The sequence below is a fragment of the Vibrio owensii CAIM 1854 = LMG 25443 genome, assembly GCF_000817815.1.
Taxonomy (GTDB): Bacteria; Pseudomonadota; Gammaproteobacteria; order Enterobacterales; family Vibrionaceae; genus Vibrio; species Vibrio owensii.
The window spans coordinates 57,672-115,342 of sequence record NZ_JPRD01000057.1; the positions used below are offsets into that span (position 1 = coordinate 57,672).

41 protein-coding genes and 1 tRNA gene (2 of these 42 cut by a window edge) are annotated in these 57,671 nt (G+C 45.7%); 10 read left to right on the forward strand and 32 right to left on the reverse strand.

What is annotated here, in order from left to right:
• Positions 1–11,350 carry the 3' portion of a VCBS domain-containing protein gene (locus H735_RS25655; protein WP_080766559.1) on the forward strand. Its footprint begins 2,639 nt before the window's first position, so only the last 11,350 of its 13,989 coding nucleotides appear in the window; the start codon falls outside the window, past its left edge; the stop codon is at positions 11,348–11,350.
• Between the two features lie 114 nt (positions 11,351–11,464).
• On the opposite strand, the gene H735_RS25660 is transcribed toward H735_RS25655, so the two are convergent.
• The 8 genes from H735_RS25660 to H735_RS25695 form a co-directional block, all read right to left on the reverse strand.
• A complete protein-coding gene (locus tag H735_RS25660) occupies positions 11,465–12,778 on the reverse strand; it encodes an HlyD family type I secretion periplasmic adaptor subunit (protein WP_020195638.1) in 1,314 nt (437 codons plus the stop codon).
• Positions 12,771–14,912, reverse strand: a complete 2,142-nt coding sequence (locus H735_RS25665) for an ABC transporter transmembrane domain-containing protein (protein ID WP_020195637.1) — start codon at positions 14,910–14,912, stop codon at positions 12,771–12,773. The genes H735_RS25660 and H735_RS25665 overlap by 8 nt, the downstream gene beginning before the upstream one ends.
• Positions 14,909–16,552, reverse strand: a complete 1,644-nt coding sequence (locus tag H735_RS25670) for an ABC transporter transmembrane domain-containing protein (protein WP_020195636.1) — start codon at positions 16,550–16,552, stop codon at positions 14,909–14,911. Before H735_RS25670 ends, H735_RS25665 begins: the two co-directional genes overlap by 4 nt.
• A 104-nt stretch (positions 16,553–16,656) precedes the next feature.
• On the reverse strand, positions 16,657–19,509 hold the full coding sequence (locus tag H735_RS25675) for an HD domain-containing phosphohydrolase (protein WP_020195635.1): 2,853 nt from the start codon (positions 19,507–19,509) through the stop codon (positions 16,657–16,659).
• A gap of 287 nt (positions 19,510–19,796) precedes the next feature.
• Entirely contained in the window at positions 19,797–21,020 is a 1,224-nt protein-coding gene (locus H735_RS25680) for a tyrosine-type recombinase/integrase (RefSeq protein ID WP_020195634.1), read from the reverse strand.
• A gap of 312 nt (positions 21,021–21,332) precedes the next feature.
• Positions 21,333–21,420 (reverse strand) — tRNA-Ser (locus tag H735_RS25685).
• 144 nt (positions 21,421–21,564) lie between these two features.
• A complete protein-coding gene (locus H735_RS25690; RefSeq protein ID WP_005441741.1) occupies positions 21,565–22,014 on the reverse strand; it encodes an L-alanine exporter AlaE in 450 nt (149 codons plus the stop codon).
• Positions 22,015–22,451: 437 nt separating this feature from the next.
• The gene (locus tag H735_RS25695; protein ID WP_020195633.1) at positions 22,452–24,872 is read right to left on the reverse strand and encodes a hybrid sensor histidine kinase/response regulator; all 2,421 of its coding nucleotides are present in this window, start codon (positions 24,870–24,872) and stop codon (positions 22,452–22,454) included.
• Positions 24,873–24,925: 53 nt separating this feature from the next.
• Between H735_RS25695 and H735_RS25700 the strand changes: the two genes are divergently transcribed.
• Positions 24,926–25,537 (forward strand): YecA/YgfB family protein, encoded by a 612-nt coding sequence (locus H735_RS25700; protein WP_020195632.1) that lies wholly within the window; start codon positions 24,926–24,928, stop codon positions 25,535–25,537.
• Between the two features lie 67 nt (positions 25,538–25,604).
• Here the strand turns inward: H735_RS25700 and H735_RS25705 are convergent, their stop codons facing one another.
• The 21 genes from H735_RS25705 to aspS all read right to left on the reverse strand — a co-directional run bounded on the left by H735_RS25705 (position 25,605) and on the right by aspS (position 45,055).
• Complete coding sequence (locus H735_RS25705) at positions 25,605–26,771, reverse strand: glutathionylspermidine synthase family protein (protein ID WP_020195631.1); 1,167 nt, start codon at positions 26,769–26,771, stop codon at positions 25,605–25,607.
• 5 nt (positions 26,772–26,776) lie between these two features.
• Entirely contained in the window at positions 26,777–27,346 is a 570-nt protein-coding gene (locus H735_RS25710; RefSeq protein ID WP_020195630.1) for a DUF1190 domain-containing protein, read from the reverse strand.
• An 8-nt stretch (positions 27,347–27,354) separates the two neighbouring features.
• Positions 27,355–27,771 carry a DUF350 domain-containing protein gene (locus H735_RS25715; RefSeq protein ID WP_005441732.1) on the reverse strand — a complete coding sequence of 139 codons (417 nt, stop codon included), beginning with the start codon at positions 27,769–27,771 and terminating at the stop codon, positions 27,355–27,357.
• Complete coding sequence (locus tag H735_RS25720; protein WP_020195629.1) at positions 27,771–28,814, reverse strand: potassium channel family protein; 1,044 nt, start codon at positions 28,812–28,814, stop codon at positions 27,771–27,773. Before H735_RS25720 ends, H735_RS25715 begins: the two co-directional genes overlap by 1 nt.
• A 131-nt stretch (positions 28,815–28,945) precedes the next feature.
• A complete protein-coding gene (nadA, locus tag H735_RS25725; protein WP_005441719.1) occupies positions 28,946–30,007 on the reverse strand; it encodes a quinolinate synthase NadA in 1,062 nt (353 codons plus the stop codon).
• 243 nt (positions 30,008–30,250) lie between these two features.
• Positions 30,251–31,006 carry a tol-pal system protein YbgF gene (gene ybgF / locus H735_RS25730; RefSeq protein ID WP_020195628.1) on the reverse strand — a complete coding sequence of 252 codons (756 nt, stop codon included), beginning with the start codon at positions 31,004–31,006 and terminating at the stop codon, positions 30,251–30,253.
• 15 nt (positions 31,007–31,021) lie between these two features.
• Positions 31,022–31,543, reverse strand: a complete 522-nt coding sequence (gene pal, locus H735_RS25735) for a peptidoglycan-associated lipoprotein Pal (protein WP_005441714.1) — start codon at positions 31,541–31,543, stop codon at positions 31,022–31,024.
• Between the two features lie 31 nt (positions 31,544–31,574).
• Entirely contained in the window at positions 31,575–32,927 is a 1,353-nt protein-coding gene (tolB, locus tag H735_RS25740) for a Tol-Pal system beta propeller repeat protein TolB (protein ID WP_005441711.1), read from the reverse strand.
• A gap of 13 nt (positions 32,928–32,940) precedes the next feature.
• Positions 32,941–34,008 carry a cell envelope integrity protein TolA gene (gene tolA, locus H735_RS25745; RefSeq protein ID WP_020195626.1) on the reverse strand — a complete coding sequence of 356 codons (1,068 nt, stop codon included), beginning with the start codon at positions 34,006–34,008 and terminating at the stop codon, positions 32,941–32,943.
• 13 nt (positions 34,009–34,021) lie between these two features.
• The gene (gene tolR / locus H735_RS25750) at positions 34,022–34,465 is read right to left on the reverse strand and encodes a protein TolR (protein WP_005441707.1); all 444 of its coding nucleotides are present in this window, start codon (positions 34,463–34,465) and stop codon (positions 34,022–34,024) included.
• A 3-nt stretch (positions 34,466–34,468) separates the two neighbouring features.
• On the reverse strand, positions 34,469–35,167 hold the full coding sequence (tolQ, locus tag H735_RS25755; protein ID WP_020195625.1) for a protein TolQ: 699 nt from the start codon (positions 35,165–35,167) through the stop codon (positions 34,469–34,471).
• Positions 35,157–35,576, reverse strand: a complete 420-nt coding sequence (ybgC, locus tag H735_RS25760; RefSeq protein WP_027726648.1) for a tol-pal system-associated acyl-CoA thioesterase — start codon at positions 35,574–35,576, stop codon at positions 35,157–35,159. Before ybgC ends, tolQ begins: the two co-directional genes overlap by 11 nt.
• A gap of 171 nt (positions 35,577–35,747) precedes the next feature.
• A complete protein-coding gene (gene ybgE, locus H735_RS25765; protein ID WP_017188312.1) occupies positions 35,748–36,050 on the reverse strand; it encodes a cyd operon protein YbgE in 303 nt (100 codons plus the stop codon).
• Entirely contained in the window at positions 36,043–36,150 is a 108-nt protein-coding gene (gene cydX / locus H735_RS30500) for a cytochrome bd-I oxidase subunit CydX (RefSeq protein ID WP_000270284.1), read from the reverse strand. Before cydX ends, ybgE begins: the two co-directional genes overlap by 8 nt.
• A gap of 12 nt (positions 36,151–36,162) precedes the next feature.
• Complete coding sequence (cydB, locus tag H735_RS25775; RefSeq protein WP_005441699.1) at positions 36,163–37,299, reverse strand: cytochrome d ubiquinol oxidase subunit II; 1,137 nt, start codon at positions 37,297–37,299, stop codon at positions 36,163–36,165.
• A gap of 17 nt (positions 37,300–37,316) precedes the next feature.
• Entirely contained in the window at positions 37,317–38,903 is a 1,587-nt protein-coding gene (gene cydA / locus H735_RS25780) for a cytochrome ubiquinol oxidase subunit I (protein WP_005441697.1), read from the reverse strand.
• A gap of 461 nt (positions 38,904–39,364) precedes the next feature.
• The gene (gene ruvB / locus H735_RS25785; RefSeq protein ID WP_009698277.1) at positions 39,365–40,369 is read right to left on the reverse strand and encodes a Holliday junction branch migration DNA helicase RuvB; all 1,005 of its coding nucleotides are present in this window, start codon (positions 40,367–40,369) and stop codon (positions 39,365–39,367) included.
• A 21-nt stretch (positions 40,370–40,390) separates the two neighbouring features.
• A complete protein-coding gene (gene ruvA / locus H735_RS25790; RefSeq protein WP_005450335.1) occupies positions 40,391–41,002 on the reverse strand; it encodes a Holliday junction branch migration protein RuvA in 612 nt (203 codons plus the stop codon).
• A 78-nt stretch (positions 41,003–41,080) separates the two neighbouring features.
• Entirely contained in the window at positions 41,081–42,532 is a 1,452-nt protein-coding gene (locus H735_RS25795) for a methyl-accepting chemotaxis protein (RefSeq protein WP_020195623.1), read from the reverse strand.
• Positions 42,533–42,654: 122 nt separating this feature from the next.
• On the reverse strand, positions 42,655–43,176 hold the full coding sequence (ruvC, locus tag H735_RS25800) for a crossover junction endodeoxyribonuclease RuvC (RefSeq protein WP_005426231.1): 522 nt from the start codon (positions 43,174–43,176) through the stop codon (positions 42,655–42,657).
• A gap of 100 nt (positions 43,177–43,276) precedes the next feature.
• Positions 43,277–45,055 carry an aspartate--tRNA ligase gene (aspS, locus tag H735_RS25805; protein WP_020195622.1) on the reverse strand — a complete coding sequence of 593 codons (1,779 nt, stop codon included), beginning with the start codon at positions 45,053–45,055 and terminating at the stop codon, positions 43,277–43,279.
• Positions 45,056–45,327: 272 nt separating this feature from the next.
• On the opposite strand from aspS, the gene H735_RS25810 reads away from it, so the two are divergent.
• The 7 genes from H735_RS25810 (at position 45,328) to H735_RS31485 (ending at position 51,894) form a co-directional block, all read left to right on the forward strand.
• Positions 45,328–46,194, forward strand: coding sequence for a DUF72 domain-containing protein (locus H735_RS25810; protein ID WP_027726647.1), 867 nt, complete (start codon positions 45,328–45,330; stop codon positions 46,192–46,194).
• Positions 46,195–46,298: 104 nt separating this feature from the next.
• On the forward strand, positions 46,299–47,036 hold the full coding sequence (gene cmoA / locus H735_RS25815) for a carboxy-S-adenosyl-L-methionine synthase CmoA (RefSeq protein WP_005426299.1): 738 nt from the start codon (positions 46,299–46,301) through the stop codon (positions 47,034–47,036).
• A gap of 77 nt (positions 47,037–47,113) precedes the next feature.
• Entirely contained in the window at positions 47,114–48,085 is a 972-nt protein-coding gene (gene cmoB / locus H735_RS25820) for a tRNA 5-methoxyuridine(34)/uridine 5-oxyacetic acid(34) synthase CmoB (RefSeq protein ID WP_005450339.1), read from the forward strand.
• A gap of 221 nt (positions 48,086–48,306) precedes the next feature.
• Complete coding sequence (locus H735_RS25825; protein ID WP_005450340.1) at positions 48,307–49,053, forward strand: ATP-dependent zinc protease family protein; 747 nt, start codon at positions 48,307–48,309, stop codon at positions 49,051–49,053.
• Between the two features lie 11 nt (positions 49,054–49,064).
• Positions 49,065–50,570 carry an inactive transglutaminase family protein gene (locus H735_RS25830; RefSeq protein WP_005450341.1) on the forward strand — a complete coding sequence of 502 codons (1,506 nt, stop codon included), beginning with the start codon at positions 49,065–49,067 and terminating at the stop codon, positions 50,568–50,570.
• A 3-nt stretch (positions 50,571–50,573) separates the two neighbouring features.
• Complete coding sequence (locus H735_RS25835) at positions 50,574–51,542, forward strand: alpha-L-glutamate ligase-like protein (protein ID WP_020198057.1); 969 nt, start codon at positions 50,574–50,576, stop codon at positions 51,540–51,542.
• A gap of 199 nt (positions 51,543–51,741) precedes the next feature.
• The gene (locus H735_RS31485) at positions 51,742–51,894 is read left to right on the forward strand and encodes a hypothetical protein (RefSeq protein WP_009707089.1); all 153 of its coding nucleotides are present in this window, start codon (positions 51,742–51,744) and stop codon (positions 51,892–51,894) included.
• Between the two features lie 88 nt (positions 51,895–51,982).
• Here H735_RS31485 and H735_RS25840 read toward each other — a convergent pair whose 3' ends face one another.
• From H735_RS25840 to H735_RS25850, 3 genes are all read right to left on the reverse strand, one after another.
• The gene (locus H735_RS25840; protein WP_020198056.1) at positions 51,983–53,623 is read right to left on the reverse strand and encodes a GMC family oxidoreductase; all 1,641 of its coding nucleotides are present in this window, start codon (positions 53,621–53,623) and stop codon (positions 51,983–51,985) included.
• Positions 53,610–55,175, reverse strand: coding sequence for a long-chain-fatty-acid--CoA ligase (locus tag H735_RS25845; RefSeq protein WP_020198055.1), 1,566 nt, complete (start codon positions 55,173–55,175; stop codon positions 53,610–53,612). The genes H735_RS25840 and H735_RS25845 overlap by 14 nt, the downstream gene beginning before the upstream one ends.
• A gap of 82 nt (positions 55,176–55,257) precedes the next feature.
• Positions 55,258–56,748: a coniferyl aldehyde dehydrogenase gene (locus H735_RS25850; protein ID WP_020198054.1), complete on the reverse strand. Its 1,491-nt coding sequence runs from the start codon at positions 56,746–56,748 to the stop codon at positions 55,258–55,260.
• Between the two features lie 165 nt (positions 56,749–56,913).
• On the opposite strand from H735_RS25850, the gene H735_RS25855 reads away from it, so the two are divergent.
• On the forward strand, positions 56,914–57,671 hold the 5' portion of the coding sequence (locus H735_RS25855; RefSeq protein ID WP_020198053.1) for an AraC family transcriptional regulator. 277 nt of this gene lie beyond the right edge of the window; only the first 758 of its 1,035 coding nucleotides appear in the window; the start codon lies at positions 56,914–56,916; its stop codon lies beyond the right edge, outside the window.

The following is a 57,671-nucleotide window of genomic DNA, read 5'->3' on the forward strand; positions in this document are numbered from 1 at the left end:
ACATTCGATCACAGGCACGCACGGCGACTTAACCATTGATGCCAATGGTCACTGGGTGTTCACCGCCAACAACGCGTTCAACCAACTCAACGTTGGCGACAAGGTTGAGGAGACTTTTACGGTAACATCAGTCGATGGCACTCCATCCACGATCAAAGTGACCATCAATGGTACTAACGATGCAGCTACAGTGAGCAGAGCGACAGTGGCTGTCGATGAGACGGATAAAGCCGTCACGACCTTTGGTACCCTAACCAGCACCGATGTCGATAACCAAGATAATGCCTTTACTGCTTCAACTCAGCACGGCACGCACGGCGACCTAACCATCGATGGCAATGGGCATTGGGTATTTACCGCCAACAGTGAATTCAACCAACTCAATGTCGGCGATAAAGTTGAAGAGACATTCACAATAACGTCTGTCGATGGCACTCCATCCACGATTAAAGTGACCATCAACGGTACGAATGATGCGGCAACCGTAAGCAGCGCGACTGTGGTTGTCGATGAAACAGACACGGCAATAACCACATCTGGAACCCTAACCAGTACCGATGTCGATAACCCGGATAACGCCTTCACTCCTGCTTCAATTGCAGGTAACCACGGCGATCTAACCATTGATTCCAATGGTCACTGGGTATTTACCGCTAACAGCGCGTTCAACCAACTGAATGTCGGCGACAAAGTTGACGAGACCTTTACGGTTGCTTCTGTCGATGGGACCCAATCGACAATAAAAGTAACGTTCAACGGCACCAATGACCGCCCTACTATCTCCGGTACCTCAAGTGGCGCAGTCATCGAACAGGGCTTAAACACTTCTGGAGTACCAGATGCGACAGGTTCTCTAACAGCAACCGATTTAGATAAATCTGACACCGTCACATGGGCAATCAATCAACCCCAAGGCCAATGGGGAACGTTGTCGATTGATCAGAATGGTCATTGGCACTATCAGCTAGACAATTCGACCGGTGCCGCCGCGGATAAGCTCGCGGCTGGTGAGCATCAGTCTGAATCATTCTGGATCACCGCTACCGATTCAGCTGGAGCAACAGTCCCTCATAAAATCGTTATCGATGTGCAAGGTAGTAACGACAAACCGATTGTCAGTGCGTGGACTCAGCTCCCTGCGGGCAAAGAAGATCAACCAGTAACTATAAAAGCTTCAGATTTACTAACGCATGCAAGCGATATTGATAGTAGCGATGTTTTGCATGTGACGAATCTACAAGCGACACACGGTAGCCTGACTGATAACAAAGATGGCACTTATACCTTCACGCCAGACAAAGATTTTAACGGTGAAATTCGACTCACCTATGATGTGGTTGACGGTCATGGTGGTAGCGTTAGTACTCAAGCTAAGTTTGACCTTACCGCAACTCCGGATAACGCGATTATTACCGACGCACAAACCAATGCAGACTTAAGGGGAGTGACTGAAGATCGCGGTTATATAGACACCCACTATCAATTACATTACGACGGCAAATTAAACATCCAAGATCCTGATGCGGGAGAGGCTCAGTTTGATCCGAATATTGGTCCGCAAACCTATCAAGGTATTGGCTACGACACTAAATTGGGTGGTCACATACTGCTCATGCGCGACGGTCACTACACCTATACCCTCGACAACCGCAATATACAGAACTTAGCACAAGGGGAAGTTAAACACGATTCAGCCATTATACGCTCAGCAGATGGTACAACGCATACGATAGAGCTAACGGTTCATGGTACCAATGATGCCCCTACCATCAATGCACAGTCTCACTCTGTGACTGAAGGTGGAAGCATTCTAAATGGACAAATGGTTGGCAAAGATATAGATACAGGTGCGACCTTGACTTACAGCGCACCGCAGATTGATGGTTTAGTGGTTAATTCGGACGGCAGTTATAGCTTCAATCCTGCTCACTCTAGCTATCAATCGTTAGCATCAGGCATCACGAAGACGTTGACTGTTCCCGTAACAGTCACAGACGAACATAATGCGAGCAGCACTCAAAACCTCTCAATTACGATTACAGGGGTTAATAACTCTGCCGTTATTGGCGGTGTCGACACGGGTGACGTAACCGAAGGTAATGCTGGACAGGACATGTCCCCAGATTATGCCCAACCAGGCATGGCTCACTTGGTTCGAAGTACAATTGACGCCAGTGGCAAGCTTACTATTGCCGACACAGACACAGGTGAGGCGGAGTTTGATACACACGGACTTGGTTTTAATTACTCTGGCCAATATGGCGATCTACTTCTACGAAAAGATGGAACTTGGTTTTATCACGCTGATACGGGGCAGATTTGTAGCACTGGTGGTCTCGCAAGCACCCGAGGAACAACCATCGACCGGCTTGGTGAAAACCAAACTCTGACCGACACGATTACCGTCTTTTCTAAAGATGGCACATCGCACGATATTGTCATTACGATTCACGGTAGCAATGACCGCCCTTACTGCGCTTCTGAAGTACAGCTCAATTCGGGTAAGGAAGACCTAGCTCAAACCATTACAGCAACCGAGTTATTGGCAAATACCATTGACGTAGACGCCAATGATGCAGGTAAGCTCACTATTGCTAATTTGCATGCTGATCATGGTTCGATTCAAGACAACCACGATGGTACCTACACTTTCACGCCAACCAAAGACTATAGCGGCAAAGTTCACTTCACCTACGATGTGAAAGACGCGCATGGTGGTACAACACACACTGGCGCAAATACCACTCTCGTAGCGACCCCAGACAAAGCCATTATCTCTGAAGTGACCACCGGAAGTGTTATTGAGGATGGAGCACATGCAACGCACAACAACGGCACAACAACTGAACTAGCCAATGGCCAACTTCAAGTCATCGACCCAGACAGCGGCGAAGATAAGTTCCAATACAGCCAATTTGGTGAGACTCGAATTCACGATCCGTTTGGTGGGATGCTTCGAATTGATAGCGCAGGTAATTGGGGATATAGCGTCGACAACGCGGCGCTTCAACACCTAGCGCAAGGGCAAGTTGAAACGGTTACCTATCGAGTACACAGCTTCGATGGTACTGCCAACGACTTGAATATTGATGTCGTTGGAACCAACGACGCCCCAACAGTTACCAAGGTGGTTCTAAGCAACGGCACGGAAGATACAAACTATCAAATGCAGGCGAGTCAGTTCGGATTCACCGACGTCGATACAGGCGATACGCTTCACTCTATCGCGATCACTGATCTGCCACCAGCGACTCAAGGTAAGTTTGTACTCGATGGACACGACATCACCGCAGGTCAGAGCATCACAGCCGCTGATATCGCTAAGCTTCAGTTTGTCCCGAACCCGAACTTCAACGGTGATGTTCAATTCAAATTCACGGTGAATGATGGACATGTCGATTCACAAGAAGCAACCAACACTCTGCATATTGACGCGGTTAGCGATGCTGCACAGTTCACTGGCGGCGATACCGGAGATATTCATGAAGGACATACCTATACAGCGCCAGACGGTTCTATGTCTGGCGGCTACGTCGATGATCGTTCACCAGATCATATGCATGGAAACGTCGGTAAAATATGGAACGATGAGATACACACTGATGGTCACTTGAACATCGTTGATCCAGATTCTGGTGAAAGCCATGCTCAAACGGGCACTTACCAAGGTACACATGGGCATGTGATACTCCAGAGTAACGGAGATTGGAGCTACTACGCTTCCATAGGACAAGACGCGACGGGTAGAAAAATTGATCATCTGGGTCAAGGTGAATCGATAACCGATACTGTAACCGTCAAATCGGCTGATGGTACCACTCACGACATTCATATCACCATTCATGGCGACAATGACCGTCCATACTGCTCTTCAGAAGTTCAACTCAACAGCGGAAAAGAAGATCTCGCACAAACCATCACAACAACTGAGTTGCTTGCAAATACTGTTGATGTGGATACTAACGATGCCGGGCAACTCTCTATCGCGAATCTGCATGCGGATCACGGCACTCTCTTAGACAACAAAGATGGTACATTTACCTTCACTCCAGACCATAATTTCAACGGGAAAGTGCATTTCACTTATGACGTCAAAGATGCTCATGGTGGCGTTACTCATACTGGCGCGTCTACCACGCTGTTACCGAGAAATGATGCTGCCACACTGCAACCGACACTCGCCTCCAACTTTGTAACTGAAGATCATCTCAAATCGGGGACAAGCACCAACGAGCTATGGTCAGGTTGGAAAAACCTCGATATTCAGGATATTGACTCGCCATCGGAAGCGAAAGTTACTCAAATAGAGGTCAACGGCGTTAAGCATACGGTACCAGCAAACTTCGCGATGAATCTTGTAGGCGTCCATGGTACCTTCAACTTCACTCATTCAACCGATGGCCACGATAAATGGAGCTACAGTGCGGACAATAGTCACGCTGAAGTTCAATCACTGAGTCATGGCGATTCTCTGACTGATACGATCACTCTTATTACCGCAGATGGAACACGAATCCCGCTGACAGCCAAAATCTTAGGCACTGATGATCATGTGATTATTGATACGCCTGACGCATTAACGGCCGCATTGGGAACGGCTATTGAAGACAAAGTTACCTCTATTTCAGGCACCCTAATCGCGCACGATTCCGACAGTAAAGATTCCGTAACATTCAGCGCTGGCGATTCTACTGGTGCCTACGGTACGCTTCATGTTGATAGCAATGGACAATGGCATTATGACCTAGACCACTCAAAGGCCAATGCACTGCAACAAGGTGAGACTAAGGCAGAAGGTTTTGATATCACTGCAATATCTACTGATGGCTCAACCGCAACCAAACATATTGAAGTGCTAGTTCAAGGGAGTAATGACAAGGCAACGATATCCGTCATCTCAAATCCCGATGTGTATGAAGATCGCTCTTCAACGCCTGTCGAGATCATATCAGGTAAGCTGAGTGCCCTCGATCCTGACCACGACCAATCTGCATTCTCAACGGATGTGGGCAAACGTCATGATCCATTTAACAGTGGCGTTCACGGTGGTCTTCATATTTCCAAAGATGGTTCTTGGGCTTATACCGTTAACAACAGCCAAATTCAGCAATTGGCTGCTGGGCAAGAGGAGCATGTTCAATACAACGTGCATACTGTTGGCGGTGATTATCATGTCATCGATATTAAGATCGTAGGAACCAACGATATACCAACCGTATCCGCAACCACTCTTGTCCATGGCACCGAAGATACACACTATCAAATGCAGGCGAGTCAGTTCGGTTTCACTGATGTCGACACTGGCGATACGCTGCACTCCATCGCGATCACAGACCTGCCACCAACGGCTCAAGGTAAGTTTGTACTCGATGGGCACGATATCACTGCTGGTCAAAGTATCGCGACTGCCGATATCGCTAAACTTCAGTTTGTTCCAGCCACTGACTTTAACGGTGATGTGCAATTTAAATTCACGGTTAATGACGGACATGCTAGCTCTGCAGAAGCAACCAACACATTACATATCGACGCGGTTGGAGATGCTGCAACAATCGCAGGTGTAGACACAGGAGATGTCACAGAAGATAGTTTCTATGGTATGCAGTGGCTGTTGACACAAGGCAAGCTCACCATTTCAGACCCTGACTCAGGCGAAGCACAGTTTGATCCGGTCATTCATGCCCACAACTATGCCGGTATTGGCTATGACACAAAACTAGGCGGTCACCTATTGCTGTCTAGAGATGGCTCTTGGGACTATCAAATGGATAACTTCTCACCTGAAGTACAAAAGCTCGCAGCAGGTGAAACAGCGGTCGATACTGTCACGGTACATAGTGTTGATGGCACATTGCATGATATTCAAATAACCATTCATGGGACAAACGATACTCCCGTTTTATCGGTAACCCAAACAACGCCAACCACTGGCACGCTGACCGAAACTGATATTGACGTGAAAGACACTCATACCTTCTCTGTCGTCAATTCACCAGGTCAATTCGGTTCACTATCGGTCGACCCAGATTCAGGCGTATATGTATACACAGCTAATGGTTCGGTTGCTGGAATGAGTTATAACGCGGCGACACACACATATCACGGCACCGATGTGTTTGAAGTAAAAGTGGCTGATAATCACGGTGGTGAGTCGTCGAAATTCATCACTTTCGATGCCAACGGTCATGTTTCAGTTGTACCAGGACAATCACCAACGATTTCAACCTCTGTGCCTTCCAATCCACTGGTAACGACAACGCAACCAAGTTTACCAGCAGGAACAAACACTCCGCCAAATAATGCAGTCACCGTCGACTTAGCGACATCTAGCGATACTGGTACTTCCGATACCGATAACCTCACTAAAGACAGCACACCGACAGTCACCGGGCACACGGATATTCCTTACTCACAAGTCACTATTTATGATGGCTCAACACCTATTGGACATGCGGTATCTGATGGCTCGGGGCAGTATAGTGTGGCGGTAAGCAGCTTATCGAATGGCGATCATAATCTTTCTGCCAAAGCCTTAGCGCCTTCTTCAGTTTTACCAGCAACATCATCCATTCTTTCATTGCATGTTGATACTGTAGTGGCACCGCTTCAAGTCTCATTAACCCATGACACAGGAAGCAATTCGTCTGATTTGATTACTAGCGATGGTTCATTGACTATCACTGGACAAGAGACAGGCGCAACCGTTGAATACTCGACCGACAACGGAAACACATGGACATCAAGTTTCACCCCTCAACAAGGTTCAAATACGGTCAGCGTAAGACAGACTGACACTGCCGGAAATGTATCCACTCCAACATCTCTAACGTTTACTTATGATGATCAAATCGCTGCACCTTCCATTGATTTAAAAGCGTCAACTGACTCGGGCGTTTCTACAGCCGATGATCTTACGAACATTCACACCCCGATAATCACCGGCACGGCTGAGGCAAACTCAGCAATTTCCATTACCGACGAAACAGGGAAAGTGATTGCTACTGGAACAGCTAATAGCAGTGGTGTTTACCAGCTCACCACATCGGATATTGCTGAGGGTAAGCATACTTTAACAGTGTATTCTACCGATGTAGCGGGTAATCAAAGTAGTGCGTTCCTACCCGTTGAAGTTGACTACACAGCGCCAACCATTTCAAACGTCAACTTAAAAACAGAAACTACCCATCAGCCGACATTTAGCGGTACTGTTTCTCTAGATACCACCAGCGTTGATATCGTCATCAAAAGCGGAAGCACCATTATTGAAACCTTACACGCGACGCTAGATGGAAAAGGTGGTTACTCGGTTGACGCAACTAATTTGCCAGACCACAGTTACACGGCATATATTCAAGCAACTGACAAAGCTGGCAATAGCACCGCATCTGGTTACGCAGGCACTTTTGATCGGTTCAGCGTTGATACTCATGCATCCGCGCCTACTATCAGCTTTGAAAGTACTGGCGCTGATAACCTTTATAACGCAACCGAAGTTGCATCAGGAGCTGCGAGCACCATTACTAGTACTATTCACTTACCTTCTGACGCACATCCAAAAGATACGCTGACGATTAACGGACAATCTCACCAAATCACCGACGCTGAATTTTTGGCTAAATCCGTCAACATAGAAGTCGCTCCCGGGGCTTCAATTACAGCCAGTATTACCGATAAGAATGGCAATACATCAACTGTCACAAATGCTACCGCTCCGAGTGCAGATATTACTGTCGCACCGCTCCAAGTATCATTAACTCATGACACAGGAGGCAATTCGTCTGATTTGATTACTAACGATGGTTCATTGACTATCGCGGGGCAAGAGGCAGGCGCAACCGTTGAATACTCGACCGACAACGGACACACATGGACATCGAGCTTTACCCCACAACAAGGCTCAAATACGGTCAGCGTGAGACAAACTGACGCCGCAGGAAATGTATCCGCGAGCCGTTCTTTAACTTTCACTCTGGATAATACCGCCACAGCACCAAGTGTATCCCTTACTTCAGATTCAGGAAGCTCCTCTTCAGATAATATTACTAACGTTGGAGATCTGACCATTGGAGGCATCGAACAAGGTGCAACAGTGGAATATTCTACTGATAGTGGTGTGCATTGGAGTACTCAGTTCACTCCAAATGAGGGTGTTAATAACGTTCAAGTTAGACAGACTGATGTGGCAGGTAACGTATCTCCTTCTGCATCGCTCACCTACACCTTGGACACTCAAACCGATATACGAGTAAATTCCGCGCAGGTAGACCAACATGGTCAAGGCATGATGGTGCAAGTGTACTTGCCTAAGGATTCAGAAGTAACACTTCTCGAAATTACCAGTGACGGTGGTGGCGCGCCTCTTCTTGTCGATCTGAAAACGGTGCAGATACAAGGGATTGGTTCAAGTGTTAGTCACCCTGACCATCAATATCAAGAGTTTGTTGGCATAGACTTGTCTTCGTTACCAGATGGTAATTTAACGATTAGAGTCGCAGGCAAAGATGCTGCTGGTAATACCGTTACAGCTCAGTCATCAGCGGGCTCGAACTATGTATTAGACACAACCGCTAGCGTCAGCGACGATACCAACACAGCGATAGAAGACTCAACAATTCCAGTCTCAGGCAACCTACTGAGCAACGATGCTGATGCGACTACCGTTACCACTACGGGTGACATTCAGGGCACCTACGGAACATTCCATTTAAGTTCAGACGGTAGTTACACTTACACCTTAAACAACCAACTGAGCGTGATTCAGCAGCTTGATTCTACTTCATCACCTCTAGTCGATAGTATCGCTTACACTGCACGCGACAACCATGGCAATCAAGCGACAGCACATCTTGCGATATCAATCCAAGGTACCGATGATAACCATGCTCCCGTCGTCACTGCCCATTCTATTTCAACGGATGAGGACCAAACTCATACCTTTAACACTTCCGAGTTTGGCTATAGCGATGCTGATGGTGACGCCCTCAACCACATAACCATCACACAACTTCCTACTAATGGAACTTTGATGCTTAACGGCGTTTTAGTGACCACCAATCAACAAATATCGAAAGCGGATTTGGACGCAGGGCACCTAACCTTCACACCAATTCATGACCAGAATGGTGCTAACTATGCCAACATTGGCTTTACTGCGAATGACGGTCATCAGGATTCAACAAACGCGACAATGATTCTAAACGTCAATGCAGTAAACGACGATCCAACTGTAGGTTCTAGCTTCAAGAGCTCTCCCGAAGATACACCTATGCGCTTTACGAAAGCCGATTTCAAATACTCCGATGTCGATGGTGATCCACTTAGTCATATCACCATCACTAATGTGGCACACGGAACACTGAGTTTAAATGGGCATAGTGTGAGTGTTGGCGATGATGTTTCCGCTGCGGATGTTTCTTCGTTAGTCTTCACTCCAACACTCAACTACTCCAGTGCCGGTTTAAACGGACTAGGAGCTGTCCAATTTACAGCAAATGACGGCCACACTGATTCGAAAGAAGGATCCATATTCATTAATATCGTCCCTGTCGATGATCCTGCCACTTTCACTGGCGATTCAACTGGTCAGGCACAAGAAGATCTCCACACACAAACAACTGGTGTATTGAATTCTATCGATCCTGATGGCACACAAGGTTTCATTGCCGTTCAAGGTGGCGCAGGCATTGTGGGAAGCAAAGGATACGGACACGCGCACATAGACAGCAACGGGCATTGGACCTACAACCTCTATAACAACCACGCGATTGTTCAACAGTTGAAACAAGGACAAACTGATACAGAGACAATCACCGTACAAGCGAAAGATGGTACAACTCATGACATCGTCATTACGATAACAGGTACTAACGACGCACCTACTGTCTCAGAACACATCCCAGGTAGCAGTCACTCAGTAAATGAAGACACTAACCCGAACGCTAGAGGGCAACTTGATATAAATGACATTGATGGTGATGCAGTTAGCGTAACTGTAGACCCAAGTCAAAGTGCTCAATTTGGTTCTGTTCAATTTGACAGCCAAACCAACACTTGGGCTTATCACTTAAACAATGCCAACCCTCAAGTTGATGCATTAAACGACGGTGACACACTTACAGATAGGTTCACATTGCTTGTCGATGACGGGCATGGTGGTCAGGTTTCGAAAGAGATTGTCATGACCATCAATGGTCACACCGATCCTGTACCCTACACGCCACCAACCATTAGTGTCACTGTCGATACAAGAAATGCTCACCATGTGACTGCTGGTATTACCGCAAGCATAGTACAAGCTTATGCTCATAGCATCGGACAATCCGCTCGAACAGTGTCAGGGCACCATGAGATTGAAGGCCATGGGCAAAGTGAAATATACATTGTGCAAGGCAGCCTCCACGACGAAGCCGAGCTCAAGAGTGGTAATGATATCTTGTATATAGGAGGTCGATTAACCGACGAGGAAATAGAGGGTGGGAGTGGTCGCGATACGCTCATTCTAGGTGCTTACAACCGTAACAATGCACCAAGACTGCACAGCGACAAAATAGGTAATATGGAAATTGAAAGCATTGAAAATATTATCTTGGGTGACGGCACGGTATTGAAAGGACACTTGCCGCCTAACTTCCCTCTCGCTACACACGATCACTATGAAGTGCCCGTTAATATCCAAGCCCATTTATCTTCCAGTGATGAATCGGTTTCAAGTATTCGACTCACCCATCTACAACAAGGGTTAACGCTACAAAGCAATGGACATAACATCAATGCGAATCAGGATGGTAGCTACACCGTGCCAGCCAATGGGCATTTGGTTGTCATATCCACACACCCAATCAGCAGCGGACATCACTACTTTGAAACAGAGGTAACTACGCATAACTCAGTAACAGGCATCACCGCTGTAACAACAGAAGATTTACAAGGACATATTCAAACCCATGTGAATCCGCCGCCTCCACCACCGCCAGTGCAACACGATGAGCCAGATTTATCTCCGTCGGATAGCGTACAAGACTTTACGGTCACTTTAGACGACCCGTCAAGTACGGACACACCTTGGGAAAATCATGCTCAAGTTAGTCATGAGCGCCCTGTTGGTGCAGCGGCCTATTTGGATGCTCTCGGTATTCAGCCGAATACTTCACTTACCAGTGGGCAAGATCAACCCGCAGATATGGACATAGTGCTTGCACAAGTCGACCAGCAACATGTCGTAGATTACGATCAAGCACATTTGGACATGTCGGATGCACTTGAACACCATGATGCAGCCAATAACCAAGATGATGAACACCATCATCACAACGACGTAGATGGACTACCAGACATAGATCCAAATAACTAATGGTTGGTGATTTATCATCAATGAAGTAAACAAAAGGGAGCACTCCATGTGCTCCCTTTTTAGTGATTGTTTCTTGTATCGTTCTGAACAAAGAGACGGTTGTGAATCTTTGAGTTACCTTTCTCCGAATGCAACGCTGATGTTGGTGTAGATTGGCTTCCAAAGGTATTGAAACACCGACTTCTCGCCCGTCGTGATATCTACCTCCCCCGTCATGCCGGGAAGGATAGAAAAGCTTTCAGGGTTACCGCGGAAGTATGGCGTTTCAATCGATACTACGACTTCATAATAGATCTCGCCTCTTTCACTTTGACTGGTGGTTGGCGAAATGCTTTCAACCTCCCCTTTCAACGCCCCGAAGCGACTGTAATCAAATGCGTCGATCTTGATTCGAGTCGGCTGTCCCACGTTCACAAAGCCAATATCTCTTGGTGATAAACGCGCCTTAAAATCGGCTTGGCCACCAACAGGGACGATTTCTACGACTGTACCACCGGGCTGAATAACACCACCGTTCTGTGTGCTTGGTAAACTTTGTACTAAGCCTTGTAATGGCGATACCAACAAGGTGTTCGTCAATTTTGCTTGGCTTGAACGCACTCTTGCGTTCAGTGCCGATAAATCAGATACCGCTTTAGAACGATCATCGCTCACTTTTGCTTTCGCTTCAGCGAGAAGTTGTTCAATCTTCTGCTCATTACTGTCCGCTTGCTTAATCAGAACCGACTTTTTGCCATGAGCCTCTTCAATTTTTTGTTCTATACTGGCCAGCTTTTGGCGCATTTCAAGTACACGCAAACGTGAGATGTTTCCCGCTTTGTAACCTCTTTCCAATATATTCAATTCTTGCTTGGTTGCAGTAAGTTCTTTCTCGTAGCTAGGTAACGATTTTTCTACACTGCGAAGCTGCTCAGCGATCTGCTCACTGTCCTTTTCAAGAACTATACGCTTTTGAAAATACAGTCCTTTCTGAGCATTCAACTGCGCTTTTTGTTGGCTAACGATCTCTGGATAATCAATTTCAAACTCCCCAAAATTCGGTTCACGGTTATCCAATAAAGCGTTCATACGTTCGATACTCGCAAGCAAGGTTACTTGTTGAGATTTCAACTCTTCTAATGCCGTGCGCTGGAAGGTAGCATCAAACTCAACAAGCGGCTGCCCTTTCTCAACCAGTTGACCTTCTTTAACGAGAATTTGCTTTAACTTACCGCCAATGGCGCTTTGCAATACTTGCTTTTCCCCTTCAGGAATCACCGCACCCTTTGCTTTTGCGATTTCATCCACTTGAGTGACCACAGACCAAGTGACAAAAGCAACGACACACAAGGCGACCGACCACGTAGCCAATGCCAATGTACGAGTAGTGGTTTGTGATTCCACAAGTTCACCGTAGCGTCTGCTCGTCTCGATAGGTTGTTTAGCCATTAGCGACTCCTTGCTTAGACTCTGCTTTTTCTTGTGATAACTGCTGCTCTTGAATTGCTTGAGGCTCTGTAGGCTGTTCCAGCGGACCAGCATAAACCACGGCCCCCTCATCTAGTACTACGACTTTATCAGCAAGCTTAATCAAATCAGGATCATGCGAAGTATAGATCACCGTCGCTTTCCCTCTTTTTGAACTCACAAACTCACCAAATACGCGCTTGGCGTTTGGATGACCATCAGGCACTGGGTTATCCATTAAGAACAAGGGGTAGTCATACACCAACGCTTTTGCATCAATTAGGATTTGAGCAACAGTGCCTGACAACATGTCAAAAATGCTATCCGGTTGAATACTACTGATCGATGTATCCAACCCATCAGCCAAAGTTGAGAGCCATCGCTGTCCACCGACCATCTCAATCGCAGAAATCATTTTCTGCTCTTCTACTTTATGTCCATCATTTAGCCATTCTCGAATACTCAGCGTAAGCAAATCTGGATAGGCAGCGCGAATGAAGCACCAATGGCGGTAGAGCTGCGGGTCATATTGCGCAAGGTTAACGCCTTCAAGCTCAACCATACCGTTTTGTATAGGCTGCAAACCAGATAACACTTCAATGAGTGTTGATTTACCGCTTCCAGAAGGACCAGTGATCGCCACCACATCACCGGAGTCAATATCAAAGCTCACTCCATTTAAAGCGGGACGACTCTGCTTTGGGTACCGTAACGTAACTTGAGTTAACTTCAAATTAGGCGCAATCTTCGGCAACGGATGATGCTGGTAGCTAAACTCACGCTCAGAAGGCTGAGACAAAATACGGTTCACCTGCAATTTGGATTGATTAAAGCTATTAAAACGCATCGCACTGTTAGCCAATACCTGTGCTGGTCCCGTTACTTTTGATATCAACATCATTGAAGCAATCAAACCACCAGGGGTCATTACTTGCTCAAATATAAGCCCAATGCCTAACCCCATCACAGCTAATGTCGAACCCACACCAATGAAATAATAAATAGAGGTATATCGACTCTGATGGACCGATTGATTGAATGCCACCGTAGAAGCCAGAAGATTGGCCTTCTTAAAGCGCTGAATCCAGTGTTCTGATAAACCAGCACTACGAATAAAAGCCAGCTTAGATGACAACTCATTAATCATATTTTGACGATTAGTGCCCGCAACTGTCGACTGCATCGAGCGCTTGCTGCTTGAACGTATCGAACGTTTTGCTAACAAGTAGTAAAGAATCAAAGAAACAATTGGTACCAGCACTAGCCACCCACCCAATACCCCTATTGCAAGCACAAAAATAACAATAAAAGGCAGATCAAAAAGCGCATTTCCAAGTGGTCCTGATAACACACCGGAGATACGTTCGGACAACATGACTTGATTTTGTTGGCTAGAAGACGCCGTTTGCTGATTCTGAGCATAACTATTTCTTAAAAGGCGCTGAACAAGAGACTGAGATATCTCACGACTTACTCGGTTAGATACCGAAGCAAAAACTCGACTGCGCAATGTTCTTAACCACCCCATCATCACAAACAACAGGGCAGCACCAATAGCAATACCTTGTAGCTCATGTCCTGCATCCCCACCGATAACGTGGTCGTAGATCGACATCGTTATAAATGGTACGGCAAGTGCGAATAAATTGGTGATAAAGCTGACTAGAAGCAATTTAGGAATGATAGCGCGAAACGCATGTAATCGGTTTCCTACCCAGTCCGGAGAGGGCTTCTCCAATGGAGCTCCCTCTATAACGATACAAAATTGTGGAACGACGGAGATGTCGTCATTGGCATCAGAAGAGATAAACTGCTTCGACTCTACATGTCCTGAGAGCAATTCATTTTCACCAAGAACTAGCAAGACTAATTTGTGTTCACCAACTTCATCAAGATTGGCAACCAGCCGATATGGCAAAGCAAGCCTATCAAACATCGCGAACATTTCGTCTAATGACTCTATACCGTTCTCCTCAACCCATTGGTGTGCAAACAACTGGATATTCGCGTTCACTTCCAACTGCCTGAGAATAGAGAGGCTTTCCCTTTCCAAATGGTTCAACGCATCTCGTCGAGCACTTGTTTCTGAACAGTTACTAGCATCTAAACGGTTCATGCGAGTACCCCCTGTTGACTTACACCTTCTATGGTAATGGTTCTGCTTGCCAATTCGCGAAGTTTTTCATGATAGCTCACCATCAAAATGGTACGTCCGGCAGACACTTCTTCTTCTAATACTGTTACTAGACTCCCTAGGGTATCTAGATCAAGCGAAGCATCAGGTCTCTCTAACATGATTAAGGGCTTATCACTTGCTAGCTGAGTGGCGATATTAAGCATTTTAATGTTCCCCATACTCAACAAAGGGGCACTCGTATGTCCAATCTGTGTCTCTAACCCGTCAGGTAAACGAGTAATCTCTTTTGCTAATCCCAAGCGCTTTGCATAATCATTGGCGCTTTGTGTTCTCTCGGGATCAAAGCCACACAAGTTATCCAAGATAGTACCCGAAACCAATTGCCCTTTAACGCCACAATAGGCAGTAACGTTGGCTACTGATTCAATTGAGACGGCCTCCCCATTGATAAAGCATTCACCGGCCTTCAAATCGTCAATACCAGCAATAGAGGACAATAAATGGCTGTTGGTATGACGATCTATGCTCTCTAACAACACCAATTCACCCTTACTAAGGGTGACATCTAAATGAACAAGATCACCATACCTTTCGATGGTCGCATGCTTGATTTCTAGCGCTTTAAAGCCATCCTTATTGTCCAAACCAGAGGATGTAATTTGAGCTTTGTCTGAAACGGAAGAATTAGAAGCAGACGTGCTACTCAACTTTTCTATTGCTTGGTTAGCACTGTGTATAGAGTTAAGCTTGATACGAATGCCAACTAGAGCGCTTAAAGGTGCAACGGCCCTGCCCGATAAGATGGAACATGCCGCCAATCCACCTGTGGTTAATTCGCCATCCAACACCCACAAGCTACCAGTAATCACCAATAAAACTGAAGTCGCTAACGCTGCAAGCTGTATACATTCTTGGGCAAATGCATTCTGTTCTTCTTCTCTCGCTTTAGACTGAGAACGTACATTATTTAGCGACTTAAATTGATTAAAAATCCGAGATTCGACAGCCTGTCGCTTAATACCTTGGATGGTTTGACTGAGCAGAATCAAGAACGCTTTTCTCTCCTGCTCATCTTGCGAAGCGGCCTCGCTTAAACTTTTTACACGTATCGAAGATACCCAAACAACAGCGAGTGTCATGAGCCAAACTGCCAAAGGTATTGCCACTAACTCTCCACCGATATATGCCACCAAGGCTAGGAAAATCAATGCAAAAGGTAAATCAATAAATCCAGCAAGCAACCCTCCGGAATACCAGTCTTTGACCTTCGCAACTGAGCCTAATCCTTCCTCAACGCCACCAACCCCAAGTTGACGAAGATGCTCAGAAGAAGCCGTCGTGACCTTTTCAACCAAACTCTGATAGGTCGCATTCTCGGTATTACTAGCTGCTGCTGACAAAAGCCAAGTGCGCACAAACCGAATCAAAGCCTCCATACCAACGGCCAACGTTGCGCCTGTAAGCAGTAGAGTGGCAGTGCCATAGCTTTGGTTAGGGAGGATTCGGTCATATATTTGTAAAACAGTGAGAGGGACAGCCAGAGAGAGCAGATTTATCAACAAGGAGGGCATCAATACTTTACTGACTACCCGTTTGTTTTTTATCGTATCAGAGTGCATACCAATTCCTTTATTTTCCCTATGCAATAAGATTGGTACACAGTTTGATGATACGCAAGATAACAAGCTGAATTTAAAATAGAAAAACTAGGTCTATCACTCGTTTAATTTCGAATATATTTTTGAATGTCTACAGCATCAATTTGACTTGAAGCCATAAATTCAACAGCAAAGCGTTTATACACGCCAGAAGTAAGAAATAATTCGAACAAATCTCTATCTAGATGGTTGTCTTCCACCATAAAGCTCATAATTCGAATAGATTCCGACAATGACTTCGCCTTTTTGTAAGGTCGGTCAGCACTGGTTAGAGCCTCAAATACATCTGCGATTGCCATAATTTTTGCTGTAATTGGCATCTCTTCACCTTTGAGCCCCATTGGATAGCCAGTCCCATCTATTTTTTCATGGTGCCCACCAGCGATCTTTGACACATTACTCATGTGTTTTGGAAAAGGAAGAGACTCAAGGATCTTGATAGTTTGAATGATATGATCGTTAATGATGAACCTTTCCTCATTGGTCAGGGTTCCTCGTTGAATAGATAAGTTGTATACCTCGCCTAAATTAGCTTGGTGAACTGTAGGCTTCAGAGTAAATCGCTCTTCGTTGGTGGGAGGAAAATCCCAAGGGACTAGGTGTTCTGGGCGATCACTCAACAACGGCTCTTTAACTGGAAGTTCGTACTCTTCTGTATAGCGTTGCCTTTCAGCCCAAGAAATACCAATGGTATTATTTAGGGTTCTAGTCCAAGTTTTCGCTGCAATTTCATTTAGACGCTTAAGAGCTTCCTCATTAACAAACTCACTTCCTAGGTTGAGACTTGCAATAAACTCAAAGTCATCATCAATTTCTAAATGACGTTGCTTTAATCGTTCGTTAAACTCATCCGGCAGTTGGGCTATATTTTCCTTGAGTAAGCTTATTTCACTCTCCCTTTTTAGAACTTCAAAACGCATCCGTATCTCGTGAATACGATCATAAATAGTTTCTAGTTTCGTAGCCTTATCTACGACATATTCTGGTGTTGTTATCTTGCCACAATCGTGTAACCAGCTCGCCATGTTGAGTTCATCCCATTGTTTTGAAGTGAGATTAAAGTGGCGAAATATTTCGTTCTCAGATTCTTGTGCAGCCTGCGTTAACCATTGCGTAATGATTGGCACTCTTTGGCAATGATTCCCTGTGTACGGAGACTTTTTATCTAAAGATCCAGCAAATACTTGAATAAAGGAGTCTAACAATGCTTTTTGGTCATCAAGCATGTTGTGTGTTTCTATCGCAACTGATGTAAAACCTAACAACGTTTTTAGGTAGTCAGCATACTGTTCATAATGTTCTTCGGCTCTACCATTCTCATACAAAACACCAAAAGAACCGATGACCTCTCCTGAACGTGATGAAAGCGGTATACAAATAATTTCTCCGTTGTCTCCCTTATCCCATTGAAGATCAATTCGAGGAAGCTCGTTGACATTGAAAATAGCAGGTTTCTTTGCAATAAATATCTCTTGAATAAAACGACTTGCATCTGATACTGGCACATTCTTAGCTTGTAACTTGTCATCTTCAATACCTTCCCACCAGATGAACTTTGGAACTAAGCTTTTTGCCTCAACATCTAACAAGTAGAGAAATACGCCATTGGCGCCAACAGCGTGAGCAGTATCTCGACACACTAAACTAAGCATCTCGTCTAGGTTTTCTTGTCTCGCAATGTTGTTTGTTAGAGAAATAAACTGCTTGATCGTTTCTTGCGTCGACATTTGAGCATGATTGAGTTCATGAATTTCTCGAATTACACTATCGCCCAAAGAGGTATCATCAAACCTAAAGCGTTCTATTTCTAACGCTCTTTTTGTTACTCGTTGAATGGGCTTAGAAATATATGTGGATACCACATAAATAACTGGCAACATTAAAATAAGGATCAGGAGAGATGCATAAATCGTTTGTTTTTTGATGAGTAAACCAGTGTCAAATAAATCTGCAGTCTTGGTCGCCATTAACAGATGAATATGCTCACTGTTCAACGGCTTAATTGTGACAACCTTCCCAAGCCAACTCTCTCCATCAAATTCAAACTCCCCCAATACTCCTTCGCTCTGCTCTTTGTCTTCATCTAAGAGCTTTAGAAGCACATCGCTTTTCAAATCATCTATGGCAGGATTTTGGGGCTCATCCACACCTTGATTTGCAATCATGGCATAAATATCTCCCTCATCGTTATACAAAGCTCTCAACGATGAATTAGTCGATAGAGTGTCCTTTAAAGAGGACTGCAAGTCTTCCAATAACACTCCTGCAGTAACAACTGTGCCGCCAGGACTCCTCCTAAAAACCGTTATACCAAGCGAGTCTTTACCCAAAATATGTATCGGCTTAGATACCTTGTTCGAACTATTGGCAACCAAACTTTCCCAGTTTGGTGTATTGCTTAATAACGGAGCAACATCTAAGTCTACAGAATGAATTTCTAGAAATTCACTATCAAGCCCCTTTGTATACAGTGCTCCGCCTTTCTTTTGTATAAGTAAGTATCGAGTATTTGTGTCAATCGCTAAGTTCTGGCGTACCGTTTTATTTTCGAGGTGAATAACTCTAAATAAATCACCAGAAGGATAGTAGAAAGAATAGGAAATGATGTGTGGGAACTGTTCTAAGAGGTAAATGATCTTTGGCAATAACCGTTCTCTCTCGCCGAGAGTCATTGTTTTATCATTGTCATTGTGAGCAAAAGAACTTAACGCAGAGAAAGCAGTACTGTAATGGCTATTAAGTTTGTACCTTGTCTCAAGCTCAATACGATCAAACAGCTTACTGTTTGCTTCTAAAATAAGTGTGGAGAGACCTTTATTCGTAACAAAGATTTGAACGCCTGATGCGATAACAACAATGAAAAGGATTATCACCGTAAGGTGTATATGTATCGGTAGAGCCTTTGTACTTTTTTTCATTATTGTTTACCCAACTAGACGATCACCTGCTTATAAAACAATAGTATCTAATTGGATTAATAGTATATTTTCTTTGTTATCTCATGTCTCATAGGTCCGAGAGTACCACTCTCCTCATTTCTTCTTACGACAATTCCACACGATACATGTCGAGATGATAGACGAATGTGTTTTCTCTACTCCGCGTGATTGGAAACCGCCTGTAGAGAGTTAAACTATCATCCGTCTAACCAACCACAAGCTAACATCTAGACATGCATTTACCTTCATTTAACAAACTAACGTCACTACAATTCTATTGTCGAGTAGCTAGACAGGCCATTCGTTAATCCAACAATATGCTTACTCCACCACTCTAACGCCGCTCTTCTCTTCTCAAAGAACTTATTCCGATTATAGGCATCACGAACCCCATCTCGATCCGTATGTGATAGCAAAGCCTCAATTACGACAGATTCGAAATCCGTCCTTTCATATAGAATCGTACTTCCCAGAGATCGAGTACCATGAGATGTCATCTTCCCCGACAAGCCCAAGCGCTTAAACGCTGCATTGATCGTTTCGCTATGAACTGGCTTTTTTAATGAAGTTCTGGAAGGAAAAACATATTCACTACCGCGACTAAGGCTCTTGGCGGCTTTTAGTATCGAGATCACCTCTGGTGTCATTGGTATTTTGTGCATCAGCCTATTCTTCGCCCTTTCAGCTGGCAGATACCAAACTTTTTCCTCGAAAGAAAACTCTTCCCACCTAGCTCCTGTTGATTCATTGGAACGGGTCAATGTATGTAGCTGAAACTCAAACAATAACTTGTTTGCAGGTCGCATGGTAGATTGAACGACCATCGTCAGCAGAGTAGGAAGCTCTTTAATATCAATACAAGCGAAGTTGCCTCTCTTAGGCTTTTTAAACACATCACTCATAGAGCCAATAGGATTGTTGTGAATATAATCATTATTTACAGCAAAGTTCATGATACGACGAAATAAAGCAGTAGTCCGAACAACGGTTTCTAACTTACCTTTTCTCTCAAGAGGTCGCATTGCATCAATCCACATTGAAGCTCTAATCTCTTTGACTGGCACGTCACCGAGCTTGGGGTAGATATGTAAGTTTAGTTTTTGTCGGTAACCCTCAGCCGTTTTCTTGGCCACTCGACTAGCCGCAGTTTCTAACCACAACTCTCCGATTTTTCTTACCGTGTTGCAGGCTTGACGTTTTACTTCCAACTTCTTTTTTTTATGTTCGACTGCGAGATCTTTTCCCTGCGCTCTCAATTTGCGAAATTCTGCTGCTAGCTTTCTTGCTTCGAGTAGACTTACCTCTGGATATTTACCTAACCCTAGATTCGATCCTCGACCATCTGGTTTGGTAAATCTCAATTCCCATGCTTTTGTTCCGGACTTACGAACCGACAAATATAAACCTTGGCCATCATGAAAACGTTGCATCGTTTTTCCATTTGCAACCTTTGCTTTTTCGACGCCTTTCGCAGTCAATTTTGTGCGCATAACACCCTCACTTCTAATCAAAAATGTATAGATTTTTGGAAGCCAAATCTGGCTTTAGAGTTGATATACATTTTTCATGAAAAAGCTTTTTCATCCATACAGTTACCGAGAAGAGGATATCTTTCGATCTACTGAAGCGTACTGTGACTTTTTAACGAAAATGTATAACGGTGCCGGCAGGGATAAGTTAACTATACATTCCCTTATACGTCTAGGCGCTGGATTTTATTGAGAGATGTGGACATTATTGAGAGGTAAGAATTTGATTTTGATATAAAAAAAGACGTCCTAGGACGTCTTTTTTCATGAATGTGGCGGTGAGTGAGAGATTCGAACTCTCGATACGTTGCCGTATACACACTTTCCAGGCGTGCTCCTTCAGCCACTCGGACAACTCACCGAATCAAATTGTGGTTAGCATCATTGGCTAACGAGGCGCTAATTTAATGATTATGTGCCTGATGGTCAAGGCTAAACACGAAAAAAAGCGCCCTTTTGCGTTTGTTTGCTCACTATCTAGCTAAATTGCATAAAACAGGGGCAATTATGCTTCTTGATAGTAACCAGGAACGCGGAACCAACGGCGGCACTGATCGAGGAAGTAACCGTAAAGTACACCCATACCACAAGACACAACTGCGTTACTCGCTACTGCCGTGATGATTTGGTCAGTAGACGCGCCTACAGCTAACAAAATGCCCGCGTAGACTGGAGATTGGAACAATACGTACGCCACCAAGTCAGACACGTTCTTCATAAACGAAGAAGGTGACAGTTTGTTACCTTGGCGCAATACCCAATCACGGAACATACCGTAAGGCCATGCAATCGCGATGTTTACCGGGATAGACAACGTGCGTGATGCTAAAGACTGCTCAAACGTCATACCCGAAATCAAGATCTCGATAATCATCCCTGTGATAAAACAAAAAACCACCATAGCAAAGGTATCCGCTGCGGCATTGCGAATACAAAATGGTCCACGAGACTTCATTTACAACCTCTAAAATCAAATACCAATAAAAACGACATCTATAAAATCATTTACTGCATTTAAAACCACATAGCAGTCAATGGCGCTATTAGACCATAAGATTTTCAGTTTATGATTCCGTTATTAATTATCAGTTGTAAATTAATAACCAACTTTAAGGTTAAAAGTAGCAGCTTTCACCAGAATCAGTAAAAACCGCCTTGAATTGACCTAAAATGAAGTTTAAAAACGTAATTTATTTACCAACAAACGACTTAGCTCGCGCAAAAACACAAAAAACCAGAGGAATATCTGGTAAGTGAATTTCAAAAAGATCAGCTTATGCTACTTGGGAGAGTAAATTCAGAGTAAACGCGAAGTTTGTAAAGTTGGGAAGATGGAAAGAAGCCAAAAGTAGTGCAGACAAACGCCCGCACCACTTTGTCGAAATGAATAGACTATTGATCAGCGAGCAGCATAGTCAGTTTGTCGATATCTTCTTGTTCAGGAGCGAGCGCTTTACTTAAATAACCCTCGATACGCTGGATAACCTTGTTTAGCTCGTCTGAGACAGTTGGCTGTACACTCTCAAAAATATGAGAGAGCGTTGACATTGCCTGTTCCAAATTGTCGTCATCTAGCGCCATATAGAAGTTCAGCAGTAGTGCCTCTGCATTTTGTGGTTTAGGCTGCTCGTCACTCTTTTTATCTTGATACTGATAAAGCAATGAAGCGTGTCGGTACAAGGCATCATCAAGCTCAGATTCAACAATAGGTTTGGCAATAATATGGTTGGCACCCACGTCAAGCATGCGCTCTTGTGTCTCTTTGAATACATCGGCAGTACAACCAAAGATCAGCACAGAACTTGCCGGCGTATCCATAGAGCGAATGACGGCAATGGCACCCACTCCATCGAGCACTGGCATGTGGTTATCCATTAAGACCAAATCGAACTCTTGCTTTGTTACCTGTTCCACCGCTTGCTGCCCGTTCTCAACACAAACACACACAAAACCTTTCGACCGTAAGAAGGTCTCCATAATAATGGTGTTGGTGCGGTTATCTTCTACGATAAGCGCGCGTAATCCTTGGCAATCAAGCTTATGTGTATTGGTTGATTCCAAGATACCCGCTTCACACGGATTGAGTTCCAGTTCAACAACAAACTTGGTGCCAATGCACTCTTGGCTTTGTACTGTAATGCCTCCGCCCATATGTTCAGAAATTTGCTTCACAATCGCAAGCCCCAAACCTGTGCCGCCAAAACGTCGAGTCGTAGAAGACTCTGCTTGTTCAAACGGTCTGAAAATGCGCTTTTGCGCGTCTGGATTGATGCCGATACCGGTATCTTTCACACTGATGGTCAGCTTGGTTTTGTCTTTGTGTACATGCTCTGCCAACTCGACTTCGACAAAGCCTCGGTCTGTGAATTTCACAGCGTTGTTGAGCAAGTTAAATAACACTTGTCGCAAACGTGCTTTGTCATTGTTGTACCAACGACCTTCAGGCACATTCGAAATTATGCGGAATTGCAGACCTTTTTCAGCACATAAGGTGTGATAAACACTGTTGATACTGCCGAGGATCGATTCAATTGGGAAAGGCGTGTTATCCAGCTCAATGTGCCCCTGCTCGATCTTCGAATAATCAAGGATCTCATTGAGCAACGTCATCATATGGTCGCCTGAATCATACAAGGTGTTGAGATGCTTTCTTTGTTCATCCGTCAGTTGGGTCTTCAACAAGATTTGGGCGGTTCCCAGCACACCATTCATCGGTGTTCGAATTTCATGAGACAAAGTTGCTAGGAAAGCCGTTTTCGCATTGGTGGACGCTTGGGCTTTTACTCTCTCACGCTCAAGGTAAATGGTTTTCTCGTTGAACTTGGTGATCAGGTGGCCAATCTCGTCTTCACTGTCATAGGCAATATCGATGATGCCACCAGTTTTGGAGTCATCCACTTTCTGAGCGATACGTACGATGGGCTCAACGATGTATCGGTTTAACAGGTAGTAACCCACCAGCACACACAGAAGCAAAAATGGGATGATGCCGGTCTCGACACTCATTACCTGATTAAAGACTTGGTCAGATACTTTGACTTTCGCGTTGACCACGTCCATGCGCCAATCAAAACCACCAAAGCCTAACTGGCTAATGTATATGTCTTTGGTGAGTTGGAAGTTGTGCTCAATAACAACTTGGTCATCAGCATCACGAATCACAACGCCCAATGAGTATTGGTTAGTATGCTCACGAATGAACTGGAATAAGGCCTCTAAAGATAAGTCTACGGTTGCGACGCCAGCAAAAACGCCATCTTTATAGTAAGGCGCTGAAGCGGTGATCATCTGTACCTGAGTGAAGGTATCGATATACACGCCAGACCAACTGACTGATCCTGCGGGCTGGTTTACTACAGATTGGTACCAAGGCTCATTGTCGTAGCCACCGGATTCTGGGTTATTGTAAGAGTGAATTTGGTCAAGACTGCCGTTTTCATTCTTATTGAAAAACAAGCTCGTGTATTGCCAGCGTTCATCTTTAAGTATCGGTTTTGGCCATAAACCACCACTCACAATGATGTCGTCACTGACTGCGAGTAATTGTGGGATGGTATCTTGAAGTGAAATACTTGGCGTTGGTGTCTGCCCTAACCCCACTAAGCTATTCAAGAGTCCAACCGAACTCGTCAGAGGCCCTTCTATCTGTGAGGCAAGCAATTGGGTACGCAGATCCAGATTACGTTCGAGTTTTTCACGCACTGGAGGCTCAACCACAAGGTACACAACAGAACCAATGGTCGCGATGAAAAAGCACAAATAAAGCGTTAGGGCGAGAATGCTTTTTTTTCTGAGTGACGAACGAATTTCCATAGATGTAGACGAATCATTCCCTAATATCGATTTATCAATAATTGATTGGTAATATGAGCGCAACCAACCAGCCCATTAACAAATGGTATTCTATTTTGAAACTACAAGACATCCTTTCTCTTCCAGAACTTGATGGAAAACTACTAAACCTAGCGAAAACTCAAGGCTTTGTAACGTCTATGGCGTGTGCGCCAAACGTGTTGAATCCTCAAGAGTGGCTGCCATTCCTATGGGGCGGTGAAGAAACTGCACCTTTCTCTGATGGTGAGCAACTAGAACAGTACATTGATGAAATCGTTCAAATGTGGAACCAAACTCGCCCAGCACTTCTAGAAGGTGCGTGGCAATGGCCTGAAGGTTGCGAGCTAGATGATCAAGATATCGTGTCAGCAAACACTCGCGATTTCTGTGAAGGTGTACTTCAAGGCTGGCAAATTACTCGTGATGATTGGGAAAACTTAATGCCAGCAGATAGCGAAGACAGTGCTCTTCTAGGTGGTGTTCTGCTTTCTCTCACCATGCTTTACGATCCAGAAACGACTATCGCAACACTTGCAGAACAAGGTATGGAAGGTCTTGAGCAGTTTGAAGAAATCTTCAATGCGATGCCAATGATGCTTGGCGGCCTGACTCAACGCGGTGTTATGCTAGCAGAAGAAGAGTAAACGCTCTGCTCAGCTAAAACAGACGACATATTCTGAAAAAGCTCTCCACACCGGAGAGCTTTTTTGATCAATCAAGAATAACGTGAGGAATATAGCGCGCCATATCTTGAGTAACTAAACTGCTGTCTTCTCGAATCGAAATCCCCGCAGCTTTGTCATTCACGAGCCAACTGCCAATGAGCGTATGGCTTTGGCCAAACTTGGGTAGCGGATGATATTGCTGAACGATGTTTTGACTCGATTCGTACGGCCCAGGAGTTTTCACCAAACGCTGTCCATTTTTGACGATCTCTATGTTCGCGCCTTCGCGAGAAAACAGCGGCTTAATGACATAGTCTTTCAAACGGCTCGCTTTTGGATCGTTGGCAAAATATGCAGGCAGGAGATTAGGATGATTTGGAAAACGCTCCCAAAGCAACGGCAACAAGGCTTTATTGGAAAGAATCGACTTCCACATCGGCTCTAACCAGTTTACGCTGGATGTTGCTAAATACTGGCTGTATTCTTCTTCGAACATAAATTCCCAAGGATAGAGTTTAAACATCCAGCGAATCGCTCGGTCATCAGCATCCACAAACTGTCCGTCTTCTGTTACGCCAATGTCTTCAACAAAAACAAATGCGGTTGCTAGCCCTGCTTCACGAGCGCAATCTTCTAGATATTGCACTATGCCTTTGTCTTCTTCGGTGTATTTACAACAACTAAAGTGCAGCGTTTGTCCCGGTTGCAGTTTGGCAATGTCAGCGAAGCGCTCAATAAGGAAATCTTGCAGAATATTAAACTGATCCGCACTTTGGTGGATACGGCCTTTGTTGACGATATCTTCTAGCCACACCCACTGCCAAAAGCCAGTCTCAAACAGCGACGTTGGCGTATCTGCGTTGTTTTCTAATAACTTTGCAGGGGAGGAACCGTTGTACGCAAAGTCCATTCTCGAATAGAGAGAAGGTTCTCTTCGCTGCCAAGAAGAAGCAACTTGTGACCACATGGCTTCAGGAATGGCGCATTGAGTCAGTAATCGCTCACTTCTGACCACTTGATCCACGATTTCAAGGCACATTTGATGAAGCTCCTCTGTTGGCGCTTCAATATCTTGCTCTATTTGCGAAAGGGAAAACTGATAGTAAGCACTCTCATCCCAGTACGGTTGGTCATACATTGAATGAAAGCCAAAACCAAACTGGCGTGCCAATTCACGCCAGTTTTCTCTTTCTTGTATTTCTCGTCGAAACATCGTTGTTAAGCGCCACGGCTCACTGATACCGCTTTGCCAAATCCGCCTCGGGACATGGCACGGCCAATCGTACCGCCGCCTCGCTTGTTTAGGTTACTTGTCGCGACTTTGGTGGATTGATTACGGTAAGAACCGTAGAACTGCCCTGCACCGTTGTAATACTTAGACTTGTAGCGATACATCGGCTCTGAGTAATAGCTTTTGTTGTATCCACTCAAACCACTCACTGCGCGGCTGAAAAAGTAGCCCCCCACAAACGGTACGTAAGAACGGTGGCGTGAGCTGTAATAACAATCGTCTTCGTAGAAATCGTCTTCACATTCGAACTCATTGTTGTAGCGCGGTGCGTTTTCTTCCGCTCTCGCCATTGCTTCTTGGTAAGCGATTTCACATTGTTCGCTGAACTCTGGCGCGTCCGATTTACATTCATCCGCATCGGCATAGATATAGCCTTCGGTTTTCGACTCATGCGTTGCCAGAAAAAAGATGCCACCAAAAGCGACGAATGGAATGATTCGTCCGACTTTAAAGCTTTTGTCCATTGAAGAACGTTTGACGTTAGAACTGCGTTTCATCGCTCCTCCTAATACGTCATACAAGCCGCGTTCAGCACGCCGACAGATACCGAAACAGCAGCCAGAACAATGCCCGCTGGTACTTCATCGTTCTCAATACGCTCTGAGACTTTTGGCAAAAGAATGAAGCGCACGATACCGAATGCGATGATCTGCGCGAGCATGGCTACTACGCCCCATACCATGAAGTCGACGATGTTGACTGAGTTAGTCGCAGCACCTGCAATCGCAAGACAGTAGCCTAGAAAAGCACCGCTTAATGCAACGGCAGCGGCAGTGTTCTTTTCTTCTTTGATCAAATGCCATTCATCGTATGGTGTCAGTTTGACGTAGATGAATTTGAACGCCAGTACGAAAATAATCGACACCGAAAAATAGAGAAGAAAGTTAGGGAAACCTGCCAACAGGTCGGCAATCATATGCATTATTTGTCCTTGTTCATGTCTGTCCAAGCGAAATCATCAATTCGCTCGTCGGCAATATAAAACAGTTTGGTGTTTGGCGGCACTTGAGCGCTAAGTTCAGGGTTGAGCTCAATACCACTGCCAAGATCGAAGGCGATCAACGTCGCTTGATGATGCTTCTTAATAAAACCAAAGATCGTTTCAACATTCGTGGTTGGTTGATCGTCAGGGTAAATCACAGAGTACTGAGTCATACCGCGTGTCGAAGCGAGTAACTCTTGGTGCAATGCACTGGAACCCGGATCCACTGCCGCTTTAGCAAGCATCTCTGCACCGACTGCAGGAATACACTCTGCTTTAGGACAATGCTGACTAAGTAAGCGACCCAAAGCATCATCTTTAAAATAGGCAAGTAAGTGTGCATCAGGATTCACAGAGGCACAATACAAGGCGGCTGAGAGCGTAATATCATCGGTGAGATTATCAACAATGATACAGTTGGCTCCGATGATATTGGCATTCTTCATCTCTTGCGCGTCGGTGTAACTGTTCACCTTGATAAAACCAATCTCACCCGGTAGTGGGTTTTCAATGTCTGAACGACTACACAAAACGATTGAACGTTTGCCGTGTTCTTCATGTTGCAACATACGGATCAGATGCATGGTACGTGCGCCATTCCAACCCAGTAATACGATATGGTTTTCCACTCTTACTCTCCGTTTCCCTAGTATGCCTGCTCGCCAATAATCAATAGCACCGCCCGCCACTCGTCCCAAAATGGCTGCAAATAAACTCAAACCACCCGGGATAATAAACAACACCACAATCCACTTACCCATATCACTTGAGGGTGATAAGTCGCCATAACCAACCGTTGAAGCAGTCACCATGAGGTAGTAAATGAAGTTAGAGAAGTTATCAGTCAGAGCATGCTCTCCGGCGAGAGTCAGCAACGACCATGAGATGGCAATGTATGCGCCACTAATGACGAGTAGGTTTCGGTTGCTCAATTTAAAAAGGTGAGCACTAAACCACTTTTTCAGTACTAGCCATACAGCCATAAGTGTCCGATTCCTTTCTGATTGCTATAACTAAATACTAACCTATTGATTGTAAGAAACAAAAAAACCAGCCATATTCGGCTGGTTTTTGAGATTTGTCTTAACAAACCGCAGTCTAAATAACGGAAAGATTAAGCGTTACCTTTCACTTGCATGTTCAACTGCTCAGCAAAATCTAGCATGCGGTTTAGTGGGATAAGTGATTTCACACGCAGCGCTTCATCAACGAAGATTTCGTGCTCTGCACCACCTTCATTCAGTGCTTTTTCAATCGCTTTAAGACCGTTCATCGCCATCCAAGGACAGTGTGCACAGCTGCGACATGTTGCGCCTGCGCCTGCCGTTGGTGCTTCAATCAATTCTTTCTCTGGCACTAGCTGCTGCATCTTGAAGAAGATGCCTTTGTCAGTCGCAACGATCATTTGTTGATGAGGAAGCTCTTTCGCTGCCTTAATTAGCTGACTCGTAGAACCAACCGCATCAGCTAGTTCAACCACACTCGCTGGAGACTCTGGGTGCACTAGGATTGCCGCGTCTGGGTAAACACTCTTCATCTTGCGTAGCGCATCTGCAGAGAACTCATCGTGAACCACACACTCACCTTGCCATAGCAACATGTCTGCGCCAGTTTTGTTTGCGATGTAAGAACCTAGGTGACGGTCAGGCCCCCAGATGATTGGCTTATCTTCTGCGTCTAGGTGTTCAACAATCTCTAGAGCGATGCTTGATGTAACTACCCAATCAGCGCGCGCTTTTACCGCTGCAGATGTGTTTGCGTAAACCACAACCGTGTGGTCTGGGTGCGCATCACAGAACTCGCTGAACTTATCCGCAGGGCAACCAAGATCAAGTGAACATTCTGCTTCTAGCGTTGGCATTAGAATGCGCTTTTCTGGTGTCAGGATCTTCGCAGACTCACCCATAAAGCGAACACCACCAATGATCAGCGTACTTGCTGGATGACGGTTACCAAACTTTGCCATTTCTAGCGAATCACCAACAAAACCGCCGGTCTCTTCAGCCAGAGCTTGGATCTCAGGATCGGTATAGTAGTGGGCGATAAGTACCGCGTCTTTTTCTTTAAGCAGCTTTTTGATTCGCTCGATGTAATCGGCTTTTTCTTCTTGGCTTAATGGGATTGGTTTTGGTGGGAATGGGTAAACTGTGTCGATTTTATCTAATATGTGGCTCATTGCTCTTGCTCTACGCAACTTCCTTTAATCCGAGTATTGTAACCTTGTTGATTTTCAAAAACCAACCCGTAACCGGAATTTATAGCAGTCTAGCCGTATATCTTTGTTGTAAGTAACAATTCTAATTGTTGTTCATGAACATTCGTTGCATGAATCATTCTTCTTTTAAAGTCGTAAAGCCAATGCAAAGAAAAAGGGAACCGAGGCTCCCTTTTTAATCATCTTGATATTGCTTAGGCGTCGTTACTTCAGCTTAGAGCTTGCAACTTTCGCCGAGGCGCTGCCTGGGTACTCGTCGACCACTTGCTGATAGTACTTCTTCGCTTGTGCGTCATTGTTGTTACGCTCAGCGATATCACCTAATTTAACCAACGCATCTGCACGCTTGTTGGAATCTTTGTAAGAAACCACGGCAGCAAAGCTCTTCACTGCATCTTTGTCCTGTTTCTTCGCGAAGTACAACTGACCTAGCCAGTAATGTGAGTTCGCTGAATATGTTGAATCAGGATAGTCCTTTTGGAACTGTTGGAATGCAGCAATCGCACCAGTGTAGTCGCGTTTTTTAAGGATTAAATCCACCGCGTCTTGGTAAGCCGTTTGTTCATCGGCATTCGATGTGTACTTACCGCCAGTTTCCGCTGGTTTGGTTTCTTTAACAGGTGCGGCTTTCATTTCGCCACGCACTCGATCAAGCTCCACAAATAACTCACGTTGACGCTTAAGCATTTGCTGCATCTCGTAGTTGTTGCGCTCTAATTGACCACGTAGATCACTGATCTCTTGTGCCATTTGGTCAACTTGCTCTTGCATTTGAAGCTGAACGCGGTTGCGGTTTTGCAACAAGCGCTCTAAACGCTCGATGTCGCTTTCGGAAGAAGATCGAGTAGATACTGATGATGTGCTGTTGAGATCTGATACTGGAGCTGGTGCAGCGAACGCGAAGTTCGCTGCACTTGCCAGTAACGTAAGCGTAACAGCGCGCTTAGTGTTACTGAACATGAGGTTTACCTCGAATTAGTATACTAGAACCGCACGACGGTTCTTAGCGTAAACATCTTCAGATTGACCTAGAAGAAGTGGCTTCTCTTCACCGTAGCTAACGATAGAGATTTGATCAGCTTGAACACCTAGTGCTTGTAGGTAGTTTGATACTGCTTCTGCACGACGCTCACCTAGAGCGATGTTGTACTCAGGAGTACCGCGCTCATCTGCGTGACCTTCGATCGTTACTTTAAGAGCAGGGTTCTTGCTAAGGTAAGAAGCGTGAGCCGCTAGCATCTCTTCGTAATCACCAGCAATTGTAGAGTTATCAAATGCGAAGTAGATTGTTTGAGTTTCACGTAGCGCTTGCTCTTTTAGCTCTTGCTCTGTTAGCTGGCTGTTTGGATCGATCGGAGTAACTACTGTAGTTTCTGCTGCACCAGTGTTTGTCTCAGCACCCGTGTTAGAAGCTGCGTCATCGCTTGAGCTACATGCTGTCATAGCCATCACAGGAATCGCGATTAGTAGCCCTTTTAGAACCTTGTTCAGTTGCATCTTATTTTCCTTTATTAATCAATTTTTCTTACTACAAAAACGGTGACCACGCGGGAGCTCTTACACGCCCATTAGTTGCCGGTAATCTAGCTTTAAATCGACCATCAATTGACACCATCGATAGTACGTTTTTCTTGTTGTAAATCGAGCTATAGATAACCATGCCACCATTTGGGGCAATGCTCGGAGACTCATCAAGCAACGTTTTTGTTAGCACCTGAAGAGCACCTGTTTCCAAATCTTGTTTGGCCAAGTTGAAACCCGAATCACTGCGATTCACCATGACTAGGAATCGGCCGTCAGGAGTGATTTGACCACCCAAGTTTTGACTGCCTTGCCAAGTCAAGCGATTAGTCGAACCGCTGCCCAAATCTACTTTATAAATCTGAGGTTTACCACCCCTGTCAGATGTGAAAATCAGCGATTTGCCATCAGGGTGCCAGTATGGTTCTGTATTATTTGATCTGCCACGCGTAATTTGTGTCAATTTGCGTGTTTTTAGATCCAAAGTGTAAACCTGAAGCGAACCAGTCTTAGAAAGCACAAGGGCTAACTGGCTGCCGTCCGGTGAGAATCTTGGCGCACCATTGTGACGAGGGTATGACGTGACCTTCTCGCGTTCACCGGTGTAGATGTTCATGATGAAGATCTCGGCCTGACCATTCTGGAAACTTACGTAAGCCAGTTTCTGACCATCTGGAGACCATGCCGGAGACATAAGCGGTTGCTTCGATTGAAGCACTAGGCGCTCGTTGTAGCCATCATAATCCGCCACACGAAGTTGGTAAGGGAAGTTATCTTTATCGTTCACCACCACGTAAGCGATACGTGTCATAAACGCACCACGCTCACCCGTTAGTTGCTCGTAGACAAGGTCAGAGATACGGTGCGCGTACTCACGCATGCGTGGACCTTCAACCGTTGCCACTTTGTTGAAGAGAACATGATCTTTAGAAAGTACTAGCTCGCCGTCGCCACCAAGTGCTTTGCTATTGCCGCCAGTCAATTGACCGCGAACAACGTCAACCAATTGGTAGTTCACAACGTAGTTGCCCTGCTCGTTCTTTTTGATTGAACCAGTAAGCAGTGCATCAACCCCAAGGCCTGTCCACGCATCAAAGTTAACCTCTGATTCATTGAATGGTGTTTGTGGCATCTTGCTGGTCGGTACCGGGCTGAACTTACCACTGCGTTGCAAGTCTGAAGCAATCACAGCAGAGATGTCCGTTGGAAGAGGTTCACTGCCTTCCCATTTAAATGGAACAACAGCAATTGGTCGTGCTGAATCAATACCATCGGTAATCACCAGCTCTAGTGCAGCATGAGCCACACTCGTTAGACTGCCAAGCAGTACAAACATTCCTAGTAAAAGGCGTTTAATCACGTCTCAGTTCCTTTTAGTCCAAAGCAACAGTTAAGTTGATGTCTTTCAATTTTTCGTTGACCGCTTCTTCTGACGATTTAGGGAAAGTCCCTACCTGCGCAATCGCACTCTTCGCAGCCGCACATACTCGGGCGTCGCCGTCTAATATGGTCACTCCAGCAACCATCATGTCTGTCCCTGTTGGGATCAGTTTGATGTTTACCCTACACTCCTTTCCCAGCAAGTAATCATCCTTAATCAGCCTTTGCTGAATGTTCTGAGTATAGATGGATGACATACGAGAAAGTTCATCGTCAATGAATTGGTTACGAGCCGCACTGTTTTGGCTTGCCTCACTTTCAAGGCCTGCAAAAATATCATCCAGTGCAGCTTCTTGCTCTTTACGCTCACGCTCTAATCGCTCAAGACGCTCTTTCTCTTGGCGTGCCTTTTCTGCGGCCTCTTTCGCTGCCTTTTCTTTCGCGATGCGTTCTTGCTCGGCTTTCGCAGCGGCTTCACGTTCACGACGCGCTTTCTCTTCTGCTTCTTTCGCAGCTTTCTCGCGCGCTACACGCTCTTGTTCCGCTTTTGCTGCGGCAGCTTCTTTAGCAATGCGTTGCTGCTCAGCTTTACGTACAGCCTCTTCTTTGGCTTTACGTTCTTTTTCTGCTTTTGCTGCACGTTCTTTTTCTTTACGAGTGCGTTCTTCCTCTGCCTTACGCTCTTGCTCTTTCTTCTTACGAGCAGCTTCGGCTTCGCGAGCGGCTTTGGCATCTTTCGCCTGTTGCTCTTTCAGTTTACGAATCTGTTCTTCTTCTGCTTTGCGATTTTTCTCAAGCTGCTCAGCTTCACGTCTCAACTTATCAAGACGGTCTTGCTCTTTCTTGGCCGCTTTTTCGCGTTGCTGACGAATCTCGTTCGCTTGTTTCTGAACAAGTTTTGGATCAATCACCACAGCCTGAACCATCTGGCCTGTCGGCTCTGGTTTCGACATAGTGAAGTCCGTCCCCCAAAGTAGAGCCACGACTAATAGCGCGTGCAAACCAACCGATATCGCTATCGGCTTGGTGTATTCTTTGGATTTTTTCTTGTTATCTTTCATAGATGTTCGATGTCTATTCCCTGATATCGGTCATCAGACCCACTTTTGGGATGCCTGCACGACTTAACTCGTCAAGCAAAAGTACAACGTCAGCGTATGGCGTTGCTGCATCACCACCTACCGCTACAGGTGAATCAGGTTTAATCTCACGCTCGGCTTTAACACGCACAATCACGTCTTGTAGTGATAGACCGCGTTGAACCTCTTCATCATTCACGCTTAAGCCTAAATTGCCGTCACGATCGATTTCAATGATGATGAAACTGCTATCTGTATCGCCAGCCAAGTCTTGCATAGATTCAGCCGTTGATGTCTGTGGAAGATCCACATCCACACCTTGAGTGACAAATGGAGCGGTCGCCATAAAAATGATCAGCAGAACCAGCATCACGTCGATGTATGGTACGACGTTGATCTCTGCGGTCATTTTACGCTTTTTAGGTTGGTAACCCGCCATGCTCTATTCCTTACTTGCGCTGTCTCGACCCGCCATCGCTTGACGGTGCAGGATGCTGTGGAATTCTTCAGAGAAAGTCGCGTAAATGTGTTCTAGCTTACTTACTTTGTTGCTAAGACGGTTGTATGCCATTACTGCAGGAATTGCAGCAAATAGACCCATTGCAGTTGCAATCAGGGCTTCTGCGATACCTGGCGCTACCATTGAAAGCGTTGCTTGCTTTACTTCACCCAAAGCGATGAACGCATGCATGATGCCCCAAACCGTACCAAACAGACCAATGTATGGGCTGATAGAACCGACCGTTGCAAGGAATGGCAAGCTGGTTTCCAGTTCATCAACTTCACGAGCAACAGCAACGCGCATTGCACGGCCAGTGCCTTCCATGATGTAAGCTGGCGAGTTTGCATTGCTCTTACGTAGACGAGCAAACTCGGTAAAACCTGCGTAGAAGATTTCTTCTGTACCTGTGATGTCGTCTTTACGACCTTTCACTTTCTGGTAAAGCTGAGAAAGGTCAGTACCCGACCAGAATTTGTCTTCGAATGACTCCGCATCTTTTGATGCTTGAGATAAGACTTTGCTGCGCTTAATGATCATAGCCCATGATGCGATTGACATGCCGAGCAGTGTCAACATCACAAGCTTTACCAACAGACTGGCCTGAAGAAAGAGATCTAAAATGGAAATATCAGCAGTCACTATTTGTTAGCTCCGAATTGATAAATGATGGAATCGCAATTGGCTTCATTTTCTTATTATCGATACATGCTACCTTAACCATTGCCTTGCAAAATGTTCTGCCTTCATCATTGACTAACTCTTGACAGAATTGCAAAGAAGCACGTTTTATTTCTGACACTCGGGTTAGAACGGTCAAATGCTCGTCCAGCCTTGCCCCTTGGTTGAAATCGATATCCATGTGTCGGACAACAAAGCCAATGTTTTGTTCCAGTAACACATGTTGAGAAACGCCTTTTGCACGCAACATCTCAGTGCGCGCGCGTTCAAAGAATTTTAAATAATTTGAGTGATATACAACGCCACCCGCATCCGTGTCTTCGTAATACACAGTGATCGGCCAGCGAAAGGGATTTGATGTGCCTTGCAAGGGAGTACCAATATATTCAATTCTTTAAAGCAATTACTATAACTGAAGCGGCAGTAATTGGTACTGAGGTAAGGGAATATTTTTGAAATTTGTAGAAAAAATAAAAGCCAGACAATCCGTCTGGCTTTTATTCGATGATTTAGTAACCGACTTTATTTCAGAGTGTAACGCTTACATGAAATACAGTGCAGTTAGATAAATTAAGATAGCGAGCGAGAAATAAGGACTGAACAGCACCTGCCAGTACCAATTTCTTGGCTTGAAGCCCACGCCATATACCATGCTTGAGCACACTGCCCAAATCAGCGCTGGTGCGATAAACGCATTAAAGCCACCAATTTCTCGATGGTATGCGTTCGGATCCCACATCACTAATCCTACATGCATAAAGCCAAGGATTAAGGCCAAGACTCTTAGTAGAGTCTTGTCCATTGGTGCGTGAAGTTTCGCTACCTTGTCAGCGAGATTACTCACTGTCTTTATCCATCATTTCTGAGTGCTCTAACCAAAGAGCGTTGATGATACCGAATGCACAAGCAAGTAGTACACCTAGAATCCATGCGAAATACCACATAGTAATAGCTCCTTAGTATAGTGAGTTTTTGTTTTCTTCGATGAACTGGTCATCCAAGCGGCCAAACATCTTGTAGTAAGTCCAAGACGTGTAAGCAAGGATGATAGGAACCATAACAAACGCTACGCCTGTCATTAGGTTCAGAGTCAGTTCAGATGAAGTTGCATCCCACATTGTCAGACTTTGGCTTGGCATTAGGTCTGAAGGCATTACAAATGGGAACATTGCGATACCAGCAGTAAAGATAACACCAGCGTTACCTAGGCTTGACGTTAGGAACGCGATACCACACTTCTCTAGGCGAGATGCCAATACAGCTAGAAGCGGCATAGCAACACCTAGTACAGGTGCAGCCCATAGTAGTGGGTAAGCTTCGAAGTTGTTCATCCACGCACCAGCTTCACGGATAACCTCTTTGTTTAGAGGGTTAGAAGCCGCTGCAGTGTCGATGCCACCTACGATAACGTAGCCTTCGATACTTTGGATCCAGAAACCAGCAACCACAAATGCAACCACTGTTAGTAGGCCAGTGAGCTGAGCTACGTTACGAGCACGAGTATGTACTTCGCCAGTTGTCTTCATTTGAAGCCATGTTGCACCTTGCATCAGGATCATGAACAAGCTTACTAGACCACATAGCAGAGCAAATGGGTTTAGTAGACCAAAGAATGAACCGTGGTACGTTGGCATTAGGAATTCGTTCAACTGGAATGGAACGCCTTGTAGAAGGTTACCAAACGCTACACCAAAGATGATTGGTGGAACGAAGCCACTGATTGAGATACAGATATCCCAAGTGTTACGCCATTTTTTATCTTCAATCTTTGAACGGTAATCAAGACCGATTGGACGTAGCCAAAGTGCCGCTAGGGTTAGGATCATCGCTAGGTAGAAACCAGAGAACGATGTCGCGTAAACCAAAGGCCATGCTGCGAACAATGCACCACCAGCAGTGATAAGCCAAACTTGGTTACCATCCCAGTGAGGTGCGATGGAGTTAATCATCACACGACGTTGTGTGTCGTTTTTACCGATAATAGGTACAAGCGCGCCCACACCCATATCGAAACCGTCTGTAATTGCAAAACCAACTAGTAGAACACCGATCAGTACCCACCAGATGAATCGCAAGATTTCGTAATCAAACATCTTGTTGTCTCCTTGTCTTACGCTTCTACTTGGCGACTAACTTTGTCTTCAACAGAGTCAGCGTTTTGCTCGAAGTGGTAGCGACCAGTTTTCAGGCTGCTTGGACCTTTACGAGCGAACTTAACCATTAGGTATACTTCTGCAATTAGGAATGCAGTGTATAGCGCTAGGATTGCAAATAGTGAAGTCCAGATTTCACCTGCTGTTAGTGCTGATGCAGCAACGTGTACCGGTAGGATTTCACCTACAGCCCACGGTTGACGACCGTATTCAGCAACGAACCAACCTGCTTCGATCGCAATCCATGGAAGTGGAATGCTGAATAGTGCAGCTTTAAGAATCCAAGGTTTCTGTTCGATCTTCTGACGACATGTTTGGATGAATGACGCACCAAATACGAATAGCATAATGAAGCCACACGCAACCATGATACGGAACGACCAGAATAACGGCCATACTGTTGGGATTGAGTCATCCGCAGCGGCTTGGATTTGGTCTTCAGTCGCATCAACAACGTTGTCTGTGTAACGTTTTAGAAGTAGGCCGTAACCTAGGTCACCTTTCACTTCGTCAAACGCAGTCATGTTTGCTTCAGACTTGTCGCCTGCTCGCAGTTTTTCAAGCAATTCGTACGCGTACATACCAGTACGGATACGGTCAACGTGCTCTTCACGTAGATCGTGTAGACCTGTTACTTGCTCGTCAAATGAACGTGTCGCGATGATACCCATAACGTAAGGGATCTTGATTGCGTAATCGGTGTTCATTGTTTCTTGGTTTGGTAAACCGAACAGTGTGAACGCCGCTGGTGCTGGTTCTGTGTGCCATTCAGCTTCTACTGCTGCTAGCTTCACTTTTTGAACTTCACCAAGCTCGTAACCAGATTCGTCACCTAGCACGATAGTAGACAGGATTGCTGCCATACCGAAAGAAGCTGCGATAGCAAACGAACGACGAGCGAACGCCACATCACGACCTTTCAATAGGTAGTAAGAACTGATGCCTAGAACGAACATTGCACCACACGTGTAACCAGATGCTACTGTGTGTACAAATTTAACTTGCGCTACAGGGTTAAGTACAACGTCTGCAAAGCTCACCATTTCCATACGCATGGTTTCGAAGTTGAATTCTGCGCCAACTGGGTTTTGCATCCAGCCGTTCGCGATAAGAATCCAAAGTGCAGAGAAGTTAGAACCCAGAGCAACCAACCAGGTTACCGCTAAGTGTTGACGTTTTGATAGACGATCCCACCCGAAGAAGAATAGACCAACAAAAGTTGACTCCAGGAAGAAAGCAACCAGTGCTTCGATCGCCAGTGGTGCACCGAAGATGTCACCTACATAGTGGGAGTAGTAAGACCAGTTCGTACCAAACTGGAACTCCATGGTAAGGCCGGTAGCCACACCAAGTGCAAAGTTAATACCGAACAGCTTACCCCAGAACTTGGTCATGTCCTTGTAGATTTGCTTGTTCGTCATTACGTACATCGATTCCATAATGGCCAAAAGGAAGGCCATACCAAGAGTCAATGGTACGAATAGGAAGTGATACATCGCTGTCAGTGCAAACTGCAACCGCGACAGATCAACTACGTCAATCATGGTAACTCCTATGTGTCGGCTGAATGACACTCTCTACATATTGCAATCCATACACAAGTGTTATTCACACTTGAAAAATGTTGAATTATCACAACGCTTTGTTGCAAAAATGTGCTTCATTGGTTAGTTAATTGTTAAGCATCAGCTAATATAGCTGGGTCTAATATTACTTGTAAAAACAGTTTGTTTCAAAAGGTTTATGGCGAGAAACCGCTTTGATATACATCAATCTTTATGCGCTGATTTTGCACAAAAATCCATCACATTGATCCAGATCAATCGATATTCGATGAGTATGTTAATAGAGAGTAATCAGGAGAGAAAATAATCAGTTAGGCAAGAACATAGAGTTAACAATCTATAAGTTTCTATTACCTATTTAGTATTAGAAGAGATTTAATAAATGAGAGGTTGGTCAACATTGGTGAAACGCTGAGCGCTAAGCGCCCAGCGATGGAATCTTACTTTTCAATTCCGAAATGCAGATAAGCGCGATCTGTGGCAATTCTACCACGGGGAGTGCGTTGCAAGTAGCCTTGTTGGATTAGATATGGCTCAAGAACGTCTTCAATGGTGTCTTTCTCTTCACCAATCGCGGCTGCCATGTTGTCTAAACCGACAGGTCCACCACCAAATTTCTCCATGATCGCAAGCAACAGCTTACGGTCCATGTAATCAAAGCCTTCTGCATCCACATCAAGCATGTTCAGCGCTTTGTCTGCTGTATCAGCACATATATGACCATTACCTTTCACTTCGGCATAGTCACGAACACGGCGCAATAGTCGGTTAGCAATACGTGGTGTACCACGAGCACGGCGAGCGACTTCCAATGCACCTTCTGATTCCATCGACAAGCCCAAGCAATCGGCACTGCGCTGAACGATATCTTGCAGGTCTTTTACTTTATAGTACTCAAGGCGCTGCGTAATACCGAAACGGTCACGAAGTGGCGAAGTCAGAGAACCTGCACGCGTCGTTGCACCGATCAAAGTGAAAGGTGGCAAATCAATTTTGATAGAGCGTGCTGCAGGACCTTCACCAATCATGATGTCCAACTGGTAATCCTCCATTGCTGGATACAACACCTCTTCAACCATCGGGCTTAAGCGGTGAATCTCATCAATGAACAGCACATCGTTTTCTTCTAAATTGGTCAGCAGCGCCGCCAAGTCTCCTGCTTTCTCAAGCACTGGGCCAGAAGTGGTTCGAATGTTCACTTCCATCTCATTGGCGACGATATTCGCAAGCGTGGTTTTACCCAAGCCCGGAGGACCAAAAATCAAAAGGTGGTCAAGCGCTTCATTTCGCAATTGAGCAGCTTTGATGAAAATCTCCATCTGATCACGAACGTGATCCTGACCTTGGTAATCTGCCAGTTTCTTAGGACGAATCGCACGGTCGATGACATCTTCATCACGAAACGAAGGATTTTCTGGAGCGATTAAACGATCGGCTTCAATCATATTGTTCCCTTGGGCTTTCCGTTACACCATTGATTTTAGTGCTTCACGGATCAGTTGCTCACTGGTCATATCCGGTTTAGCGATCTGAGAAACCACTTTCGACGCTTGAGTCGGCTTGTAACCTAGAGCTAGAAGCGCACTGATTGCCTCCTCTTCAGCGTTGCTGGATGTCGAACCAGAATCCGCAGGAGCAGCATCGGTAAACGGCGTAAATAGATCGCCAGCGCCCCACCCTTTCAAACGGTCTTTCATTTCTACAACTAGGCGTTCAGCTGTCTTCTTACCAACACCCGGTAGCTTCACAAGCGTTGAAATGTCTTCACGCTCAACGCAAGAAACGAATTGGCTCGCTGTCATACCAGAAAGGATACCCAGACCTAGCTTAGGACCAACACCGTTCGCTTTGATCACTTCACGGAAAAGTGCACGCTCTTTGACTGTGTTGAAACCGTAAAGCAATTGCGCGTCTTCACGCACAACAAAGTGAGTATAAATAATGGCTTCTTCGCCGACATTTGGCAGTTCGTAGAAACAGCTCATTGGCATCTGAACTTCATAACCAATGCCATTAACTTCAATTAAAACTTCAGGTGGTTGCTTTTCAAGCAGAGTGCCGCGAAGACGTCCAATCACTATAAATACTCTTTGGAAATGAATTTGCGACAGGATAATAAAGAACTGGATAGACATCCAGTCCTTTATTCGGTGGGGTTAGATTTTTGAGACAACTTGATCAAGCTGTTGAGTCAGATTGCGCACCGCGACCACTTGCCCGTTCAGCTCGTTGCCGTATTGCGCGACAGTTTCTGCAATGGTTTTGGTGTTCACTACGCCGTTAGCAACTTCACTGCTGGCTTCATCCAACTCTTTTAATGCCGTCATTTGCGTTGCCATGATGCCAGACAGACTCTGCACATCATGAGAGATGGTGGTAACTTGCTGAATGATGGTGTTCATTCGCTCTGTACTAGACGTCACAACGCTTTGACCATGCTTCACTTCTTGCTCACTGCGATCAAGCAAGTTACGAATTTCCACTGCCGACTGACTACTCTTAGCCGAAAGCTCTCGAACTTGGTCCGCAACGACCGCAAAACCTCTGCCCTGCTCACCCGCTCTCGCCGCTTCAATAGCGGCATTCAGCGCCAGCAAGTTGGTTTGTTCCGCAACCGACGTAATTAAGTCCGCCACTTTCATGATGTCTTCATGGCTGGTAATGATCTGGCAGATCGCTTGGGTAGAGTCCTCCAATAATTCCGAGCTTTTCTCAGCTTGTTGATGAACGTCTTCACTCTTCTCACGCAGCTCTTCGACAAACTTGCTGGACTCTTCAATCCCAGTCGCCATGTGATGCACTTGCTGACTCATTTGCTCGGCTGCGCTGGCTTGGGATTCACTGTTTACATTAAGGGCATTCACTTGAGCATCCAATTGCGATGATTGCTCATCCAGCACTTGCGAGACTTGTTTAAGCTCACTTGAGTTTTGATTGGCTTGCTCAAGCACCTCCGCCAAATGCAGCTCCCCCTCTGTCGCCTTTTGCGCCACCAACTCACTCTCAGCCTTGGCTTGCTCTGCACTTTCAATCGCAATATCTCGCTGCTTGGCAATAAAAGCTTGTGCAATACAAATAACCACCAGCGGTAACACAGTCCCTGACCATATCTCCACGCGCTGCGCAGATTCAGACAACACGAACTGGGGAAAACCAAAACCTGACACATGTTGATACGTCATTACCGCAGAAAGCGCTATTACTAACGCGCTCCAAGAGATCGCCATGATACGAGTGCCAGATAAAAAGAAAGCGACGACTAACAAAGGCACCCAGTAAGTTTGGGTAGAATCGACCACACCACCACTTTGATAGATGATGTTGAGCGCATGCACTGACATGCCAACAAAACCAAGATTGAGCGACAATGCTGGTTGTTTGAACCATCTCAGGCTAAAGGCGGATATCAGTTCGAGTGCGATTAACAGTACTGAAGTAAAAATTAAGCTTTCATGTCCATGCTTGGACCATTTGATCAGGCTGTAGATCCCGACGAGAAAAGCGATGAAGGTAAATAGAAAGAGGATGTCTGCTTGACGTTGTTGTGTTCTTGTCCATTGAGTTTGGCGCGGCATAAATGCACTGCGCCACAGCGTGGCTGGATTCATGTTCAATCTTCCTTGATTGATTTCTTATTAGACCTCTGACCACTATAGTTTTGTAGCATTTTCTTAACAAATCTAATCCCTAAATCTGTCTGAGATGTCTCATTTTTAATACGAGAACACGCCTAACGGTAACGACCTTTTCTTGCACTGGTTGCTTTGCCTGCGAGCGCCACCAGCGTCTTATTCGTGTTAGCGTGACAAATAGCAACACCCAGCGCATCGGCAGCATCGGCTTGAGGTTTAGCGGGCAATTTAAGCATGTGTTGAACCATATGCTGAACCTGTACTTTGTCTGCGCCACCTGTACCTGTTACCGCTTGTTTAATAAGACGAGCCGCGTACTCATGCACCGGAAGATCCGCATTCACAGCTGCCACAATTGCGCTACCACGCGCCTGCCCTAGCTTTAGTGCAGAATCGGCATTCTTCGCCATAAACACTTGTTCGATGGCAAATACATCCGGTTGAAACTGGGTGATGATTTCCGTCACGCCTGCGTAGATTTGCTTGAGACGACCTGGCAGCTCTTTTTCTGAAGTGCGAATACATCCGCTGCCTAGATATTGCAAATGACGACCTTGCTGGCGAATCACGCCATAACCGGTAATACGAGAGCCTGGGTCAATGCCCAAAATAATTGACATGAAGAGTCCTAATCAATAACTCACTGTAAGTATTAGAATATATGTCATTAAAACAAAAACTCCCGCAGTTGCGGGAGTTTTTTCTTTAATTGTTGTGCGCTTATTCTGCGTCTTTTTCTTTCGCAACTGTCACTGCAATCGCTAGCTCTTCTAGAGCTGCTGGGTTTGCAAGGCTTGGAGCGTCTGTTAGTAGACACGCCGCCGCAGTTGTTTTAGGGAACGCGATAACATCACGGATGTTCTCTGTACCACATAGCAGCATCATTAGACGGTCTAAACCGAATGCAAGACCTGCGTGTGGAGGCGTACCGAATTTTAGCGCGTCCAGTAGGAAGCCGAATTTCAGTTGTTGCTCTTCTGCATCGATACCTAGGATATCGAATACCGCTGCTTGCATTTCTGCGTTGTGGATACGTACAGAACCACCGCCTACTTCGTAGCCGTTTAGAACCATGTCGTATGCGTTTGAGTTCGCTACTGCTGGGTTCGCTTTTAGCTCTTCCGCAGTCACACCTAGAGGTGATGTGAATGGGTGGTGCATCGCGTGTAGGTTACCTTCGTCGTCTTCTTCGAACATTGGGAAGTCAACAACCCATAGCGGAGCCCAAGTGCCTTCTTTAGTTAGACCTAGGTCTTTACCAAGCTTAAGACGAAGTGCACCTAGTGCTTCAGCAACGATGCTAGCTTTGTCTGCGCCAAATAGGATGATGTCGCCAGATTCCGCTTGAGTGCGATCTAGGATACCGTTGATCACGTCTTCGCTTAGGAATTTAGCTACAGGAGACTGGATACCTTCCATGCCTGCTGCACGGTCGTTAACCTTCATCCATGCTAGACCTTTCGCACCGTAGATACCTACGAATTCTGCGTAGCCGTCAATTTGCTTACGAGTAAGCTCAGCACCACCTGGAACACGGATAACTGCAACGCGACCTTTCTCGTCGTTTGCTGGACCAGAGAATACTTTGAACTCAACGTCTTTTACTAGGTCAGCAACATCTACTAGCTCTAGTGGGTTACGTAGGTCTGGCTTGTCAGAACCGAAACGACGAATCGCTTCGCTGAACGGCATTACTGGGAATTCACCTAGATCAACGTTCAGTAGCTCTTGCCACATTTCACGAACCATTTTCTCAGTCGTTGCACGAACTTGATCAGCCGTCATGAATGACGTTTCGATATCGATCTGAGTGAATTCTGGTTGACGGTCAGCACGCAAGTCTTCATCACGGAAACACTTAACGATTTGGTAGTAACGGTCAAAACCAGACATCATTAGAAGCTGTTTGAATAGCTGTGGAGACTGAGGAAGCGCGTAGAAGCTGCCTTTGTGAACACGGCTAGGTACTAGGTAGTCACGAGCGCCTTCTGGTGTCGCTTTTGTTAGTACTGGTGTTTCGATATCTAGGAAGCCGTTGTCATCTAGGAAACGACGAACAAAGCTAGACGCTTTAGCACGTAGCTTGATGCGGTCGCTCATTTCTGGACGACGTAGATCTAGGTAACGGTATTTCAGACGTTGCTCTTCAGAGTTCTTTTGGTTGAAGTCTAGAGGCAGAACGTCGCTGCGGTTGATGATTTCAAGACCTGTTGCAAGGATCTCAACTTCACCTGTTGCCATGTCTTTGTTTACTTGGCTTTCTGGACGAACGCGAACTTCACCAGTTAGCTTGATACAGAATTCATTACGAAGTGTGTTAGCCACTTCATACGCATCTGCCATATCTGGATCAACAACTACCTGAACGATACCTTCGCGATCTCGCATATCGATAAAAATAAGACCGCCTAAATCACGACGACGGTTAACCCAGCCGCAAAGTTCTACAGTTTGTCCTGCAAGGGACTTGTTCAGGTGACCACAGTAATGGGTACGCATAATGAAATTCCCAATCTCTCAAATATTGTTAACTACGCTCTGTCAGCCTCATTGCCGAGCAGAGTAAAGATCCATTTATACGCTGAAAGCCTATGAAAATCGACTACTCAACATACAATTAAGTGTGTTTTATCATTCATTGGTGGTTTTTAGTACAACAAATGTTCAAAAGCGCACCAAAGCGAAAAAATTGGTGGGGATTATAGCGTGAAATTACCCATTTCAGCAAAACTCTCGTAAAGTGGGCTCAGGAAAAAACGTAAAGCAGAGATATGGATAATTTACCCCTTCGACTTGGATTGACCATGTGGTCGCACAACCAGTGGCAACAAAGCTTTTATGGCAGTGGCACAAAACCCGCAGAGCGACTCGAAAAATACGCGCAGGTGTTCCATACCGTAGAAGGCAACACCACCTTTTATGCCACACCGACGCTCAACACGGTGCAAAACTGGAAAGCCGCGACTCACGACGATTTCAAATTCACCTTTAAGTTGCCAAAAGCCATTACTCACGAACAGATGCTCAGAGGTTGCGACGAGCAGTTACGTGACTTTATGACGATCATGGAACCGCTTCATGAACGTGTTGGACAATGGACGATTCAGCTCCCTGCGGCATTTGGTCCAGAACACCTCGATAGATTAAAGAAGTTCTGTGCCAGCTTTCCGCCGAATTTCCCGCTTGGGGTGGAAGTTCGTCACATGGCGTTTTTCTCCAAAGGTGAAGAAGAACGTGCGTTGAATCAGTGGTTGTTAGAGAGCGGCATCGACCGCATTATTATGGACAGCCGCCCTGTATTCGCCGCGCAGCCGATAACAGAAGCAGTGATCGATGCCCACCAGAAAAAGCCTCGCGTTCCGGTTCATGCAATCGCAACCGCCAAACACCCGATGATTCGTTTTATCGGTCATCCAGACATGGACGACAACCTGCGCTTTTTCGAACCTTGGTTGAACAAGCTGCCGATGTGGATTGAACAAGGCATTCAACCGTACTTGATGATTCACACACCAGATAACGTCTTAGCACCAGAACTGGCTGAAAAGCTATATAAGCAGCTACAACTTAAGCTCTCACTGCCAAATTTGTCTGTATTTCCTGCCAACGATGGCAACTCGCAAATACAAATGTTTTAGACAAGCTTATAATTAAGCAAATGACAGAGGCGCGAATTTCCCATAAAATACGCGCCTTTTTTGATGCCTGACATTTCAGGCGGCTTGTATGCAGAGATTTGGTTATGAACCCTAAGAGCAATCCAGATACTATTTTTTCGGCTCCAATCGATAAAATTGGGGATTTCACGTTCGATGAACGCGTAGCGGAAGTTTTCCCTGACATGATTCAGCGATCGGTGCCGGGTTACAGCAACATCATTTCTGCAATTGGTATGCTGGCAGAGCGTTTTGTTAAGCCTCACTCAAACATCTACGATCTTGGTTGTTCTTTGGGTGCTGCTACGCTGTCTATGCGTCGTCATATCAAACAAGAAGGTTGCCAAATCATTGCCGTGGACAACTCTCCTGCGATGGTTGAACGCTGTAAGCTTCACGTCAACGCGTACCGCAGTGATACACCAGTTGATGTCGTCGAAGCGGACATTCGTAATATCGAAATCGAAAACGCATCTGTAGTGGTATTGAACTTCACTCTGCAGTTCCTTTCTCCAGAAGACCGCTATGCTCTACTAGAGAAAATCTACGCAGGTCTGCGCCCAGGCGGCATTTTGATTCTGTCTGAAAAGTTCGTGTTTGAAGATGAAGTATCTAACGAGCTGTTGATTGACCTTCACCACGACTTTAAACGTGCAAATGGCTACAGCGAACTTGAGATCAGCCAAAAGCGCAGCGCAATTGAAAACGTGATGCGCCCAGATTCGAAGAAAGATCATAAAGAGCGTTTCGCAGAAATTGGTTTCTCAAGCTACGACGTTTGGTTCCAGTGCTTTAACTTCGGTTCGATGTTCGCGATTAAATAGCGAGAAGCGAGAAGCGAGAAAGTCTTAACGTTTCGCATTTAGTGTCAATTTTTTAATTTATTACTCAGTGAAAAACTATGTTTAATTTTGCTAATTTTTATCAGTTAATCGCTCAAGACACTCGTCTTCAGCCGTGGCTAAACGTATTACCTCAACAGTTAACAGATTGGCAAAACGCTGAGCACGGTGACTTTGGTCGCTGGCTGAAAGCGCTGAACAAGATCCCACAAGGTGCACCAAACCAAGTGGACATCAAAAACTCAGTAACCATCAGCAACGATACGCCTTTCCATGAAGGTGAGCTGAAAAAGCTAGAAAGCCTACTGCGTACATTCCACCCATGGCGTAAAGGTCCATACACAGTGCACGGTATTCATATCGATACTGAATGGCGCAGTGACTGGAAATGGGATCGCGTTCTTCCGCACATCTCGCCACTAAAAAACCGCAGCGTGCTCGATGTTGGTTGTGGTAACGGCTACCATATGTGGCGCATGCTGGGTGAAGGTGCACGCCTAACGGTTGGTATCGACCCTTCTCATCTGTTCCTAATTCAGTTCGAAGCGATTCGTAAGTTAATGGGCGATGACCAACGTGCTCACCTTCTTCCATTAGGTATTGAACAACTACCAAAGTTAGAAGCATTCGACACTGTATTTAGTATGGGCGTGCTTTACCACCGTCGCTCTCCACTGGATCACTTGGTGCAGCTAAAAGACCAGTTAGTATCAGGTGGCGAGCTTGTTCTAGAGACACTCGTTATCGAAGGCGATGAGAACGCGGTATTGGTTCCGACGTCTCGCTACGCGCAAATGCGTAACGTGTACTTCTTCCCGTCAGCGAAAGCACTGAAAGTATGGCTAGAATTGGTTGGCTTTAAAGATGTGCGTATTGTAGATGAGAACGTAACGTCTGTAGATGAGCAGCGTACGACCGACTGGATGACGCACAATTCACTGCCGGATTACCTAGATCCAAACGACCCAAGCAAAACGGTAGAAGGCTACCCTGCACCTCGCCGTGCGGTGCTTGTCGCAACCAAGCCATAATTAACTGAGATTTCTGACATTGTCTTAACCCACTCCCTCCATTAAGACATTAACCTCTCTTCAAATCTAATTAAGGATGCGTCTTGCGTCCTTAATTTTTTGGCTTTTCGTCACTATTCCTCATTCTGTAAGAGTCTGAAGCAGATTCTTGCTTGTGAGCCTTTGGCGATAACGCTAAACTCTTAAAAAACAAACAACTTACTCCAATCCCAAGGTTTTCAATGTTTATACGATTGACTCCGGTTGTTGCCATCGCCTTACTATCTGGATGTACTTTGACCAAAGGCGAACAGTACCACCAAGAAACGTTAGCTGCTATTCAGGCTTCAGAAACGAATTTCAATACTCGCGTTACCAACTTAGAGCTTCAACTTAGTAACCAGTCGGATTACATCGAAAGTTTGGAAGACCAAGTGGATAAGTTAAATGGCGAACTCAATACCTTCCGTAAAGAAGCAATGGACGAAGTGAGAAAGCCTAAAGAACCTATCATTGTTCAAGCTCCTGCTCCCGTTCAAGCAACTCCTACCCATGACATTGTCCTTGGCTCAATTGAGCGAGTGACGATCGATTCAATCAAACAAACGTTCGACGCTCGCGTAGATACCGGCGCGGCAACATCTTCACTGAACGCTGTTGATATCGAAGAATTCGAGAGAAATGGCAAAAACTGGGTGCGTTTCCACCTAGCTGATAATACCAAGTCAGATGAAGAGAAAGATATTTGGATTGAAGCACCAATTATTCGCTACGTGAAAATCCGTCAAGCAACCAATGAAGAACTAGAGCGTCGTGCTGTAGTTGAACTTTGGGTGCGCGTAGGAAAAATTCATGAAAAAGCGCAATTTACGTTGGCAGATCGCTCTCAAATGAACCATCCTGTGTTACTAGGAAGAGAATTTATGCGCGACATCGCACTCGTCGATGTGAGTCGTAAATATATTCAAACGGAAGAAGATAAAAAATAATAAGGTAGATTATGACGTCAAGAATACCGTTTTACCTGTCAATCATCCTTTTGGTGGTTGCGGGCATCGCTTTGAGTGTTTTCAGACATCAGAATTACGGCGTTCCATGGACTCCAGGTGAAACGCGTCAAGTTTGGGATGTTGAAGCCCGCATTGAGTTCAATGCAAATGGCGGTGAAGTTAAAGCTTCTCTCGCTGCTCCTCATACACAAAAAGGCTACACCTTAATCGGTGAGTCGGCGTCATCTCCTGGTTATGGTGTTTCTTACGTAAACTCTGATTCAGGTCGTCGTGCTGAATGGTCTATCCGCCAAGCAACTGGCGCACAAACCATTTACTACAAAGCCCAATTCTTGGTTGATCCACAAGCAAAAGTGGATGAACAGCCACCAACCGGTGAAATTGCCAAACCAACCCTTTCAGCACCTCAACAAGCGGCAGCAAATGCGTTGATTGAGCGTGCAATGAGCCGTTCAGCAGACAATGAGACATTCGCTCGTGAGCTGATCAAAACACTGAACGATCCAGATAGCCAAAACGCAGCACTGATTCTAAATGACTTTGATCGTACCGATGCTCTGCACAAAATTCTGCTTACCGCTGGCGTACAGAGTAAGACCGTTGGCGTTATCGAGCTGGAAGATGGACGTCGCCGTCAAACGATTCAACCTATGGTTCAAGTTTGGTCTGGCGATAAGTGGGTACTCTTCTCACCAAACTCTGAGCAAGCTGCAGCGCAGCCTAACCTGCTTGTTTGGGATGAATCGAATGTTTCCCTACTTGACCTAGTGGGCGGCAAAAACAGCCAAGTTCACTTCTCTATGATCAAGCAGGAGCTCACACCGCAAGAAGCAACCAACAACAAAGTGGAAGCTGACGGTCTATTGAACCTGTCCATCCACAGCCTACCTCTTGAAGAGCAGGCGATGTTTAAGACCATCATGCTGATTCCAATTGGTGCTCTTATTGTTGTATTCCTGCGCGTTATCATCGGTCTTAAGACATCCGGTACCTTCATGCCAGTTCTTATTGCGGTTGCCTTTGTACAAACGCAACTTGTAACAGGTATCGTCGGCTTCCTACTGATTGTCGGTACGGGTCTGATCATCCGAAGTTACTTATCGAGGCTAAACTTACTTCTGGTCGCAAGGATATCCGCGGTTATCATCACAGTAATCATGATCATCTCTGTGTTTACCGTTGTGGCATTCAAGATTGGTCTGACTGAGGGTCTAACCATTACCTTCTTCCCAATGATCATCTTGTCATGGACGATCGAACGTATGTCGATTCTATGGGAAGAAGAAGGCGCGAAAGAAGTTGCCCTTCAAGGTGGTGGCTCACTACTGACCGCGGTACTGGTTTACTTGGCAATGACCAACACCTACATCCAGCACCTAACGTTTAACTTTATCGGCCTACAGCTCATTGTACTGGCAGGTATTCTACTACTAGGTACATACACGGGTTACCGTCTAACTGAGCTACGTCGCTTTAAACCACTAGCGGAGGACTAAACGATGTTTGAACGTTTTACTTCGCCAGCAAAACTCCGCCATAAAGGCATTATGGGGATGAACAAGCGTAACCACAGTTACATTGGTCGTTACAATGATCGTTCTAAATACCCTTTGGTGGATGACAAGCTCAAAACCAAAATTATCGCTGAAGCAGCAGGTGCGACTGTGCCTGCTCTTATTGGCGTGATCGCCAGCCAAGCTGAAGTGAAAAAGATTCACAAGATGGTTGAGAACTGGCCCGGTTTTGTAATCAAGCCAGCTCAAGGCAGTGGTGGTAAAGGTATCTTGGTTATCACTTCGCACAAAGATGGCGTATATACAAAGCCATCGGGTGCTACCTGCAATAAAGAAGAAGTTGAGCGTCACATCAGTAACGCACTTGCGGGTCTTTTCTCCCTTGGTGGTAAGAACGATGTAGCTGTGGTTGAGAACTTAATTAAGTTTGATGACTGCTTCGACGGCTTCAGTTACGAAGGTGTGCCAGACGTACGTATTATCGTATTTAAGGGCTACCCTGTTATGGCGATGATGCGTTGCTCTACAGCAGCATCGGATGGTAAGGCTAACCTTCACCAAGGCGCGGTAGGTGTCGGTATCGACATTGCTACTGGTAAAGCCATTCGCGCGGTGCAATTTGACCAACCAGTGACTCATCACCCAGATACGGGTAAAGATCTGTCGACACTGCAAGTGCCTCATTGGGAGCGCTTGTTAGAGCTTGCGTCCAGTGCTTGGGAAATGACAGGTCTAGGTTACATGGGCACCGACATGGTATTGGACAAAGAAGAAGGTCCAATGGTGCTTGAACTGAATGCACGTCCTGGCCTAGCGATTCAGATCGCAAACGGTGCAGGTTTGCTGCCTCGTTTAAAACACATAGAAAACCTTGGTATGCCTGCCGAGTATCCAAAACCGAAAGAGCGCGTAGCCTACGCCGCTGAACAGTTTGGTTCTAAATCTCAGTTCTAATCTCCTAGCTAGCAGCCATTTCTCTGGTTGCTAGCTTTCTTTTCATATTTGAGCGCTATCGCTCTCTTCTTAAGTAATTCATCGTTTTTATCACTGCAATCGATGATCCAGCTAACAAAATACACATCGATCGTTTCTTTTTTCTGCTGATTTTTGATTTTATATTTTCTCCCCCTTACTCAACTCAAGAGGTTGGGCGATGCTAACAAAAGAAACTAATAACAATGATACTCCGCTTGTTGAACAAGAGAACTTTGACCAGCACTTACAACGTTTGTCGGAAATCTCTGTCCAAGCACTTGATGAGCTTGCTGAAATGATCGAAAAAGGAAACGACCTTTCAGAAGAATAGGACTTACCTTTTCACATTTAAGCGCCTGCTAAAAAAGCCGAGACTGTTGCCCTACAGCTCGGCTTATTTCATTTTTGGAGGGAGTTGCTTATATCAAAGCGGTAGCTGGCTTTTCAATGCTCTCACCTAGACGATAATTTGCTTTGATTATATCCGCCACTTTCTCTGCAATCATGATGGTTGGTGCATTGGTATTCCCACCCACCAGCGTCGGCATAATAGAGGCATCGACAACTCTCAGTGCCTCCAAACCATAAACCTTAAGCTCGTTATCAACCACCGCCAGTGGGTCGCTCTTAGCCCCCATTTTACAAGTGCCGACTGGATGATATTGGGTGTCAGCTCGATTACGAATGTCCTGTTCTATCGCTTTGTCATCGGAAGCATCAACCGGATAGAAGTTCTCGCCGCGAATATCCGCGAACGCGTCACTCTCTAGCATCTGGTGCTGCATCTTCCAGCCTTTGATCATGATTTCCATGTCTTCCGGGTGGCTGAAAAATGCAGGGTCGATACGCGGTTCATCGTAAGGGTTGGTGCTATTGAGCTTAACGGTGCCAATGCTCTTTGGTCTTAGTAAAGTGACGTGAGAGCTAAAACCATGGCTCATGTGCATTTTGCGCGCATGGTCATCGACAACCGCAACAACGAAGACGAATTCCAAATCCGGTACTTTTACTTCGTCATCGGAGCAAAGAAATCCAATGCCCTCGGCAAAGTTACTGCTCATTTTTCCAGTGCGTGCTTTCACCCACTGTGGTAAAGCTTTGGTCATCTCTGTTGCCATTTGCAGCGAAACACCGAACGTATCGCGCTTCGCTGTGCATCGATAGGTATGCACTAGGTCAATGTGGTCTTGCAGGTTTTCGCCAACGCCCGGCAGTTCATGAACTTGCTCTATCCCGTGCGCTTGTAAGTCTTGTTTGGCCCCAACACCAGATAGCATCAGGATTTGTGGCGAGCCGAATGCTCCCGCAGAGAGAATCACCTCTTTGTTGCACTTGATCTCAAAGCTATGCCCTTTCAAGCCATATTCAACGCCAACCGCTCGCTTGCCTTCAAACAACACTTTGTGCGTAGTCGCCTTAGTGATAACGGTCAGATTCGGCCGGTGTAAATTAGGAGTCAGATAAGCTTTGGCGGCACTGCATCGCTCACCATTAATTTGCGTGACTTGCGTTTGCATGGCGCCCAGCTGATCTGCGCCATTTATATCTGGATTACGAGGTACACCAATCGATTCACACGCATCTAAGAAGCGCTCTACAACGCCACTCGGTGAACGCAGATTAGCAACATTAAGTGGCCCACCTTGCCCATGAAATTCATCATGATGGACTTCGTTATTTTCTGCTTTCTTGAAGTACGGCAGGCAATCTTGATAGCTCCACCCTTCATTGCCAAGGCTTGCCCAAAGATCGTAGTCATATCGGTGCCCTCTGGCATACATCATCGCATTGATAGAACTCGAGCCACCTAACGTCTTGCCCCTTGGTTGATAACCCTTGCTCCCATTCAAGCCCGATTGAGGACTGGTTTCAAAACCCCAGTTGTTTATTTTGGTTGGCATCATCGCTACCACACCAACCGGCGTATGAATAAAGGGACTTGAATCCGGCCCGCCCGCTTCCAACAAGCATACGGTGACATTGGGATCCTCAGTGAGTCGAGACGCTAAAACACATCCGGCTGAACCACCACCCACAATAATAAAATCATAACTGTCCATCATCTACCTCCGCGACATCTAAAGGGTGAAGCTCTCGCTTTAAAATCTTGCCTGTGGCGGTCATAGGCAGTGCTTTACGAATGAAAACACGGCGTGGGTATTTGTAGTCAGCAAGTTGTTCGCGGCACCAAGCGATTAAAGTGTCAGGGCTACAATGCGCATCTTGATGAAGCACGACATGGGCATGCACTTCTTCACCTAGGCGGTCATCATACTCACCAACGACAGCCACCATCTCTACATCGGGGTGGCACATCAAGACTTCTTCAATCTCACGCGGATACACGTTGTAGCCACCGCGGATAATCATGTCTTTGACGCGGTCGACGATAAACAAATTACCGTGCTCATCCACACGTCCCATATCACCAGTTAAGAACCAACCATCACGTAACGCGTCACGGGTTGCTTCTGGTCGTCCGTAATAGCCTTTCATTACACTCGGGCTTTTTATACAGACTTCACCTAACTCCCCGATTGGTCGGGCGTGACCTTTTACATCGGCAATCTTAATCACGTAGCCACACAATGGTTGCCCGACACTGCCAGGCAGTCTGTCGCCATCAATATGATTAAACGTGGCCACTGGTGCGGTTTCTGACAATCCATAACCTTCCAGTACTGGCAGCTCAAAGCGATGCTCAAACTGGCGAATCACTTCTACCGGCATAGAGGCACCACCAGAAACGCCTAAGCGAAGGCTATGTTTCACCAATTCAGAATGCTCCGGAGATTGTTCGCCCGCTCTGAGTAGTGCGATATACATGGTTGGCACACCAGCAAATACGCTGACTTTATGTTGGATGATTTGCTCAATGACGAACTTCGATTCAAAGCGCGGGATCAACACCATGGTAGAGCCTGTCAGCACGCTGGCATTCATCATGACGGTTTGACCGAAACTGTGGAACAGCGGTAAGGTTGCCATGGTCGTGTCACTGTATTCCAAGCGCATCAGGTATTGAGAGGACATGGCATTGGTTAGCATATTCGTGTGGGACAATTCTGCTCCTTTCGGCTGCCCTGTGGTACCTGAGGTATAAAGAATCACCGCGGTGTCATCGCCTTGTCTTGTCACCGATTCAAAAGGCTCGAGTTCTTCGGCAAGCCAAGCGTCTATTGCATGCTCCCCTTCCTCACATTGAGCAGAGAGCGAGATAAAATATTCGCACTGCTCAGCCTGAGAAAAACCTTGTCTGCCATAGCTTCCCATTGACAGTTCTTCGCTTCCTTCAAAACAGAAATACGCTTTAGCATCAGAATCATTGAGGTGATAGGCGATCTCTCGCCCTTTAAACAACACATTCAAAGGCACAACCACGCAACCTGCTTTTAAAATGCCGTAATACACCATGGGGAAATAAGTGATGTTTGGACAAGACAACGCGACTTTATCTCCGGCTTCAAGTCCCAGTCGCTTCAAGTTGGTTGCGATGTTACCTGCGAATTTGTCGAGTAGTGCGTAACTGATTTCATCATCGCCCATCCTGAGCGACGCTTTAGAGGGAAAGAGCGCCGCACTGCGCTCCAGATTGACAGCAAGGTTGTGCATCCATGATCTCCTTTGTTTCGAAAGGCAGTCAGCGAGTGTCGACTGCCGAAGATTCTTTATGTAGAAAGGTAAGAATTGAGAGTTACGAGAGCTTGTTTAAATCTGGGTCGGGTTTGCCCGCGAACACACGTAACACCAGTTTTTGCACCACGTTTCCGTATGGCGGTGCAAACAACTGAATTGGGAACCAATCGCGCATTTTGAGTACCGTGCGTGCATGGCTGAGTTCACGGAAACCTTCTTCGCCGTGGTAGTTACCAATACCGGAGTTACCTACACCGCCAAAAGGCACCGAATGATTGAGCACATGCCATCCCCAGTCGTTAATGGTGACCCCACCGCTGTGGGTTTGAGTAAGCAAAGTTTCACGTTGTTCTGAGTTGTTGCTAAACAGATAGCAAGCCAGTGGTCGAGGTCTTTGGACGATGTATTGAATCACTTCATCAATTGAACGATAGGTATGCACTGGTAAAAGAGGCCCAAAGATCTCTTCTTGGCAGATACGCATATCCGGCGTTAGGTTGGTTGCGATATACAGCGGCGTTTTTCGCCCTTCGCCATAATCAAGACACTGGGTAATGGTTGCCCCTTTCTCGCGTGCATCATTGAGCAAATCATGGAAGCGTTTGTGCTGTGCCTCATCCACCAGTGCGGTGTAATCCTGATTGGCTTTGATTTCGCCATACATAGTTTGATGAGCAAGCTTTAACGCCTCGACAAAAGCCTCTTGCTTTCCTTCTGGTACAAAGGCGTAATCTGGCGCGATACATATTTGACCAGAGTTAAAGCCCTTACCATGAGCAATGCGTTCTGCTGCTTTGGTGACATCGTAATCGTCAAACACCACCACAGGGGATTTCCCCCCTAATTCGAGGGTCACAGGCGTAAGGTTCGCAGCCGCATTTGCCATGATGATCTTTCCGCTTGCTGGCGATCCGGTGAACACCAAATGATCAAAAGGTAGATGAGAGATTTCCATCGCTTCAGGATGATCACCTTCGACAATGCGCACTAAATTCTCTGGGTAAATTTCTCCGAGCATGCGACGCAGTTGACGAGTGGTTTCTGGGCAATTTGGGGGCATCTTGATCATGCAGCGGTTGCCCGCGGCTAGCGCGGTGATCATAGGGCCAATAGAAAGATACAAAGGGAAGTTCCAAGGACAAATGATGCCTACCACCCCTTTAGGTTGATAACGCACTTCCAGCTTATTGCCTTTGAACAACCATTCAGTAGGTCTACGGCTTGGTTTCATCCAACCTTTTAGGTGTTTGACTACATGGTTAATATCGAGAATCGGAGCCAATACATCTGCCATGATAGATTCGGTATGGCTTCGCCCCCCAAAGTCTTGGCTCATGGCCTCTGCTAGTACATCTTGATATCGGGAAAGCTGCTTTTTTAAGGCTAATAAACGATGCTTTCTCACCGTGTAACTCGATAAAGGCTCAGCTTGATATGCTGATTTCAATTCATCGAACCACTTTTCGAGTTCGCTCACTGCTGGGTAATTAGTCGCTATCATTCCTTGATCGCGTAGCACTTCCTTATCTTGCTTTGCCAGTACATTCATGTTTCTCTCCAACTGTGCAATTTATTCAATTACAACATTTTGATAACATGTCGCACAGGTTACAAAAAGACAATAAACGGTGATATTCGGACAGCTTTGCGACAAACATGACTGAATAACATCCCAATACCCGCTAGGATTGATCCAAATGTAAAGGGGGCAACGATGGAATACACCGCTGTTTATGAGCCAGATACCCAAGCTTGTGGTGTTTTGGATTTGCAGTTACTCAATCGCTATCTAGAGCCTAGTGTGAGTATTGATGCCTTACTCACGGGCAGTGGTATCAGTGCGCCTCAGCTTTATGCTCCCGATACCCACATTACCCTCGCACAAAAACTGGCAGTATTTAGCAATGCTTTGGCTCAATCAGACGAGCCCGGACTTGGGTTAAAAGTGGGACAGCAAGCAAGGTTCAGTGACTTTGGGGTGCTAGGTTATGCGGTGTTCAGTAGCAATACCCTACTCGATGCCCTCATGATGGGTTTTAAGTACCTAAGACTTGCAGGCCCTGTGCTAAAGAAGAAGATGTGGGTGGAAGATAATTCTGGTTACTTTCGCGCAGAACAACTGATAGACCTACAATCGCTCTTACCGTTTTGTTGTGAATACTGGTTTGCGGCCATTCAGAATCTTTGTGAAGAAGTCATGCAGAAACCCTTCCCTTCAACCGTTATCCGTTTCCCTTATCCAGAACCTGAATATAGCGAGCTGTATGAGCAAGTATTCCACTGCAAAATTGAGTTCAACAGTAATCAATTAGAATGGCAGTTCGATGCCACCAGCTTGTTTGAGCCGTTGCCCGCAGCTAATACCATGACATTGCAGATGTGCTTAAAGTCATGCGATGAAATGCTGGCAAAAGTGAGTGGCAATGCCAGTTTGAAAGAGAAGATCACCCAGATGTTCGTCGAAAGACCAGG

What these genes read in the sequence shown, in the direction of transcription:
- H735_RS25660 (WP_020195638.1), bottom strand. Translation starts at nt 12,778, where the DNA reads ATGGCTAAACAACCTATCGAGACGAGCAGACGCTACGGTGAACTTGTG.
- H735_RS25665 (WP_020195637.1), bottom strand. Translation starts at nt 14,912, where the DNA reads ATGAACCGTTTAGATGCTAGTAACTGTTCAGAAACAAGTGCTCGACGA.
- H735_RS25670 (WP_020195636.1), bottom strand. Translation starts at nt 16,552, where the DNA reads ATGCACTCTGATACGATAAAAAACAAACGGGTAGTCAGTAAAGTATTG.
- H735_RS25675 (WP_020195635.1), bottom strand. Translation starts at nt 19,509, where the DNA reads ATGAAAAAAAGTACAAAGGCTCTACCGATACATATACACCTTACGGTG.
- H735_RS25680 (WP_020195634.1), bottom strand. Translation starts at nt 21,020, where the DNA reads ATGCGCACAAAATTGACTGCGAAAGGCGTCGAAAAAGCAAAGGTTGCA.
- H735_RS25690 (WP_005441741.1), bottom strand. Translation starts at nt 22,014, where the DNA reads ATGAAGTCTCGTGGACCATTTTGTATTCGCAATGCCGCAGCGGATACC.
- H735_RS25695 (WP_020195633.1), bottom strand. Translation starts at nt 24,872, where the DNA reads ATGGAAATTCGTTCGTCACTCAGAAAAAAAAGCATTCTCGCCCTAACG.
- H735_RS25700 (WP_020195632.1), top strand. Translation starts at nt 24,926, where the DNA reads ATGAGCGCAACCAACCAGCCCATTAACAAATGGTATTCTATTTTGAAA.
- H735_RS25705 (WP_020195631.1), bottom strand. Translation starts at nt 26,771, where the DNA reads ATGTTTCGACGAGAAATACAAGAAAGAGAAAACTGGCGTGAATTGGCA.
- H735_RS25710 (WP_020195630.1), bottom strand. Translation starts at nt 27,346, where the DNA reads ATGAAACGCAGTTCTAACGTCAAACGTTCTTCAATGGACAAAAGCTTT.
- H735_RS25715 (WP_005441732.1), bottom strand. Translation starts at nt 27,771, where the DNA reads ATGCATATGATTGCCGACCTGTTGGCAGGTTTCCCTAACTTTCTTCTC.
- H735_RS25720 (WP_020195629.1), bottom strand. Translation starts at nt 28,814, where the DNA reads ATGGCTGTATGGCTAGTACTGAAAAAGTGGTTTAGTGCTCACCTTTTT.
- nadA (WP_005441719.1), bottom strand. Translation starts at nt 30,007, where the DNA reads ATGAGCCACATATTAGATAAAATCGACACAGTTTACCCATTCCCACCA.
- ybgF (WP_020195628.1), bottom strand. Translation starts at nt 31,006, where the DNA reads ATGTTCAGTAACACTAAGCGCGCTGTTACGCTTACGTTACTGGCAAGT.
- pal (WP_005441714.1), bottom strand. Translation starts at nt 31,543, where the DNA reads ATGCAACTGAACAAGGTTCTAAAAGGGCTACTAATCGCGATTCCTGTG.
- tolA (WP_020195626.1), bottom strand. Translation starts at nt 34,008, where the DNA reads ATGAAAGATAACAAGAAAAAATCCAAAGAATACACCAAGCCGATAGCG.
- tolR (WP_005441707.1), bottom strand. Translation starts at nt 34,465, where the DNA reads ATGGCGGGTTACCAACCTAAAAAGCGTAAAATGACCGCAGAGATCAAC.
- cydX (WP_000270284.1), bottom strand. Translation starts at nt 36,150, where the DNA reads ATGTGGTATTTCGCATGGATTCTAGGTGTACTACTTGCTTGTGCATTC.
- cydB (WP_005441699.1), bottom strand. Translation starts at nt 37,299, where the DNA reads ATGTTTGATTACGAAATCTTGCGATTCATCTGGTGGGTACTGATCGGT.
- cydA (WP_005441697.1), bottom strand. Translation starts at nt 38,903, where the DNA reads ATGATTGACGTAGTTGATCTGTCGCGGTTGCAGTTTGCACTGACAGCG.
- ruvB (WP_009698277.1), bottom strand. Translation starts at nt 40,369, where the DNA reads ATGATTGAAGCCGATCGTTTAATCGCTCCAGAAAATCCTTCGTTTCGT.
- H735_RS25795 (WP_020195623.1), bottom strand. Translation starts at nt 42,532, where the DNA reads ATGAATCCAGCCACGCTGTGGCGCAGTGCATTTATGCCGCGCCAAACT.
- ruvC (WP_005426231.1), bottom strand. Translation starts at nt 43,176, where the DNA reads ATGTCAATTATTTTGGGCATTGACCCAGGCTCTCGTATTACCGGTTAT.
- aspS (WP_020195622.1), bottom strand. Translation starts at nt 45,055, where the DNA reads ATGCGTACCCATTACTGTGGTCACCTGAACAAGTCCCTTGCAGGACAA.
- H735_RS25810 (WP_027726647.1), top strand. Translation starts at nt 45,328, where the DNA reads ATGGATAATTTACCCCTTCGACTTGGATTGACCATGTGGTCGCACAAC.
- cmoA (WP_005426299.1), top strand. Translation starts at nt 46,299, where the DNA reads ATGAACCCTAAGAGCAATCCAGATACTATTTTTTCGGCTCCAATCGAT.
- cmoB (WP_005450339.1), top strand. Translation starts at nt 47,114, where the DNA reads ATGTTTAATTTTGCTAATTTTTATCAGTTAATCGCTCAAGACACTCGT.
- H735_RS25825 (WP_005450340.1), top strand. Translation starts at nt 48,307, where the DNA reads ATGTTTATACGATTGACTCCGGTTGTTGCCATCGCCTTACTATCTGGA.
- H735_RS25830 (WP_005450341.1), top strand. Translation starts at nt 49,065, where the DNA reads ATGACGTCAAGAATACCGTTTTACCTGTCAATCATCCTTTTGGTGGTT.
- H735_RS25835 (WP_020198057.1), top strand. Translation starts at nt 50,574, where the DNA reads ATGTTTGAACGTTTTACTTCGCCAGCAAAACTCCGCCATAAAGGCATT.
- H735_RS31485 (WP_009707089.1), top strand. Translation starts at nt 51,742, where the DNA reads ATGCTAACAAAAGAAACTAATAACAATGATACTCCGCTTGTTGAACAA.
- H735_RS25840 (WP_020198056.1), bottom strand. Translation starts at nt 53,623, where the DNA reads ATGGACAGTTATGATTTTATTATTGTGGGTGGTGGTTCAGCCGGATGT.
- H735_RS25845 (WP_020198055.1), bottom strand. Translation starts at nt 55,175, where the DNA reads ATGCACAACCTTGCTGTCAATCTGGAGCGCAGTGCGGCGCTCTTTCCC.
- H735_RS25850 (WP_020198054.1), bottom strand. Translation starts at nt 56,748, where the DNA reads ATGAATGTACTGGCAAAGCAAGATAAGGAAGTGCTACGCGATCAAGGA.